This is a genomic window from Paenibacillus sp. DMB5 (assembly GCF_001517085.1).
Classification (GTDB): domain Bacteria; phylum Bacillota; class Bacilli; order Paenibacillales; family Paenibacillaceae; genus Paenibacillus_AQ.
The window spans coordinates 57,214-114,884 of sequence record NZ_LRAC01000017.1 but is presented as its reverse complement, the minus strand read 5'-3'; the positions used below and the strand labels follow the sequence as shown (position 1 = coordinate 114,884).

Annotated in this window: 48 protein-coding genes and 1 pseudogene (1 of these 49 running past the window's edge); 38 read left to right on the top strand and 11 right to left on the bottom strand. The window is 53.5% G+C overall.

Annotation, left to right across the window (positions count from 1 at the left end; translation table 11 throughout):
* Positions 1 to 127 carry the 5' end (the start) of an extracellular solute-binding protein gene (locus AWJ19_RS04510; protein WP_068721883.1) on the bottom strand. Its footprint begins 1,223 nt before the window's first position, so the window shows 127 of its 1,350 coding nt (coding positions 1-127); it begins with the start codon at positions 125 to 127; the stop codon falls past the left edge of the window.
* 426 nt (positions 128 to 553) lie between these two features.
* Here AWJ19_RS04510 and AWJ19_RS04505 point away from each other — a divergent pair, with 426 nt between their 5' ends.
* From AWJ19_RS04505 to AWJ19_RS34555, 3 genes are all read left to right on the top strand, one after another.
* The gene (locus AWJ19_RS04505) at positions 554 to 3,238 is read left to right on the top strand and encodes a glycoside hydrolase family 2 protein (RefSeq protein WP_082707695.1); all 2,685 of its coding nucleotides are present in this window, start codon (positions 554 to 556) and stop codon (positions 3,236 to 3,238) included.
* Between the two features lie 373 nt (positions 3,239 to 3,611).
* Entirely contained in the window at positions 3,612 to 5,768 is a 2,157-nt protein-coding gene (locus AWJ19_RS04500) for an alpha-galactosidase (RefSeq protein WP_068721882.1), read from the top strand.
* A 93-nt stretch (positions 5,769 to 5,861) separates the two neighbouring features.
* Positions 5,862 to 6,059, top strand: a complete 198-nt coding sequence (locus AWJ19_RS34555) for a hypothetical protein (protein WP_128083497.1) — start codon at positions 5,862 to 5,864, stop codon at positions 6,057 to 6,059.
* A 65-nt stretch (positions 6,060 to 6,124) separates the two neighbouring features.
* On the opposite strand, the gene AWJ19_RS36255 is transcribed toward AWJ19_RS34555, so the two are convergent.
* Positions 6,125 to 6,313, bottom strand: coding sequence for a hypothetical protein (locus AWJ19_RS36255; RefSeq protein ID WP_241781604.1), 189 nt, complete (start codon positions 6,311 to 6,313; stop codon positions 6,125 to 6,127).
* Here AWJ19_RS36255 and AWJ19_RS04495 point away from each other — a divergent pair.
* From AWJ19_RS04495 to AWJ19_RS04445, 11 genes and pseudogenes are all read left to right on the top strand, one after another.
* Positions 6,230 to 6,516: pseudogene (locus AWJ19_RS04495) on the top strand (DUF2294 domain-containing protein). The gene AWJ19_RS36255 and the pseudogene AWJ19_RS04495 overlap by 84 nt on opposite strands.
* 182 nt (positions 6,517 to 6,698) lie before the next feature.
* Complete coding sequence (locus tag AWJ19_RS04490) at positions 6,699 to 7,784, top strand: ABC transporter substrate-binding protein (RefSeq protein ID WP_068721881.1); 1,086 nt, start codon at positions 6,699 to 6,701, stop codon at positions 7,782 to 7,784.
* 2 nt (positions 7,785 to 7,786) lie between these two features.
* Positions 7,787 to 8,749, top strand: coding sequence for a nucleoside hydrolase (locus tag AWJ19_RS04485; RefSeq protein ID WP_068721880.1), 963 nt, complete (start codon positions 7,787 to 7,789; stop codon positions 8,747 to 8,749).
* A gap of 25 nt (positions 8,750 to 8,774) precedes the next feature.
* Complete coding sequence (locus AWJ19_RS04480; RefSeq protein WP_068721879.1) at positions 8,775 to 9,593, top strand: ABC transporter permease; 819 nt, start codon at positions 8,775 to 8,777, stop codon at positions 9,591 to 9,593.
* Positions 9,594 to 9,597: 4 nt separating this feature from the next.
* Entirely contained in the window at positions 9,598 to 10,386 is a 789-nt protein-coding gene (locus AWJ19_RS04475) for an ABC transporter permease (RefSeq protein ID WP_068721878.1), read from the top strand.
* 30 nt (positions 10,387 to 10,416) lie between these two features.
* Positions 10,417 to 11,481 (top strand): ABC transporter ATP-binding protein, encoded by a 1,065-nt coding sequence (locus AWJ19_RS04470; RefSeq protein WP_068721877.1) that lies wholly within the window; start codon positions 10,417 to 10,419, stop codon positions 11,479 to 11,481.
* Between the two features lie 22 nt (positions 11,482 to 11,503).
* Positions 11,504 to 13,225 carry an adenine deaminase C-terminal domain-containing protein gene (locus AWJ19_RS04465; RefSeq protein ID WP_068721876.1) on the top strand — a complete coding sequence of 574 codons (1,722 nt, stop codon included), beginning with the start codon at positions 11,504 to 11,506 and terminating at the stop codon, positions 13,223 to 13,225.
* Positions 13,226 to 14,078: 853 nt separating this feature from the next.
* A complete protein-coding gene (locus AWJ19_RS04460) occupies positions 14,079 to 14,573 on the top strand; it encodes a CYTH domain-containing protein (protein ID WP_068721875.1) in 495 nt (164 codons plus the stop codon).
* A 229-nt stretch (positions 14,574 to 14,802) separates the two neighbouring features.
* A complete protein-coding gene (thrC, locus tag AWJ19_RS04455; RefSeq protein ID WP_068721874.1) occupies positions 14,803 to 16,191 on the top strand; it encodes a threonine synthase in 1,389 nt (462 codons plus the stop codon).
* 292 nt (positions 16,192 to 16,483) lie between these two features.
* Positions 16,484 to 17,470, top strand: coding sequence for a Gfo/Idh/MocA family oxidoreductase (locus AWJ19_RS04450; RefSeq protein ID WP_068721873.1), 987 nt, complete (start codon positions 16,484 to 16,486; stop codon positions 17,468 to 17,470).
* An 18-nt stretch (positions 17,471 to 17,488) separates the two neighbouring features.
* Positions 17,489 to 18,364 (top strand): radical SAM/SPASM domain-containing protein, encoded by an 876-nt coding sequence (locus tag AWJ19_RS04445; RefSeq protein ID WP_068721872.1) that lies wholly within the window; start codon positions 17,489 to 17,491, stop codon positions 18,362 to 18,364.
* A gap of 115 nt (positions 18,365 to 18,479) precedes the next feature.
* Here the strand turns inward: AWJ19_RS04445 and AWJ19_RS04440 are convergent, their stop codons facing one another.
* Positions 18,480 to 19,484: a LacI family DNA-binding transcriptional regulator gene (locus AWJ19_RS04440; RefSeq protein ID WP_068721871.1), complete on the bottom strand. Its 1,005-nt coding sequence runs from the start codon at positions 19,482 to 19,484 to the stop codon at positions 18,480 to 18,482.
* 453 nt (positions 19,485 to 19,937) lie between these two features.
* On the opposite strand from AWJ19_RS04440, the gene AWJ19_RS04435 reads away from it, so the two are divergent.
* The 15 genes from AWJ19_RS04435 to AWJ19_RS04365 all read left to right on the top strand — a co-directional run bounded on the left by AWJ19_RS04435 (position 19,938) and on the right by AWJ19_RS04365 (position 40,831).
* The gene (locus tag AWJ19_RS04435) at positions 19,938 to 21,299 is read left to right on the top strand and encodes an extracellular solute-binding protein (RefSeq protein ID WP_068721870.1); all 1,362 of its coding nucleotides are present in this window, start codon (positions 19,938 to 19,940) and stop codon (positions 21,297 to 21,299) included.
* Between the two features lie 205 nt (positions 21,300 to 21,504).
* Positions 21,505 to 24,396 carry an extracellular solute-binding protein gene (locus AWJ19_RS04430; RefSeq protein WP_082707697.1) on the top strand — a complete coding sequence of 964 codons (2,892 nt, stop codon included), beginning with the start codon at positions 21,505 to 21,507 and terminating at the stop codon, positions 24,394 to 24,396.
* 22 nt (positions 24,397 to 24,418) lie between these two features.
* A complete protein-coding gene (locus AWJ19_RS04425) occupies positions 24,419 to 25,324 on the top strand; it encodes a sugar ABC transporter permease (protein WP_241781598.1) in 906 nt (301 codons plus the stop codon).
* A gap of 2 nt (positions 25,325 to 25,326) precedes the next feature.
* On the top strand, positions 25,327 to 26,229 hold the full coding sequence (locus AWJ19_RS04420) for a carbohydrate ABC transporter permease (protein ID WP_068721868.1): 903 nt from the start codon (positions 25,327 to 25,329) through the stop codon (positions 26,227 to 26,229).
* Between the two features lie 12 nt (positions 26,230 to 26,241).
* Complete coding sequence (locus tag AWJ19_RS04415; protein WP_068721867.1) at positions 26,242 to 27,750, top strand: SMP-30/gluconolactonase/LRE family protein; 1,509 nt, start codon at positions 26,242 to 26,244, stop codon at positions 27,748 to 27,750.
* The gene (locus AWJ19_RS04410; RefSeq protein ID WP_068721866.1) at positions 27,731 to 28,351 is read left to right on the top strand and encodes a YIP1 family protein; all 621 of its coding nucleotides are present in this window, start codon (positions 27,731 to 27,733) and stop codon (positions 28,349 to 28,351) included. The genes AWJ19_RS04415 and AWJ19_RS04410 overlap by 20 nt, the downstream gene beginning before the upstream one ends.
* A 14-nt stretch (positions 28,352 to 28,365) precedes the next feature.
* Entirely contained in the window at positions 28,366 to 30,945 is a 2,580-nt protein-coding gene (locus AWJ19_RS04405) for a DUF5696 domain-containing protein (protein ID WP_068721865.1), read from the top strand.
* Positions 30,942 to 31,841: a sugar ABC transporter permease gene (locus tag AWJ19_RS04400; protein ID WP_068721864.1), complete on the top strand. Its 900-nt coding sequence runs from the start codon at positions 30,942 to 30,944 to the stop codon at positions 31,839 to 31,841. Before AWJ19_RS04405 ends, AWJ19_RS04400 begins: the two co-directional genes overlap by 4 nt.
* Positions 31,842 to 31,863: 22 nt before the next feature.
* Positions 31,864 to 32,868 carry a carbohydrate ABC transporter permease gene (locus tag AWJ19_RS04395; protein WP_068721863.1) on the top strand — a complete coding sequence of 335 codons (1,005 nt, stop codon included), beginning with the start codon at positions 31,864 to 31,866 and terminating at the stop codon, positions 32,866 to 32,868.
* Positions 32,869 to 32,998: 130 nt separating this feature from the next.
* Positions 32,999 to 34,915, top strand: a complete 1,917-nt coding sequence (locus AWJ19_RS04390; protein WP_068721862.1) for a cellulase family glycosylhydrolase — start codon at positions 32,999 to 33,001, stop codon at positions 34,913 to 34,915.
* A 123-nt stretch (positions 34,916 to 35,038) separates the two neighbouring features.
* Positions 35,039 to 37,186 carry a class I SAM-dependent methyltransferase gene (locus AWJ19_RS04385; RefSeq protein ID WP_068721861.1) on the top strand — a complete coding sequence of 716 codons (2,148 nt, stop codon included), beginning with the start codon at positions 35,039 to 35,041 and terminating at the stop codon, positions 37,184 to 37,186.
* Positions 37,187 to 37,404: 218 nt separating this feature from the next.
* Entirely contained in the window at positions 37,405 to 38,133 is a 729-nt protein-coding gene (locus AWJ19_RS04380; protein WP_068721909.1) for a response regulator transcription factor, read from the top strand.
* Positions 38,134 to 38,229: 96 nt separating this feature from the next.
* Positions 38,230 to 39,153, top strand: coding sequence for an ABC transporter ATP-binding protein (locus AWJ19_RS04375; RefSeq protein ID WP_068721860.1), 924 nt, complete (start codon positions 38,230 to 38,232; stop codon positions 39,151 to 39,153).
* The gene (locus AWJ19_RS04370) at positions 39,146 to 39,883 is read left to right on the top strand and encodes an ABC transporter permease subunit (protein WP_068721859.1); all 738 of its coding nucleotides are present in this window, start codon (positions 39,146 to 39,148) and stop codon (positions 39,881 to 39,883) included. Before AWJ19_RS04375 ends, AWJ19_RS04370 begins: the two co-directional genes overlap by 8 nt.
* Positions 39,884 to 39,928: 45 nt before the next feature.
* Positions 39,929 to 40,831 (top strand): HAMP domain-containing sensor histidine kinase, encoded by a 903-nt coding sequence (locus AWJ19_RS04365; RefSeq protein WP_068721858.1) that lies wholly within the window; start codon positions 39,929 to 39,931, stop codon positions 40,829 to 40,831.
* 59 nt (positions 40,832 to 40,890) lie between these two features.
* Here AWJ19_RS04365 and AWJ19_RS04360 read toward each other — a convergent pair whose 3' ends face one another.
* Both AWJ19_RS04360 and AWJ19_RS04355 read right to left on the bottom strand, forming a co-directional pair.
* Entirely contained in the window at positions 40,891 to 41,241 is a 351-nt protein-coding gene (locus AWJ19_RS04360; RefSeq protein ID WP_068721857.1) for a nuclear transport factor 2 family protein, read from the bottom strand.
* A gap of 90 nt (positions 41,242 to 41,331) precedes the next feature.
* Positions 41,332 to 42,249, bottom strand: coding sequence for an AraC family transcriptional regulator (locus tag AWJ19_RS04355; protein WP_068721856.1), 918 nt, complete (start codon positions 42,247 to 42,249; stop codon positions 41,332 to 41,334).
* A 128-nt stretch (positions 42,250 to 42,377) separates the two neighbouring features.
* On the opposite strand from AWJ19_RS04355, the gene yicI reads away from it, so the two are divergent.
* From yicI to AWJ19_RS04340, 3 genes are all read left to right on the top strand, one after another.
* A complete protein-coding gene (gene yicI / locus AWJ19_RS04350; protein ID WP_068721855.1) occupies positions 42,378 to 44,699 on the top strand; it encodes an alpha-xylosidase in 2,322 nt (773 codons plus the stop codon).
* 392 nt (positions 44,700 to 45,091) lie between these two features.
* Positions 45,092 to 46,267 carry an SGNH/GDSL hydrolase family protein gene (locus AWJ19_RS04345; protein ID WP_128083496.1) on the top strand — a complete coding sequence of 392 codons (1,176 nt, stop codon included), beginning with the start codon at positions 45,092 to 45,094 and terminating at the stop codon, positions 46,265 to 46,267.
* 83 nt (positions 46,268 to 46,350) lie between these two features.
* Positions 46,351 to 46,638 carry a hypothetical protein gene (locus AWJ19_RS04340; RefSeq protein WP_128083495.1) on the top strand — a complete coding sequence of 96 codons (288 nt, stop codon included), beginning with the start codon at positions 46,351 to 46,353 and terminating at the stop codon, positions 46,636 to 46,638.
* A 77-nt stretch (positions 46,639 to 46,715) separates the two neighbouring features.
* On the opposite strand, the gene AWJ19_RS36105 is transcribed toward AWJ19_RS04340, so the two are convergent.
* The 4 genes from AWJ19_RS36105 to AWJ19_RS04330 all read right to left on the bottom strand — a co-directional run bounded on the left by AWJ19_RS36105 (position 46,716) and on the right by AWJ19_RS04330 (position 50,410).
* Positions 46,716 to 46,811, bottom strand: a complete 96-nt coding sequence (locus AWJ19_RS36105; protein WP_206744043.1) for a YjcZ family sporulation protein — start codon at positions 46,809 to 46,811, stop codon at positions 46,716 to 46,718.
* A 139-nt stretch (positions 46,812 to 46,950) separates the two neighbouring features.
* Positions 46,951 to 47,592 (bottom strand): helix-turn-helix transcriptional regulator, encoded by a 642-nt coding sequence (locus AWJ19_RS36250; RefSeq protein WP_241781597.1) that lies wholly within the window; start codon positions 47,590 to 47,592, stop codon positions 46,951 to 46,953.
* A gap of 77 nt (positions 47,593 to 47,669) precedes the next feature.
* A complete protein-coding gene (locus AWJ19_RS36245; RefSeq protein WP_241781596.1) occupies positions 47,670 to 48,590 on the bottom strand; it encodes a response regulator in 921 nt (306 codons plus the stop codon).
* On the bottom strand, positions 48,587 to 50,410 hold the full coding sequence (locus AWJ19_RS04330) for a sensor histidine kinase (protein ID WP_068721852.1): 1,824 nt from the start codon (positions 50,408 to 50,410) through the stop codon (positions 48,587 to 48,589). The genes AWJ19_RS36245 and AWJ19_RS04330 overlap by 4 nt, the downstream gene beginning before the upstream one ends.
* 134 nt (positions 50,411 to 50,544) lie before the next feature.
* On the opposite strand from AWJ19_RS04330, the gene AWJ19_RS04325 reads away from it, so the two are divergent.
* From AWJ19_RS04325 to AWJ19_RS04310, 4 genes are all read left to right on the top strand, one after another.
* Positions 50,545 to 51,426, top strand: a complete 882-nt coding sequence (locus tag AWJ19_RS04325) for a sugar ABC transporter permease (RefSeq protein WP_068721851.1) — start codon at positions 50,545 to 50,547, stop codon at positions 51,424 to 51,426.
* Positions 51,426 to 52,259 carry a carbohydrate ABC transporter permease gene (locus tag AWJ19_RS04320; protein WP_068721850.1) on the top strand — a complete coding sequence of 278 codons (834 nt, stop codon included), beginning with the start codon at positions 51,426 to 51,428 and terminating at the stop codon, positions 52,257 to 52,259. The genes AWJ19_RS04325 and AWJ19_RS04320 overlap by 1 nt, the downstream gene beginning before the upstream one ends.
* Before the next feature lie 66 nt (positions 52,260 to 52,325).
* Positions 52,326 to 53,633, top strand: a complete 1,308-nt coding sequence (locus tag AWJ19_RS04315) for an ABC transporter substrate-binding protein (protein WP_068721849.1) — start codon at positions 52,326 to 52,328, stop codon at positions 53,631 to 53,633.
* A 162-nt stretch (positions 53,634 to 53,795) separates the two neighbouring features.
* A complete protein-coding gene (locus tag AWJ19_RS04310) occupies positions 53,796 to 55,877 on the top strand; it encodes a beta-galactosidase (RefSeq protein ID WP_082707696.1) in 2,082 nt (693 codons plus the stop codon).
* Between the two features lie 76 nt (positions 55,878 to 55,953).
* Here the strand turns inward: AWJ19_RS04310 and AWJ19_RS04305 are convergent, their stop codons facing one another.
* Positions 55,954 to 56,178: a hypothetical protein gene (locus tag AWJ19_RS04305; RefSeq protein WP_068721848.1), complete on the bottom strand. Its 225-nt coding sequence runs from the start codon at positions 56,176 to 56,178 to the stop codon at positions 55,954 to 55,956.
* A 288-nt stretch (positions 56,179 to 56,466) separates the two neighbouring features.
* On the opposite strand from AWJ19_RS04305, the gene AWJ19_RS04300 reads away from it, so the two are divergent.
* Together AWJ19_RS04300 and AWJ19_RS36240 are read left to right on the top strand one after the other, a co-directional pair.
* Positions 56,467 to 57,189 (top strand): LysR family transcriptional regulator, encoded by a 723-nt coding sequence (locus AWJ19_RS04300; RefSeq protein WP_068721847.1) that lies wholly within the window; start codon positions 56,467 to 56,469, stop codon positions 57,187 to 57,189.
* Entirely contained in the window at positions 57,186 to 57,383 is a 198-nt protein-coding gene (locus AWJ19_RS36240; RefSeq protein ID WP_068721846.1) for a hypothetical protein, read from the top strand. Before AWJ19_RS04300 ends, AWJ19_RS36240 begins: the two co-directional genes overlap by 4 nt.
* A 33-nt stretch (positions 57,384 to 57,416) precedes the next feature.
* Here the strand turns inward: AWJ19_RS36240 and AWJ19_RS34550 are convergent, their stop codons facing one another.
* Positions 57,417 to 57,596, bottom strand: coding sequence for a hypothetical protein (locus tag AWJ19_RS34550; protein WP_128083494.1), 180 nt, complete (start codon positions 57,594 to 57,596; stop codon positions 57,417 to 57,419).
* Between the last annotated feature and the right edge of the window lie 75 nt (positions 57,597 to 57,671).

The following is a 57,671-nucleotide window of genomic DNA, read 5'->3' as shown; positions in this document are numbered from 1 at the left end:
CAGTCGCTGCGGGTTCGTCTGTAGCTGTAGCGGCATTGTTGTTATTGTTGTTTGAACCGCAGCCTGTTAGGGATAGAGATAGAGCCATAATGATAACAAAAGATAACGAAAATAACTTGTTTCTCATTGCGTTGTCCCCTTTTCGTTTTATTGTTAGCGTTTACATGGATATTATAGCGTGATTTTCCGGCCTAAGAAATGTATTGAATTATTATTTATTGTCTTTATTTGTTTTCTTTCTGGGATTATAATTAGATTGTTGCTAACAATATAATAACAAAATACAATGGTTATCGTACGAGGTTCTGAAAACGCCTTTATTTATTGATTAACGAGATTAGAGTGTATGCTCACAAAACTTAAGCGTATGCTTCCGGGGTGAGTTTAGAGGGGCATATGCTAACAAAACTTAAGCCTATGCTTCCGGAGTGAGTTTTGTACGAGGCGAATCAGGAGGCATAAGCTCACAAAACTTAAGCGTATGCTTTCGAAGCGAGTTTTGTACGAAGTGAAATCAATGGAGTTTAGGCTCACAAAACTTTTAGGAGGACTCATGACGCACAAACAACTTGCTTTAACAAATTGGGAATTCAGGGCCTGCGGTGAGGAAAAATGGTTTCCGGCAGTTGTGCCGGGTACGGTGCATACGGACCTGCTGCGCAACGGACTGATTCCGCAGCCCTTTTATGGAAAGAACGAGCACGAGCTGCAGTGGATTGACAAAAAGGACTGGGAGTACAGAACGATATTGCAGCTGGATGAGGATTGGCAGAACCTGACGGTTACCGAGCTTAATTTTGCCGGACTGGATACGTATGCTGATGTCTACGTGAACAATGTGCATGCGCTTTCTGCAGATAATATGTTCCTGGCGTGGACGGTGGATGTCAAAGGGTTGCTGCGGGCCGGAGAGAATGAGATTGTGGTGAGATTCCGCTCTGTGGTGGCAGAGGATCTGCCGAAGCTGGAGAAGCTGGGTTATGATCTGCCGGCGCCGAATGACCAGTCCGAGCTGGGTGGTCTTGAGGAGAAAAGGATCAGCGTATTCGCGCGCAAAGCGCCGTATCATTACGGCTGGGACTGGGGCCCGCGTTTTCTGACCAGCGGTATCTGGCGTGAAGCGGTGCTTACCGGACGGACTGCTGCGGCAATTGCCGATGTGTACATCCGCCAGGATGAGGTTAAACAGGCGTCGGCACGGGTGACAGCAATAGTGGAAGTGGATACGCCGGGAACATGGGCGGGAACACTGCGGATTACTGCTGAAGGGCAGGAGTGGACGCGGGAAGTTACATTGGAACCGGGTAAGGGCTTGGTAGAGCTGGAGCTGGTGATTAATCAGCCGCGCCTGTGGTGGTGCAACGGGCTGGGAGCGCCTGAGTTAACATCGTTCCGGGTGGAGCTGCTCGAAAATGGGGCTGTGCTCGCTGGTGCTGAAGTGAAGACCGGTCTGCGGGAAATCAAGCTGATCCGCAAACCGGATGCGAAAGGCGCTTCATTTAAGTTCGAGCTTAACGGTGTGCCGGTGTTCGCTAAGGGTGCCAACCATATACCGAATGACAGCTTTATTACGGAAGTAACGGAAGCACGCTACCGGCATGAGATCGCATCAGCGGCAGCGTCGAATATGAACATGCTGCGGGTGTGGGGCGGCGGCTTTTATGAGGAGGATGATTTTTACCGGCTGTGTGACGAATACGGCCTGCTGGTGTGGCAGGACTTTATGTTTGCCTGCAGCATGTACCCGGGAGATGAGGCGTTCCTGGCGAATGTGCAAAAGGAAGCAGCTTATAATGTGAAGCGGCTGCGCAATCATCCTTGTATTGCACTCTGGTGCGGCAATAACGAGATTGACTCTGCCTGGGCGCAATTCGAGGAGAATAAGGGCTGGGGCTGGAAGGAGAAGCTGAGTGCCGAAATCCGTGAGACGCTGTGGAACGCTTATGAAGACATTTTCCACCGGATTCTGCCGGAGGCGGTAGCAGCTCATCATCCGGGTATGGAATACTGGCCGTCCTCTCCGCTCCGTGAGCTTACGAATGATATCGACCAGCACTCTGTGCGGATTGCAGGCGACGGGGATATTCATTACTGGGGCGTGTGGCACGGTATTGAGCCGTTCGAGAACTACAATGTAAAGGTTGGCCGCTTCATGAGCGAATACGGCTTCCAATCCTTCCCTGAGCTGAAATCGGTACTGACCTACGCGGAAGAGAAGGACATGGAGCTGGAGTCGGAAGTGATGCTGGCCCACCAGAAGAACGGGCGCGGCAATCAGATCATCAAGGAATATATGGACATCTATCTGCCGGAGCCGAAGGATTTCCGGTCGTTCCTGTATATGAGCCAGATTCTGCAGGCAGAAGCCATGCGGATGGCCATTGAGAGCCACCGCCGGAACAAGCCTTACTGCATGGGCACCCTGTACTGGCAGATGAATGACTGCTGGCCGGTGGCTTCCTGGGCCGGGATGGACTACTACGGCCGCTGGAAGGCGCTGCAGTATACTGCGCGCCGGAGCTTCAAGGATGTTCTGCTCTCTGTGGAGGCGATGGACGGGGAGAAACTGCAGGTTCATGCAGTTTCTGACCTGCGGGAAGCGTTGGCCGGGGAGCTGGTGGTCCGGCTGCATGACTTCAGCGGAGCTGTGCTGAAGGAGTGGAATCAGCCCCTGCAGCTGGAGGCTGATTCGTCAGCGGTGGTGTTCTCTGTGCCGGTGGCGGAGCTGCTGGGGGGCAGTGGGGCTGACCAGGTCGTGCTGGTAGCCTCGTTGCTGGTTGACGGCGCTCTGGTAGAGCGCAAGGAGCATTACTTTGCCGAGGCTAAAGAGCTGAAGCTGGAGCAGCCGGCTCTGACAGTAGCAGAGGTGCCGGGCAGCGGCGGCCTGAGCTTCACCGTCAGCAGCGACGTGCTGGCCAGAGGCGTATACCTGACGGCGGAGCAGGAAGGTATCTTCTCCGACAACTTCTTCGACCTGCTTCCGGGGGAGGAGAAGACGGTACAGTTCCTGCGGAGCGGCGGCGTGACAGCAGGCGCGGAGGCTGGAGGAAGTACTGAGGCTGCGGCAAGTGCCGGGTTGGAAGCCGGAGGAAGTGACGGGGCTAGAGCTGGAGTGGAAGCTGCGGCTACTGGTGCCGGACTAATAAACGAGGCGAAAGCTGGCGCTGGTGCGCCGGATTTCACTCCTGCTGTTCCGCAAGGGCTGGAAGTCCGCTCAATGGCGGATTATGTGAAGTAAGGCGGGCGGCATAGCCATGAAGATACGCAAGCTGGAAGTCTTCTTGTGCAGAACGGTGAGTTAGAGGATAGAGTCCCTCTGGTAGAGGCTAGTGGGAGCTCTCAGGGCAGAAATAGAGGGAAAAATCCCTCTGATTGGGGCCGAAGTGGGCTGCCAGGGCAGAAATAGAGGGAAAAATCCCTCTGATTGGGGCCGAAGGAGGCCGCCAGGGCAGAAATAGAGGGAAAAATCCCTCTGATTGGGGCCGAAGGGAGCTGCCAGGGCAGAAATAGAGGGAAAAATCCCTCTATTTCCCCACTACATTCATCCAACGCGGACAAATTGGCGGAGTGGAACAAAATATACCTATCTATTAGGGAGAAGGAGCCGGAAAATGGCGATTTGGGTACAGGAAGACAAGGGAATCTTTCATCTGCAGAGCAAGGGTATGAGCTATATTATCGGTCTTTATAATAACTATCCGATGCACGTATACTGGGGCAAGAAGCTGCGCCATGACGGCAATTTGGACGGTCTGCCGCATCTGGGTGTTGGCACTGCGCTTGACCGGCTTCCGCAGGAATATCCGCAGTACGGCACAGGAGATTACAGGGTGCCGGCCTACCAGGTCAAGCTGCAAGATGGTACGCGGATTACAGAGCTGCAATATACCGGATACCGGGTGCTGGCGGGCAAGCCTCAGCTTGCCGGACTTCCGTCTATATATGTGGAATCGCCGGAAGAAGCGGATACGCTGGAGATTACGCTGCGCGATGATTATGCCTCGCTGAATGTAATACTGCGATATACTGTATACCGCGACACGGATGTCGTTGCCCGCTCGGTGGAGCTGGTCAATGACGGGCAGGCCCCGCTGGATCTGCTGCGCGCGCTGAGCGCTTCCGTTGATTTCCCGGAAGACGGCCAGTTCGATCTAATCTATCTGTCCGGCGGCTGGTCGCGGGAAGCCAATCTGACCCGCAGACGGCTGGAGCAAGGCACGACGGCACTGCAGTCCCGCCGCGGCATGAGCAGCCATCAGCACAATCCGTTTGCCGCGCTGGCCAAGCCGGGAACAGACGAGCACCAGGGAGAAGTATATGGCTTCTCTCTGGTCTACAGCGGCGGCTTCGCTATTGAAGCCGAAGTGGATGCGTTCAGCCATACCCGGCTGGGCATCGGGCTGAACCCGTTTGATTTCTCCTGGCGGCTGGCTCCGGGAGAGAGCTTCCAGACACCCGAAGCGGTAATGGTTTATTCGGCTGAGGGCCTCGGCGGCATGTCGCGGACTTATCACCGCCTGTACCGTACACGTCTGGTCAGAGGAACCTTCCGTGATAAAGAGCGGCCGATTCTCGTTAACAACTGGGAAGCTACCTATTTCAACTTTAATGCCGATAAGCTGGTTGATATTGCGGCCGAAGGCTCCAAGCTGGGCATCGAGCTGTTCGTGCTCGATGACGGCTGGTTCGGCAAGCGTGATGCCGACAACTCTTCACTCGGCGACTGGACCGAGGATCTGCGCAAGCTGCCCGGCGGACTGGCCGATGTGGCGAAGCGGGTTAATGATCTGGGCATGCAGTTCGGCCTGTGGGTTGAGCCGGAAATGATCTCCCCGGACAGCGACCTGTACCGCGCGCATCCGGACTGGTGCCTGCATGTACCCGGACGCCGGCGGACGGAAGCGCGCTGGCAGCTCGTGCTTGATCTGACGCGTGCCGAGGTACGGGATTATGTGTATAACGCGCTCAGCAAAATTTTCTCCAGCGTGCCTATCGCCTATGTGAAATGGGATATGAACCGTAACCTGACGGAGATTGGCTCGGCTGAGCTGCCAGTTGAGCGTCAGGCTGAAACTGCCCACCGTTATGTACTGGGGCTGTATGAGCTGATCGACCGCCTGACGGGTGATTTCCCGCATATTCTGTTCGAAAGCTGCTCCAGCGGCGGCGGCCGGTTCGACCCGGGTATGCTCTACTACATGCCGCAGACCTGGACCAGCGACGACACCGACGCGGCAGAGCGCCTGAAGATTCAGTACGGAACCAGTATGGTGTATCCGATAAGCGCGATGGGCGCGCATGTCTCGGCAGTGCCAAATCACCAGGTCGGCCGGGTTACACCGCTGTCGTTCCGCGGGGATGTCGCCATGTCCGGTAACTTTGGCTACGAGCTTGACCTGACGAAGTTCACCGACGAAGAAAAGGAACTGGTGAAGCAGCAGGTAGCGAATTATAAGGAAATACGCAGCCTAGTGCAGCAGGGCAACCTGTACCGCCTGCAGAGTCCGTTCGAAGGTAATGAAACGGCATGGATGTTCGTCTCGGACGATCAGCGCGAGGCGCTGGTTTATTACTTCCGTGTAATGGCGGTGCCATATCCGGCACGCCGGACGCTGAAAGTCCGCGGCCTGAATCCGGATCTCGACTACAAGGTGCTGGATAGCGGTGAAGTCTTCGGCGGTGACCGGCTGATGCAGGCCGGGCTGGCGCTGCCGGACATCCAGCGCGATTATGTGAGCGGCTGCTTCCACTTGAGAGCGCAGGGTTAGTGGGATTAATTAAACAAAGGATTAATTAAATGAATAGCTGTAAATGAGCCAGGGAAACCTGGCTTTTTTTATTTCACATGGGAACAATAAAAAGTGAAGAGCAAAAATGCCCTTGATTTCAGCCTACGCAGCCCAAACGGCAGAATCAAGAGCAAAAATGCCCCTGATTTCAGCTCACACGGGCGAAACGGCAGAATCAAGAGCAAAAATGCCCTTGATTTAGCCTACGCAGCCGAAACGGCAGAATCAAGAGCAAAAACACTACCTTCGCCAATTAATGTTCGTGTTTAGCGTTACTTTCATGTTAGATTTAGTTTTTTTGTTGCCGAAAATACTTTAACTATGTATAATAGCAATTAATCTCGATGTGATTGTACGATATTCTGGTTTTCAAAGGTGGTTTCATGGCAGAACTGGAAAACAGCGAGCAGAAGAAGAAGATGTGCCAGATTTACAATGAGATCTCCAAGGAATTGTTTGGTTTCGGGACGACCTTGCTCCGTGTATCTGTCGATCAGCGGGTCATTACCTTTCACGCCAAGCACCGCAGGTCTCCACGGTCGACGCCCTTGAGGGCGAGGCGCCGGAGCTTAAGCAGGAAGTGGACTTCCGGATGTCGCTCCTGTTCAAGAAAAGATTCAAAGAACGGCTTGAAGAAGAGATGGGCCTGACGATTGAGGTTCTGCTCAGAGATTACGACGCACCGACCCAGTGGGCTTTTACGAATATGATACTGGCCGGTGAATAACAGCTCTATCTTAATATCTGCGGATTTTTGCTTTTGATCTATCTTAAGCGAAGACCGTCCTTCTATAACGGGTAGCTCTTGACTTTGTTTACACAAAGGAAAGTGTTCTTGTTCCTACAAGAATGCTTTCTTTTTTTTATGGAAAAATAGATCACAATTATATTCTCAGGAGGTTTTTACTAATGAAAAAGATCATGACTACCGGCCTGGCACTGGCCCTGACTTCTATGCTGGCGGCTTGCGGCGCGAATAATGCGGCGACCAACAACACTGGAACTGATAACGCGGCCCAAGGAAATACAGCGTCAGCTGAGCCGACAGAGCTGGTCATTTCCACCTGGGGCTTCTCGGAGGATTTCTTCAAGGAAGCGGTCTATGCACCGTTTGAGAAAGAGCATAATGTCAAAATCGTCGTGGAAATCGGCAACAACGCCGAGCGCCTGAACAAAATACGCCAGGGCAGCTCAGACGTGGACGTAGTCTATCTGTCCGATTATTATGCGCAGCAGGCTATTAACGAAGGGCTGTTTGATACGATCGACAGCAGCAAAATTCCGAATCTCCAGAATATTTATGATATCGCAAAAGCGCCGCTTGGTGCAGAATACGGTCCGGCGTACACCATTGGACGTCTGGGCATTGCCTACAACCCTGCTCTGACCTCGGGCGAGGTTACTGCATGGAGTGACCTGTGGACCAAGTTTGATAAAAATCTGGCGATGCCGGCGATTACCGCTACAGCAGGACCGATGATCGTTGATGCAGCTTCCCTTGCCGCAGGCAACGCAGATTTCAATGAAGATACGGCGTTCACGAAGCTGAAAGAACTGGACAGCAATGTTGTGAAATACTACGGCCAGACCTCCGAGTATGTGAACATGTTCGGCCAGGAGGAAATCGCCGGCGGCCCGATCATGGAAATGTACTTCAAGGATCTGCAGGCGGCTGTGCCTGATGCCAAATTCGTGGCACCATCTGAAGGCGCGTATGCTGTAATGAACACCGTTAACGTAGTTAAAGGCAGTGACAATAAAGAGCTGGCTGAAGAATTCATCAACTGGCAGCTGAGCGAGGAAGTACAGGCGGCATCGGCCAAAGCAAAGGTGGATTCCCCGGTTAACATGAACGTTATGCTGACACCTGAAGAAGCGGTGGGCGTGACTTACGGAGCGGATGTCATCGGCCAGCTGCGCAAGCTGGACATGTCGTTCGTGAACCAGCACATTACCGAGTGGACGGACCGTTTCAACCGTGAGATCGGCGGCTAAGGATGACAGTACGCAAAAAGGTCATTCTCGATGTAGATACAGGAGTTGACGATGCGCTGGCGATTATGCTGGCTGTCACGAGCGGGGAGCTCGAGATTCTCGGGATTACCACCGTCAGCGGCAATGTCTCGCTGGATCAGGCGACCCTGAATACCTGCAAGATTCTGGAGCTGCTCGGCGTATCCGGGCAGATTCCGGTCTTCCGCGGGGCAGGCCAGCCGCTGGTCCGGGATAGCGTGTTCGAGCACCGTGTACACGGCTCGGACGGCATCGGCGGCGCACTGGCCGATATGACGGTAACGAAGCGGCCTGAAGCAGAACGGGCGGAGGATTTCATCATCCGCCAGGTGCTGGCGCAGCCTGGAGAGGTCACGCTGATTATGACAGCGCCACTGACCAATCTTGCGCGTGCCCTGCACAAATGCCCTGAGCTGACGCAGCATGCCGCCGAGGTGATTGTGATGGGCGGTGTGGTGCAGAGCTTCGGCAACATTACGCCGACGGCGGAATACAACATGTACGTTGACCCGGAGGCAGCCAAGCTGGTGCTGGCGGCCGGGTTCCCCCGGCTGACGCTGGTCGGGCTGGATGTGACCCGCAAGGCGCTGCTAAGCGCAGACGATATTGGCAAGCTGCAAAATCCGGTGATCCGTGATTATGTGGAGAAGAGTACGGCGGATTACCGCACGCGTTATTTTGAACGGAACGGTGTACAGGCCTGTGCGCTGCATGATCCGCTGGCGGTGGGTGTGGCACTGAACCGCTCGTTCGTTACTGTGCGCGATTACTTTGTGGATGTTGAGACAAGAAGTGACCTCTGCGACGGCCAGACCGTCTGTGATTTCCAGAACCGTTTGGGACGGCCGGCGAATGCCGGTGTCTGCCTGGAGGTGGATGCGCCCGCTTTTCTGGAATGCTTCATTCACAGCTTGAACAGCAATAGCTTTAACAGCCTGAACCAATAGCAGAAGAAGGACGGGAGTCATTAGAATGAACAAAAAAGCATTGTACCTGCTGCTGCCGGGCCTATTATTCCTTGCGGCCTTCATGCTGGTCCCGATTACGCTGACGGTTGCCTCGACTTTTGTGCAGGACGGGAAGCTGACGCTGGAAGGGTATCTGCATTTTTTCCGGGACGGGTACTTTAACCGCATCCTGCTGACTACGCTCCGGGTGAGCGTGGTGACAACGCTGGTCTGCATGCTGCTCGGTTATCCGGCGGCTTATTATATCTCACGGGCAAGCGCCCGCAAGAAGAGCATTCTTCTGGCATTGTCGATTTTTCCGCTGCTGACGAGTCCGGTTGTTCGTTCTTTTAGCTGGATGATTATTCTCGGCAAAAAAGGGCTGATCAACTCCTTCCTGGTCAACACCGGACTGATCGATAAGCCGCTGGACATCCTCTACACGCCGACGGCAATGATGATCGGGCTTGTACATCTGTTCCTGCCGCTGATCATCATCACCCTGCTCGGGGTTATGGAGAATCTGGATCACGAGCTGGTGCGGGCGGCGCGCAGTCTGGGGGCTTCCCCGTTTGCCGCATTCCGCAAAATCACCTTCCCGCTGACGGTGCCGGGCCTGATTATCGGCGGCATTCTCGTCTTTGTCGGCAGCCTTACGGCGTATACAACACCGGCGCTGCTCGGCGGTAAGGAGCGGGTGGTCTCCACCTTCCTGTACCAGAACGCCATGACGCTGAACGACTGGCAGGCGGCCTCGGTTATCGCTGTCATTATGATTGTCATTACATTTGTGGTGGTGGGGCTGATGAACGCCTGGGCCAACCGCCTGAATCCGAAGGGGTGAGAACATGAAGGAAGGTAACCGCGCGCTGTCCTTGTACACGCTGCTGGTCTTTATATTTTTGCTGGGTCCGCTCGTGATCATTTCGATTACATCCTTTGAGCCGGGCACGGTCCTGAAATTCCCCCCTGAGGGCTTTTCGCTGAAATGGTACCGGAATATTTTTGAGGTCAGCGCCTTTATGGACACCTTCAAAACCTCCATTATCATCTCGCTGCTCGGCAATCTGCTGGCGCTCCTGCTGGGTGTGCCTGCGGCCTATGCGCTGAGCCGTTACCGGTTCCGCGGGCGGGATACGCTGAATGCGATTTTCCTGTCGCCGGTGCTGATTCCCGGAATCGTGCTGGGCTTCACGCTGCTGCGCTATCTGATTGTCGTCTACGGTCTGCCGATTTACGCCGGGCTGCTGATTGGCCATACGGTAATTATGCTGCCGTTTATTATCCGGGTTATTGCTTCAAGCCTGGAGAATTTCGATTTCGCGGTGGAGGAGGCGGCACAGAGTCTTGGTGCTTCAAGAATCTATACCTTCTTCAAAATCGTGCTGCCCAACATCCGCTCGGGGATTCTGGCGGCGATTCTGATCGCTTTTCTGGAATCGTTCAACAACGTGGATATCTCCGTCTTCATGACCGGTCCGGGGATCAGTACCCTGCCGATTCAAATGCTGACCTATGTGCAAAATTACTTCGATCCTACAATTGCCGCGATCTCCGTCATTCTGATGGTGCTGACGGCAGCGCTGATGTTCGTCATCGAGCGGCTGATGGGATTCGCTTATTTCACCAAAAGATAGCCAATTAAAGGATAACGGAGGCATAACGCAATGTCACTTTTAAGTCTTGAGCAGGTATCGGTTGCGTATGACAACCGTCTGATACTGGAGGATTTCAATCTGTCGCTGGCAAAAGGACAACTGCTTTCCCTGCTCGGCCCGAGCGGCTGCGGCAAAACAACGACCCTGCGCCTGATCGCCGGATTTCTGAATGCGGAAGCGGGAGCTTTCATGTTCGGCGGCAAGGATTACACCAAGGTTCCGGTCGAAAAGCGTAATTTCGGCTTCGTGTTCCAGAGCTATGCGCTGTTCCCGCATCTGTCGGTATTTGATAACGTGGCGTTCGGCCTGCGGCTGCGCAAGCTGAAGGAAGCGGAAGTGAAGAAGCGGGTAACCCGGATGCTGGAGATTGTCAGTCTGGGCGGCTTTGAGAAAAGACTTCCGGCAGCCCTGTCCGGCGGACAGCGCCAGCGGGTAGCAATTGCCCGGGCGCTTGTCATTGAGCCGGATCTGCTGCTGTTCGACGAACCGCTGAGCAACCTCGACGCCAACCTGCGGGTGAACATGCGCGTGGAGATCCGCCGCATCCAGCAGGAGCTGGGCATCACCACCGTTTATGTCTCCCACGACCAGGAGGAGTGTTTCTCGATCTCTGATCAGGTGGCGGTTATGAACAATGGCAAAATCGAGCAGCTTGACAAGCCGTCGGCCATCTTCAAGTATCCGGCCAGCGAGTTCGTGGCCCGGTTTATCGGGTTCGGGAACTTTATCGCTTTTGACGGACGGAATGATGAAGGTTCAGATATCGAGCTGAGCCGCGGTGCGCTGAAATTCCTTGCTGCCAAACGGCCGGAAGGACTCGGCAACACAGGATTGCTTGGAGCAATCCGTCCTGACGATTTGCAGCTGTTTGCAGCTAACCCGGAGCCAGGTACGGCCAGTAACATCCTGCCGGGAACCGTGCAGATCAGCACGTACCTCGGCCGCAGCTATCAGTACCAGGTGGAGACGGAGCTGGGTGTGTTCACGGTGAATCAGGAGATGGAGCAGCCATTCGTGCAGGGACAGCGGGTTACGGTTTATTTTCCAAAAGAGAAGCTGGTGCTGGTGCAGTAGCGCTTCATAAGGAGCAGACATGATGATTACAGATCAACTTATACTGAACGCTAAAGTGTACAACAGTTACTATAAACGGTTCGAGACGGCGAATGTTGCTGTAAAAGACGGGCGTTTCCTCTATGTCGGCCAGCTTGGTGCGGAAACGTTCGAGGCTTGCGAGACGATCGATGCTGGGGGGCAGTATCTTGTGCCCGGGCTGATTGATATCCACCTGCATATTGAGAGCACGATGATTACACCGGAGACGTTCTCCTACGGTATTCTGCAGCATGGGGTAACGACGATTGTTCCCGAGCCGCATGAGATGGCCAATGTGTTCGGCGTTGAAGGTGTGCATGAGATGATCCGGGCCAGCCAGGACTGTCTGGTGGATATGTTCTACGCCATTCCAAGCTCGGTGCCGGCGACTCCGCTGGAGACAACGGGCGGCTCGATTGAGATTGCCGATATTGACGAGCTGATGGCGACGGAGCAGATGATCTGCCTCGGCGAGGTGATGAATTTCGTAGATGTGATCCGTGATCCCGATTGCAAAAGCAACCAGATCCTTCAGCACGTCCGCAGCAAATATCCCGGTCTGGTTATCGAAGGGCATACGCCGAAGCTGCTTGATCTGGAGCTGCATCAGCTGATCTTTGCCGGGATTGACTCCGATCATACCCATCAGAGTATTGAGGGCCTGACCGCCCGGATTGCCGCCGGGATGTTCATCGAGATTCAGGAGAAGTCGATGACCCCGGAGGTTGTCGACTATCTGATCCAGCATCCGGTCAGCGAGCATTTCTGCTTCGTGACTGATGATGTGATGACCGACTCACTGGCAGCGACCGGGCATCTGGACCATCTGGTCCGCAAGGCCATCGCCATGGGCATGGCGCCGGAGGCCGCTGTCTATGCGGCCACCTACACGCCGGCCCGGCGGATGAAGCTGGACGACCGCGGCGTGATCGCGCCGAACAAAACCGCCGACTACCTGCTGCTGTCTGACCTCGGCAGCTTCACGATTGAGGCGGTTTACAAGCGCGGCGCGCAGGTGTGGGACCGCAGCCGTCCGCAGGTGCAAGCAACGCCGGAGCCGCGCTTCCCGGCGCATTTTTACCGGAGCGTGCAGCTCGCGCCGCTTAGCGCCGGTGACTTTGCGGTGCGCTCGGAGCTGCCTGACGGCCGCTACGGCGCGCGCGTGATGACGGTCAACAACGTGTCCACGTTTACCGAAGAGAAGCATGTGGAGGCCGGAGTGAAGGACGGCCTGCTGCAATGGCAGGACACCGGCTGCGGCCTGATCGCTACCTTTGAGCGGTACGGCAAAACCGGAGGCCGCGCCTACGGCCTGACCGGCGGCGACACGATCAAGCGCGGTGCAATCGCCACGACGTATTCGCACGACAACCACAACCTGCTCGTGGTCGGCCACAATGCGGAGGACATGGCGCTCGCCGCCAATACGGTCATTGCCGAGCAGGGCGGCTTCTGCGTCGTCTGTGACGGCGTAGTGCTGGCCCTGCTGGCGCTGCCGGTCGGCGGCATCCTGACCGAGGCGCCGCTCGCCGAGACGGCGGAGCGGGTGCTGGGGCTGCGCACAGCGATGGAGTCGCTGGGCTACAACCACTACAACCCGATCATGTCGATCAGCACGCACTCTCTGCCGGTAAGTCCGGCGCTGAAGATTACGGACTTTGGGCTGATCGATGTTGTCGCGGGGAAGGTAGTGCCGCTGCTGTTCCCGCTGGGGGAAGCGTAAGGGAGAAGCTGCTGACGGTTTCGCTGAGAGAAGCGTGAGGGGCAGCTGCTGGTGTTCCCTTGGGTGAGGAGTGAGGAAGAGGTGCTTCCGCTCCGCTGTGTGAAACGTGGGCATAAGGCGCTGCTGTTAATTAGGGCGGAGCGATAAAGGAGGGGCGTCCCAAACGGGATGCCCCTTTTTTTATACAGCAGGATAGAGACTGCATGCCCGCTGCCGGATCTGTACTGCTCAGTAGTAACTTGGCGTAATTTGTGTGAATGATGGATTAGCAAAGGAGAGTGTTGGTGCGGGGCTGCTGAAGTTGAGTAGGTGATGCTGAATAGCTTATGTTGAGTAGCTAAAGTTGAGTAGCTGAAATTGAGTGGCTGAGGTTGAGTAGCTGATGTTAAGTAACTAATGTAGAGTCGCTGATGTTAAGTAACTAATGTAGAGTCGCTGAGGTTGAGTAGCTGATGCTGAGCCGCAGAGCAGACTAAGTGGAAATTCGCTACCTATTTCTGGTCTAGCTACCGGATATGAGGATGCTAAATGGAAAAACGCCACTTAATTCCACAGTTTCCCCGTCAAAAGGGGGTTGCAGTCAAAAATAGATGGCATTTTTCCACCTAATTACCTCCAATGGCGAAAAAAGACCGGATTAAGTGACGAAAATCCACTTAGGCAGGTTGAATTTAGAAATATAAGTTAAGTGGAGAGCGGCGACGAGGGAGCAGGTAACTGGCGAAGTGAGAGTGCCATCCCCCGCAACTATCCCTCTCACCGATTGACTAACGTATGACCTGCCCCTATGATGATAAATAATATAAAACATCGCAGAGCGTATACCGTACAGCGTACAGAGGAGAGAGACAGCATGTCTATGGAAATTGAACTCAAATTCCTGCTGCCGGAATATCCGGAGCAGCTGATTGAGAGCGGAGAGCTCAAAGTAATTACACGGCACAGCATTGACCAGACGTATCTGGCAATTGAGGACGGGCAGGAGCTGCGGGTGCGCAAAATTACCGATCTTGATTCGGGCGAGGTTACGTTTACGCATACATTCAAGGACGGCAAGGGCATCAGCCGCAAGGAGATTGAATATGACATCTCGGAAGGCTTGTATAACCAGATGATCGAGGCGGTCAAGGCGGTTCCCCTGGTCAAAACACGCACCACAGCCGTATGGAACGGCATCACCGTAGAGATCGACGTCTATACCCAGCTTCAGCTTACAGTGATTGAAGTGGAGTTTGATTCATTGGAGGAAGCCAAGAGCTTTAATGCCCCGGAATGGTTCGGGCAGGATGTCAGCGTCGAGAAAAAATACAGCAACAAAACGGTATGGAAAGAGCTGCAAAAGAAGTAAGGCGGGTTATCCGTATTTTTTCGAAATATCAGAAAGTATAAGTCAAGGGACTTATACAGGTCTGAAATTTCTCGCAGAAACGGGTGTCGCCTTCCCTGAAGGACGACGAAGCCGTTTCTACTTGCAAAAGTTAACACAGAAGTAACGGACTTTAACGCTTAAACGTGTTAATATATAGGGTAGTTCTGTATAGAGTGAATAAAGAGGGGTCCAGGAGGATGAGACAGGTATGGAGTATATAAGCACAAGAGGAAAAGTGGAAGCTAGAGGCTTTATTGATACAGTTCTGATGGGACTGGCGGATGACGGCGGACTGATGGTGCCAATCAAGATTCCGGTTATTTCTGCGGATAAGCTGGAGGAATGGCGCAAGCTCAGCTTCCAGGAGCTGTTCCTGGAGATTTTCTCCTACTACACCAATGATGAGATTCCTTATAATGACCTCAAAGAAATGGTCTACACCAGCTATGGCAATTTCCGTGCGCCGGAAGTGACGCCTCTCCATAAAGTGAATGATTCCCTGTACGTGCTGGAGCTGTTCCACGGGCCGACGTTTGCCTTCAAGGATGTGGCGCTGCAGTTTATGGGTGAGCTGTATTCTTATATTGCAAAAGTGCGCGGTGAAATTATCCATATTCTCGGGGCAACCTCGGGCGATACCGGTGCAGCGGCCATTCAGGGCGTACGCGGCAAGGAAGGCATCAAAATCTGTATTCTGCATCCGCATAACAAGGTCAGCAAGGTACAGGAGCTGCAGATGACCACCGTGGACGACAGCAACGTGCTGAATTTGTCTGTGGAAGGGAACTTTGACGACTGCCAGAAGGTGATTAAAGAGCTGTTCGCCGATCTGGATTTCAAAGGCAAATACCATCTGCGGGCGATTAACTCCATCAACTTTGTCCGTATTCTGGCCCAGACGGTTTATTACTTCTATGCTTACCTGCAGATTGAGAACAGCGGTGACAAGAAGATTAATATCAGCGTACCTTCGGGCAACTTCGGCAACATTTTCTCCGGCTTCCTGGCTAAAAAGATGGGCCTGCCAATCAACAAGCTGATCATCGCCACCAATGAAAATAACATCCTCGAACGTTTCGTCCTGACCGGCGAATACAAACCGGGCGAATTTACAAGCACTTACAGCCCTTCGATGGATATTCAGGTGGCGAGCAATTTTGAGCGGTATCTGTATTATCTGCTTGATGAGGATGCGGCGAAGCTGTCGGAGTATATGGCAGGGCTTGCGGCAGACGGTAAAATTACAGTGGACGGTGAGCTGTTCAACCGGGTCCAGGCTGATTTCGCGGCACTTGGCGCGAAGAATCAGCAGTGTCTGGACATCATCAGCAAATATAAGCAGGAGTACAGCTACCTGCTTGATCCGCATACAGCCTGCGGGATTGCTGCCTATGAAGCCTTCAGCGGGCCTGACGAGGTTGCAATTACATTCGCAACTGCACACCCGGCGAAGTTCGACGAGGCTATTGCCCTCACCGGCATCAAGCAGGAGTTCCCGCCGCAGATTTCCGCATTGTTCGATATGCCGCAGCATATGACGGTTGTGGAGCATGATAAGGCGGAGATTGTACGCGAGCTGCAGGATTTTTTCGGCTAAAAAGATAGCAGGTATACGGAAAGTCCGTTCTCTTCAAGAGAGCGGGCTTTTTTTGCTGTGCGGGATCACCGTAGGCACTACTGATTATCGGCTGGAAATGCCGGACATTCTGCTGGCAACCGCTTTTTGGCGGGCATTTACCGAGTGGAATGCGGCAGTTTTCCAGGTGCATTTTTTCACATAAGAAATCTAGCGGAAATTGTCGGAAATTACCCTTCAAAAAGTGGACATCCCTGACATGGGATGAGAAAATAGCAGTTATAGATCAAAAAGACAAAGGACGGGATCACTCATGACAATTCGTTTCGGGGTCGTTGGCACCAACTGGATTACAGACCGTTTTATTCAAGCTGGACTGGAAAATGAGGATTTTATTCTGACTGCGGTATATTCCCGTACAGAGGAAAAAGGCCGGGCTTTTGCCGCTAAATACGCGGGAGCCGCTATCTATACAAATCTGGAGGACATGGTGTCCAGTACAGAAGTGGACGCTGTGTACATAGCCAGCCCCAACTCTATGCACGCCGAGCAGGCGATCATCTGCATGAATCACGGCAAGCATGTCCTGTGTGAAAAGCCGGCGGCCTCCAACAGCAGAGAGCTGAAGCTCATGATTGAAGCGGCCCGTGCGAATGATGTGCTGCTGATGGAAGCGATGAAATCGACGATGATGCCGAACTTCAGCGTAATCAAAGACAATCTGTATAAGCTGGGTACAGTACGGCGTTATTTCGCGAGCTATTGCCAATACTCATCCAGGTATGATGCTTACCGGCAGGGGACTGTGCTGAATGCCTTTAACCCGGAATACTCTAACGGCTCACTGATGGATCTGGGAATTTACTGCCTGTATCCGATGGTAGCGCTGTTCGGCAAGCCGGATGCGGTGAAGGCGGCCGGATACATGCTGTCCTCCGGTGTGGACGGCGAAGGTAGCATGGTTATGAGCTATCCTGATATGGATGGCGTAATCATGCACTCCAAAATTACCGACTCCTATCTGCCTGCTGAAATTCAGGGGGAGAACGGAACGATGGTCATTGATAAGATCAACCAGCCGTACCAGGTTAAAATTCATTACCGCGACGGAACGGTAGAGGAGCTTACTGTGCCGCAGGTGTACGAGGCCATGTATTATGAAGCGCATGAATTTATTGAACTGCTGAAAAACGGCCAGCGCGAGAGCAGCATCAACAGCCACGGAAATTCGCTGGCGGTAGCAGAAATTATGGAGGAAGCCAGAAGACAGATCGGCCTCCGCTATGCATCGGATATATAGTGAAATGAGGAGCAGCACTTGAAGACATTTAAAAAGGTATACATCGAGATTACAAGCGTCTGCAACCTGGCCTGCAGCTTCTGTCCGCCGACGGAGCGGACGAAAAACTTTATGAAGCTGGACACCTTCAACAAAATTCTGGATGAGATCAAGCCGCACAGCAATCATATCTATCTTCATGTTAAGGGAGAGCCTCTGCTGCATCCGAAGATCGGCGAGCTGCTGGATGCCGCGCATGCCAAGGGCTTCAAGGTTAATATTACGACGAACGGAACGCTGATTCATAAGGCCGGGCCCAAGATTATAGGCAAGCCGGCGCTGCGCCAGATGAACTTCTCCCTGCACAGCTTCGACGGGCATGAGGGCTCCGAGAACCGCGAGGGCTATCTGCGGCAGATTATCTCGTTTGTCCGCGAAGCCTCGGCACAAGGCGTTATCATCTCCTTCCGGCTGTGGAATCTGACGGAGGACAACCAGACGAACGTGACGCGGATGCGCAACCGCGAGACGCTGGCGGTGCTGGAGGAGGCCTTCAATCTGGATTACCGGATTGAAGAGAAGGTGGTTCCCGGCAGCGGCGTCAAGATTGCGCCGCGCGTCTATCTGAACCAGGACCACGAGTTCAGGTGGCCGGCCCTGCATGAGCCGGAGGATGACGGCAAGGGTTTCTGCCATGCGCTGCGCAGCCAGGCGGCGGTGCTGGTCGACGGCACGGTGGTACCGTGCTGTCTGGACGGCGAGGGCGTCATCAACCTCGGCAACCTGCATGAGCAGCCGTTCTCCGAGATTATCGAGGGCGAGCGGGCGAACAATCTGTTCTACGGCTTCTCCCGCAGGGAAGCGGTAGAGGAGTTGTGCCGCAAGTGCGGGTACCGCCAGCGGTTCGGGACCTGATAGGAAGTCTGCCTACAACAAAACCTCTCTTTTAGTGAAATGGAGTATAAGCTTCCATTTTGCTAAAGAGAGGTTTTTTGGCGTTGATTGCAGACTGGGAATCCTGCTCCAAGTGTCAGCCTTTGATGATCAATTCAGCCTGGATAAGGATTTTTTCAAAGCTTGTGCCGGGATTAAGGATTCTCCACAGCATCTGGTCGACAGCCCGCATCCCAAGCAGTCCCTTATCGACATCGACGGTAGCCAGCAGAGGCAGTGAAGGATAGGTGTTATCAAAGCCGGTGAAGGCCAGATTGGCAGGAACAGGCAGGCCCATATATTCCAGGGTTTCGAGCGCGAACAAAGCATAGGTGTCGTTGGCGCATATGAAGATGTCAGGCAGGCCATGCTCGGTAACTGCAGCGGCGAAGGTCTCCCTGAACTGGTCAATCTCAGGTCCGATCAGGGAAGGGATCTGGCTGAGGCCAATCCCTTTATCCTCCAGTGCTGCACGGAAGACAAGGAAGCGTTCGTAGAAGCTTTCAGCATCGCGGATGTTGCCGATAAACTGGAAGTTGGTATATCCTTTGCCGATGGCCAGGCTCATCAGCTCCTTCATGACAGTCAGGTTATCCGTAAAGATGGAATCACTCTTGAAGCCGGGATCAGCATGATCCACCATCATCACAGGAATTCCGAGACTGCGGATCTCCAGCAGGATAGGGGTTGAAATCGAACCGACTGTGATCACACCCATTATGGCTTCGGGATGCAGCAGGGAGAAAAGGGAGTCGCCCTTGGGTTCGGTTAATGTCACCACGTTGATGCCCCGCTGGTCCAGCCTGGAGGAGATACCGTTAAACACCGGACCCCAGTATAAGGATTCCGGATTCTGGTAGCGGACGTTAGGAAACAGAATCACAATGGTCCCGGACCATTTGCGCATATCCAGATCCACTGGTCCGCCAGGAGCCTTTGCCGGCAGAGAGTCTTTGAAATAGCCAAGCTGGCCGGCGGCTTTAAGTATCGTATCCCGGGTCTGGGAGCTGACTCCAGGTTTGTTCGATAAGGCCCGTGAAACTGCAAATTTGGACAATCCTGTGAAATCCGCTATAGATTGAATCGTTACTTTGCGTCGCATAAAATCATCCTACTCTAGTCAGATTGGTCAGCTTATCAAAAGGGAGCCGTATTAACAATTCTACATGAAGAAGGCCGGACTCACACATCTTTTTTTGGGATAAAAAATAAAAACGAAGAGATTTGGATGAATAGAAGATGCGATTTGTTTGGTGGTTTTTGTTTTGTTTTATGTTATTTTTGTTATTTTTCAATTAATAAAAAGAAGTTAAATCATTCATTAAATTAGGTATTGATACATAAATTAGAAAATGAAAGCGTGTTAAATCTAAAAAACTGTCAAATTAGGATTGACCGTTTGCCTAACGGGTGGTAATATTTGTTATGCAAAATAAAAACAAAAATAATAACAAAAGAAAAGGTGGTATGCCGAAAAGAACGGGTTTTCTGCAAAGTTGTTATTTTTTTATACATGTCTGTAAGCGCTTCATTTAAATTACGGGAGGTTATACGAATGAAAAGAGTAAAGGGGTATTCCGTTTTATTACTGTGCCTGGTTTTTCTGCTTACAGCCTGCAGCGGCGGGAATAATGCGGCGAACAGTCCAAAAAATAACCCGACTGCAGAGCCGGCTGCAACGGAGGCGGTTGCAGAAGCGACGGCAGAGCCTACGGCAGCACCTGTAGATATGGGCGGGCGTGTCATCAAGGTAGCTGCCTGGTGGGACCTCAAGCCGGCGGGAAATTCGGCCTCCGAGAAGGAGCGGCTGGCTAAAATTGCCGAGGTGGAGAAGAAATACAACTGCAAATTTGAATTCGTAAATGTGCCGTTTGAAGAGTTTATGCCGAAGTTTACAGCAACTGCGCTGACGGGAGAACCCTTTGCCGACATCCTGATTATGGAATACAACTCGGCATGGCCGGCCATTCTCAAGGGGCAGCTGATGAAGGTCAGCGAGTTCACAACGGCTGAATCCAATATCAACAATGAGGCTACTCTGCTGGTTAAAGCCCCGCAGATCGCCAATGAATACTACGCTTTCGCGGAACCGGGAACCGGCGGTGCGGGCCTGCATTACAACCGGGACCTGTTCAAGAAGCTGGGCCTGCCTGACCTGCAGGAGGTATACGCGAGCGGGCAATGGAACTGGGATAAATTCATTGAAATCGCCAAGCAGGCTACCAAGGATACCGATAATGACGGCAAAATCGACACCTACGGGTTCTCGGGCTGGGCTATCGACATCCTCCGCAATTTCTCTGCGGCCAACGGAGGCAAAATTGTTGACGAAGCCACAGGCACCCAAGGCCTGACCGATCCGAAGGTGATTGAAACCGCTGAATTCATCAACCGCCTCTACAATGTGGAGAATGTCATGAAGGTCAAAGGCACCGACAAAATCGGCTATGACGAGTTCAACACCTTTAAAGACGGCGATGTGGCGATGTTCCCGGCTCCGGTATGGAATCTGGGCGATCTGACCTTTGATTTCGGTGTCGTGCCGTTCCCTAACGGTCCGTCGGGATCTCCTGAGGTGACGTATGCGGATAACGGAAAAAATGCCTTCTTTATTCCTAAAGGTGTAAAAGATCCATCGGCTGTTTACCAGGCGTTCGAGGAAACGTATGACATTACCCAGACCGGCGATTTCCCGAGCCAGGAATGGCTGGAAAGCATCTATGCCCATGAAGAGGATGTAGCCATGCTGCATGACCATATCAACAACACAGGCCAGATTTTGCTGGAAACCGCTTATCCTGATTTCCCGACCTACGGCTTTATGAAGGATATTATCGTAGATAACCAGTCGGTTACTGCGACTGCCGAGAAGTATAAACCGGAAGCAGAGGCTTCCATTGCCAAGCTGGGCAAGTAACAGGAGCGGCCAGGGCCGCTTTTGCGGCGGGGGAGCCTGCGGGCTCCCCCTGCTGCATACAGGTAAGATTTCACCACAGCATACCAGCCTTCCCGTACAAGGGGAACTGCGGGCTCTGCTGTAAGGAGGACTTCTGGTGACCGGTAAAACAAGCCGTTTTCAACTGGCCAAGAATATAACGCTTGCCGCTTTAGCCTTGTTGCTTATGCTTCCGGCAGGCTTGAACGTACAGGCAAATGCAAGTGATCAGGGAGTTCCGGCAACAAAGAATGCGCAGATGACAGCCGCAGCCGGACAAATTCCGGATGATGCAGCCGCTGCAGAAGGAACAGCAGCCTTTAACCAGGATAAGTACGCAGCCTACCTGGCCGGGCATAAGGATGCTGCCAGACCGGAGCAGGAAATTATCATTGAGGCTGCGGATTACAGCCTGGCTGAGGGCAGCGGAATCAGCAAGCTGTCTGATTACGAAGGGATGGCCGGAGAGTCCTTATTCACCGGTGAGTCTGGCAAGGTGGAATGGACGGTCACCGTCACTGAAGCCGGCCTGTACAATCTGTCCATGCTGTATTATCCGGTTGCAGGCAAAAGCTCGGCAATCGAACGCGCGCTGTACATCGATGGAGAGCTTCCATTCCGGGAAGCCGCTTTTCTGCAGTTTGACCGCATCTGGGTGAACCAGCTGGATCAGCTGGAGACGGATAATCAGGGCAATGACCTGAGACCGAGACAGATTGAACTGCCGCGCTGGAGCGAGAAGCCGTTTCAGGATTCAGATGGCTATGAGAATGAGCCGTTTTTATTTTATTTCGCCAAGGGCGTGCATACGCTGACGCTGGAAGCTTCCAGAGAGCCGGTCGTGATCAGACAGCTGAAGCTGTACAAGCAGCCGGAGCCGCTGTCTTACGAAGAAGTGAAGCAGCAGCTGGATGCCGCCGGTGCGCAGCCTTCAAATAATCAGCTGCTGGTCATTGAGGGAGAGGCAGCGGCAGCGAAATCGTCGCCGACCCTGTATCCTCTCAGTGAGCGCTCGAGCTCTGCGGTTCACCCGTACAGCGCCTCCAAGATCAGAATCAACACCATTGGCGGATTTAACTGGCGGATACCGGGGCAATGGATCGAGTGGGAAATCGATGTTCCTGAGACCGGGCTATACAAGATGGCCTTTAAAACACAGCAAAATTTTGTGAGGGGGATTTATTCCACCCGCAAGCTGACCATTGACGGTGCGGTGCCGTTTGCCGAAATGGCCATGGTCCCTTTCCGCTATAAAAGCGGCTACCGTCTGGATGTTATGGGCGGAGATGAACCCTATCTGTACCATCTCGAAAAAGGAAAGCATCTGGTGAGGCTTGAGGTCAGTCTGGGCGAGTTCGCTCCGCTGATCCGCGAAGTAGAGGAAAGCTTGTACAACCTCAATTCGATGTACCGCAAAATTCTGATGATTACCGGTACGAAGCCGGATGAATACCGTGATTACCAGCTGGATAAGAAGGTGCCGGATATGCTTGAGGTATTCGGGACCGAGCATGACCGGCTGAGAAGCGTGGCTAAAAGGCTGGTCGAGCTATCGGGACAGTCCAGTGACCAGGAAGCGCTGCTCAAGACGATGGCGCAGCAGCTCAGCGAGCTGATCGAGGACCCGGATACGATCCCGAGAAGGCTTACCGCCTACAAGACAAATACCGGCGGCCTCGGCACATGGGTTCAGCAGGCCAGAGAGCAGCCGCTGGAGATTGACGCGCTGTATGTAGCTTCGCCGGATATGAAGCTTCCGAAGAAGGGGATGGGCCTCGGCTCAAAGATCAAGCATGAAACGGCAACCTTCCTGGCCTCCTTCTTCACGGATTACAACCAGATCGGTAACGTATCTGATGAGGATGACCAAAAATCAGTTACGGTCTGGATTGGCAGCGGACGGGATCAGGCCAACACGATGAAGGCGATGATCGACGAGACCTTTACGCCGGAAACCGGCATTAACGTGAATCTGAAGCTGGTGAACATGTCCACACTGCTGCCGGCTACACTGGCCGGGCAAGGGCCGGATGTGGCGATGCAGATCGGTACCGACCTTCCAGTTAACTTCGCCATGCGCAATGCGGCGGCGGATCTGACACAGTTCGCAGACTACAGCGATGTGGAGAGCCGTTTCCGCGACAGTGCAATGGTGCCGTTCCGGTATGACGGCGGCGCCTATGCCCTGCCTGAGACGCAGACCTTCAACATGCTGTTCTACCGTAAGGATATTCTTGAGGAGCTGCACCTGGAGGTGCCGCAGACCTGGCAGGATGTGTCGACCCTGCTGGCAGTGCTCAGCAAAAATCATATGCAGTTCGGGCTTCCGGTGGTCGCCCAGTCCGCGGTTCAGGGACAGAATATTCCGCCTAACTCAATGTATGCGGCACTGTTGTTCCAGAATGGCGGACAATTCTACCGTAATGGCGGAGAGGAGTCGGATCTCGATTCCCGGACCGGTATTGAAACGTTCAAGCAGTGGACGGAGTTTTACACCGACTACAAGCTGGAGCGCGAATATGATTTTGCGAACCGGTTCCGCACCGGGGAGATGCCTTTTGGCATAGCGGATTACACTGTCTACAACCAGCTGTCCGTATTCGCTCCGGAAATCAGGGGGATGTGGGGCTTCGTACCGATACCCGGAACCTTGAAGGAGGACGGCACTATTGACCGGACGGTCTCCAGCGGCGGTAGCGGTGTCATCATGATGGAGAAGGCGAAAGACAAGGATGCCTCCTGGGAATTCATGAAGTGGTGGACGAGTGAGGAGACGCAGACCGTGTTTGGACGCGAAATGGAAGGCCTGATGGGAGCCGCCGCACGTTATCCGACCGCCAACATCAAGGCGCTGGACAGTCTGCCCTGGCCGGTTGCCGATTACGATAATCTGAAAGCCCAGTTTGAGTGGGCCGAGGGTGTGCCAGAGGTACCGGGCGGATATTTTACGGGCAGGCATTTATTTAATGCCTTCTACAAGACGGTAGTCGGCAATGTGGAGGCCCGGGAATCCATCATGGACTACGTTCAATACATCCAGGATGAGATCAGCACCAAGCGCAAAGAGTTTGGTCTATAGCAGCAAGGGGGAGGAGCAAGCCGTGCAGAATTGGTGGAGCCTGAAATGGCATGAGATAAGAGCCAATAAGCATTCCTATTTTTTAATGGCACCGTACATGATCCTGTTCGCCGTATTTACGGTGTTGCCTGTCCTGGTGTCGATTGTGCTCAGCTTCACATATTTCAATATGTTAGAGTTTCCGAAGTTTATCGGCTGGCAGAACTATACCCGCCTGTTCCTGGAGGATGACGTCTTCCTGATCGCCCTCAAAAATACGCTGCTGTTCGCAGTGATCACAGGGCCCATCAGCTACATTGCCTGTTTTGTGTTCGCGTGGATCATCAATGAGCTGTCACCCAAGCTTAGGGCAGTAATGACACTTGTCTTCTACGCGCCTTCCATTTCGGGGAACGTCTACTTCATCTGGCTGATGATCTTCTCCGGTGACCGGTACGGCATTATGAACGGATTGCTGCTGCGCTTCGGCTTCATCCTGGAGCCGATCCAGTGGCTGAAGACGGAAGGCTACATTATGCCGATTATCATCCTGGTGCAGCTGTGGCTCAGTCTGGGAACCGGCTTCCTGGCTTTTATTGCCGGGCTGCAGACGGTGGACGGCACCTTATATGAGGCCGGAGCTGTGGACGGAATCAAAAACCGCTGGCAGGAGCTGTGGTACATTACGCTTCCGTCAATGCGGCCGCAATTGATGTTCGGCGCCGTAATCCAGATTACGACCGCTTTTGCCGTAGCCGATGTCTCGATTGCCCTGGCCGGGTTCCCGAGTGTGAACTATGCGGCGGAGACGATCGTTACGCATCTGATCGATTTTGGCACGACCCGGTTTGAAATGGGGTATGCGTCAGCGATTGCTACCGTACTGTTCCTGATCATGGTCGCCTCGAACCTTATTGTCCAAAAGCTCCTTAGAAAGGTGGGTGAATAATCATGAATCTCCCCTTTCAGGTTAATACCGGGAGTCGGCTCAACCGTGTGGTCCGGATGCCCAAAAAACGGGTGAACCGTTCACCATGGGGCACGTTTTCCTTATTCGCCCTGCTTACACTCTTCGGGGCCTTTATGATTCTGCCGCTGGTTTATGCCATTAACAATGCGTTCAAGCCGCTGGATGAGATATTTATTTTCCCGCCGACCCTGTTTGTGCGCAATCCCACGCTGAATAACTTTGTTGACCTGTTTAACCTGCTCGGCAACTCGTGGGTGCCGTTCTCGCGGTATATTTTCAACACGGTGTTTATTACAGGCGCCGGCATTATCGGACACGTCATCTTCGCCTCGGCAGCGGCCTATCCGCTGGCCAAGCATCATTTTCCCGGCAAAAAAGTGCTGTTCACCATCGTCGTCCTGTCGCTGATGTTCACGCCGGCCGTAACGGCCATGCCCAACTATATGATTATGTCCTGGCTGGGGCTGATCGACACGTACTGGGCCGTCATTATACCGGCATTCGCCTATTCTCTGGGCCTGTATCTGATGAAGCAGTTCATGGAGCAGATTCCGGATGTGCTGCTGGAGGCCGCCAAAATCGACGGTGCCAGCGAATACCGCATCTTCTGGACAATCGTTATGCCTAACGTCAAGCCGGCCTGGCTGACCCTGATTATACTGCTGTTTCAGATTCTGTGGGGCAGCGACGGCAACGGCTTCATCTACAGCGAACAGCTGAAGTCGCTCCATTTCGCGGCAGGCCAGGTAGTAGCGGGAGGCATTGCCCGTTCCGGTGCGGCGGCGGCGGTGGCGCTGATCCTGATGAGTGTGCCGATTACGCTGTTTGTTTTTTCGCAGAGCCGGATTATTGAGACCATGGCTACATCAGGAATGAAGGACTAGGGGGGAAGGCAGTTGATTGCAAAAAAGTGGCTGCTTGCGGGGACAGTGGCATCCCTGCTGCTAAGTTATGCGGCTCCCGCGCCGGTGCATGCCGAGGCCGTGCCATATGAGAGCTATAACTACAATTACTGGGAGGAAGCTGTGCCTGCTCCGGCAGCGTACATTCCTGACCGTACCCTTACAGGCAAGGATCTCGGGGTGGGCGATTTGCTCGACCCTGCCGACATGGTTGTTGCGGACAGCGGACTGATCTATATCGTGGATACCGGAAATGCCCGGATTATCTGTCTGGACAGCAGCTGGAAGGTCGATAAGGTCATCACCGGCTTTGACAACGGCGGGAAGAAAGAGACCTTCAGGAATCCGTCGGGCCTGTACGTTAATGACGAGGGCAACCTGTTTGTGGCCGATACGGACAACGGGCGCATCGTCGTTCTGTCCCCGGACGGGGAGCTGCTGCGGATGATTGAGCAGCCGGAGTCGGATATTCTGCCTGCGGATTTCAAGTTTATTCCGGTAAAGGTAACGGTGGACCAGGCGGAACGGGTCTATGTCATTGCCAAGGGCATTTTCGAGGGCATTATGCAGTTTGACGAGAACGGTATGTTCATCGGCTATGTCGGCACGAACAAGGTCAAGCGCGACTACACCGAATACATCTGGCGGATGTTCTCCACCAAGGCGCAGAAGGCGCAAATGGCACTGTTCGTTCCCACGGAATTCTCCAATATTGATGTGGATGACAAAGGCTTCCTGTATGCAACGAATATTGATCCGGGCTCGAAGGAGCCGGTCAAGCGGCTTAATCCCTCCGGTGAGGATGTGCTGAAACGGTTCGGCTACTTCGATGTGCTGGGGGATATCCGTTACCGGATATCGGTGGGACCGTCCAAATTTACCGATATCAAGGTGCTTCCGGACGGCATGTACAGTGCGCTTGATGCCAATCAGGGCAAGGTGTTCACCTATAACGATGAAGGCGACCTTCTCTATGTATACGGCGGCAAGGGCAACCAGACCGGGACGTTCAAAATACCGGCAGCCATCGAGTACGCCGGCGGCAGCCAGCTCGTGCTGGACCGGGGGAAGGGCAATATTGTGATCTTCAAGCCGACCCGGTTCGGCAGCATTGTGAATGAGGCGGTCGGCTATCATTACAATGGTGAGGATGCACAGGCGGTTCCTGTCTGGAAGGAAGTCCTGAAGCTGAATGCCAACTATGATATCGCTTATATTGGCATCGGCAAGTCGCTGCTGATGGAGAAGAACAACAAGGAAGCGATGAAATATTTCAAGCTCGGGATGGACCGGGACGGTTATTCCGTAGCCTTCAAACGGTACCGCAGAGAAGTGATGCAGGAGCACTTCGGAACCTTCCTGACATCGGTAATGCTGCTGGCAGCCGTATGGATTGCCTACCGTATCTTCGGCTTCTGGAGAAGAAAGCGGGACTCCCGGGCTTCCAGGCAGACTCCGCACAACCTTAAGGAGGGGAACGCCCATGAGGCAGGATTTCATTAAATTCCCGCTGCACCTCATTGTGCATCCGTTTGACAGCTTCTGGGATATGAAATATGAGGGCAAAGGAAAGCTGCGGGTAACACTGACTATTCTGCTGCTTGTGGTCATCTCCATGATCCTGAAGAATCAGTTCGCAGGCTTTCTGGTCAATTACAATGACCCGCGCCATTTAAACAGCATTACACAGCTGTTTACCGTTGTTTTTCCGTTTTTCCTGTGGTGCCTGTCCAACTGGGCCATTACAACGCTGATGGACGGCGAGGGAAAATTCAAAGAAATCATGATGGCTACAGGCTATGCGCTTGTTCCCATTGTTATTATTTATACTCCGATGGTAGTGGCCAGCCGGTTCATGGCGGAGGAAGAAACGGCCTTCTACTATCTGATGATGTCGGTGGCATCCATCTGGTTCATTGCACTGCTGTTCGTCGGCATTATGACCGTTCACCAGTACACTGTGCTCAAAACGGTTGTCACAATGCTGCTGACGGTAGTGGTTATGGGCATCGTAGTATTCCTCGGAACCCTTGTCCTTAGCATGATCCAGCAGATTATCGAGTTCTTTATCAACATTTACCGTGAATTGATTTTCCGCACATGAAGGAGGCCGCATCTGTGAAAAGACGAAAATTACCGGCTGCGGTGCTGGCCTGTGCCGCAGTCCTCTGTATCATCGCCGCGGCTGTCCTGTACTTCAGCTCCCGCGGTGCGGAAGCCGTTGAAGCCTCCGCCTATATGGAGGTGACGGCTGAGCTTGAGGCCGGAAGCGAGCTGGCTGCGCTGCCCGATTCCTCCGGCGGAGTACCCGGCATGATCCTGGCAGCGGACGATGCAGAGCTGTCCCTGTACTATAACGCCGAAACGACAGAAATAGCGGTGAAGGATAAGCGGTCGGGGCAGATCTGGTACAGCAATCCGGAAGGCCGCAATGAGGATACGCTGGCTTCGGGCTTCGAGAAGGAGTTGCTGTCCTCACAGCTGACCGTACTGTTCCGTGATGCTGTAGGGACGCTTGAATCCTACACCAACTTTGCCCAGAGCATCAGCAGCAAGCAGTTCACAGCCGAGAGTCTGAAGAACGGGCTGCGGATTACTTATACCATCGGGGACACCTCGGCAGGTATTGATGCGCTGCCACAATATATCAGCCAGGCCCGGCTGGAGGAGAAGGTGCTGTCCAAGCTGGATGCGTCGACTGCCAAATATGTTGCAACCCGCTATTATCCCAAGGAGGGCAGCCCGGATATCATGGAGCGGATCGATGCCCAGGTCTCAAAGCCCCTGGTGCTAAAGAAAATGACCGCCGCCTTTGTACTGGCGGGCTATTCTGCGGAGGATCTGGCGCAGGACAACGCGGAGAACGGAATCGGCGGAAGCTCGGGATCCTCCAAGCCTAATTTTGTCATCCCGCTGGAATACCGGCTGGAGGAAGGCTCGCTGGTCGTAACCGTTCCTGTGAACCAGGTTAAGGAGAGCGGGCAATATCAGATCCGCAGCCTCGAGCTGCTTAACATGTTCGGCGCTGCGGACCGGCTGACGGACGGCTATATGCTGGTTCCTGACGGCTCCGGCAGCCTGATCCGTCTGAACAACGGCAAAGTGAAGGAAGAGCAGTATGTGCAGCGGGTGTACGGGCCGGACCCCAATGACAACAGCTACCGGCGCGGGCAGGTCAGCCAGAATGCCCGGATGCCGGTCTTCGGCATGAAGGCCGGGGATGGCGCATGGTTCGCTGTCATCGAGAAGGGTGATGCGATCGCCAGTATCGCCGCTGATATCAGCGGAAAAAAGAATTCCTACAATTTTATTCACAGCAGCTATTCCCTGCGCGGTGAGGATGAGCTTGAGCTGTACACGGGAGCGACCATTCAGGAAATACAGCTGCTTAGCGAAGAAATCTACAAGGGCGATATTCAGGTACGCTACAGCTTCCTGAGCGGGGATAAGGCCAGCTACTCCGGGATGGCTGAGCTGTACCGGGATAAGCTGGTTGCGGAGAAGGCGCTCACACCTCTGGCTGAGGAGCAGAGCATTCCATTTTATCTGGATATGCTGGGCGCTGTCGACAAGCAGAAATCGCTGCTCGGCGTGCCTTACCGCTCCGAGATTTCCATGACCTCCTTCCGGCAGGCTGCGCTGATTGCCGGGCAATTGAAGCAGGACGGCATCGGCCGGCTGCTGATGCGGTATACCGGCTGGTCCGCCAAAGGCGTGAATCACTCCACGCCGGATAAGCTGAAGACGGAAAGCGTGCTTGGCAGCAGGTCGGAGCTGACCGCGCTGCGGGACCAGCTGACACAGGCCGGCGGAACGCTGTTCCCGGATGTAGCCTTCCAGCAGATTTATCACAATGACGGCGGATTCACACCCTCCTCCGATGCGGCAAGGTTTGTCACAAGGGAGGAAGCACAGCTATATCCTTATAACCGGGCGCTTAACCGGATGGATATGACGCTTGGAGGCTACTACCTGTTATCACCAGCCAAACTGCCCTATTATGTGAATTCTTTTATGGATAAGTATGCCGGCTTTGGAATGGAAGGCGTGTCTCTGCGGGATCTCGGCAATGTGCTGAGCTCCGACTTCCGGGCCAGCCGGGTGATCCAGCGGGAGACAGCCAAAGCCATCGTGAAGGAGCAGCTGGACAGAATCAGCCAGGATGTGGACCAGACCATGGTTTCAGGCGGAAATGCCTATGCCTGGCCTTATGCCGATCATCTGATTAATGTGCCTGTATCCTCCAGCGGTTTTGCGCTTACCGATGAAACAGTTCCCTTTTATCAGATGGTAGTCCACGGCTTCATCAGCTATACGGGGGCACCGGTCAACCTGAGCGATGAGCAGGATATGCACACTCAGCTGCTCCATTCCATCGAGCTGGGGTCAGCACCTTACTTTTCCTGGTCGTATGAGCCGTCCTCGAAGCTGAAATTCACGCATTTTGACAGCCTGTATGCAGCCTCCTATCAGGACTGGTATGAGCAGGCGGTTTCCATGTACAAGGAAGTAAATGAGGTGCTTGCCCCGGTACAGCATGCTCAGATCGTAAACCATATACGCCATCAGGAGGGTGTTGTGGAGGTGCAGTACAGCAACGGTATATCTTTCTATGTCAACTACACCGGCAAGGATGTCTCCGTGCAGGGAACCACTGTCGGTGCCGGACAATATGTGATTGAAGGTGAAGCGTCATGAACGGAAACAAGCTGAGCCTGCAGCATAAGCGCTCCTTGCTGGGCATTGCTTTTATAGCGCCGTGGCTGCTCGGATTTATATTCCTGTTCGCAGCTCCGCTGCTCCGGTCCATCCAATTCAGCTTCAGCAAATTAACCGTTGATCCTTCGGGGTTCACGCTGGAGGGCGTGGGCTGGGCCAATTTCAACAATGCTCTGCTTGTCGATGCCACCTTCAACCGCGTCCTGACCGAATCGGTCTGGGATATGGTGCTGAATGTGCCGATGATCCTGTTCTTCAGCCTGTTCTCGGCAACGCTGCTGAACCAGAAGTTCAGGGGGAGAATCGTCGCCCGGGCCATCTTTTTCCTGCCGGTTATCCTGGCCTCCAATGCCATATCGGCAGCAGAAGCCTCAGGGCTGATCAATCTGGTCGGTGATGCGACCGCCGTGAATGAATTGGGTCAATCAGGCTCCCAGTACAATGTCATGTCCATGGTGATGATTCTGAGTGATATCGGTCTGCCGCTGTCGTTCGTGGACTATATTGTCGATGCGATTCTGCGGATCTATGAGATTATAACCAGCTCCGGCGTGCAGATTCTGATTTTCCTTGCCGCGCTGCAGTCCGTTCCCGGAGCGATGTATGAGGTGGCGAAGATTGAAGGGGCGACTGCCTATGAATCCTTCTGGAAAATCACCTTCCCGCTCGTGAGCCCGCTGATCCTGACTAATGTAATCTATACGATCATCGACTCCTTCTCAGGCAGTGCGGTAACGAAAATGATCTTCACCACGGCGTTCACCACCCAGAACTTCGGGCTGAGCGCGGCGATGTCCTGGATCTATACGCTGATTATCAGCATCATCCTGGTCATAGTGGGCTACGTGCTGTCCAAACGGGTGCATTACAACTGATTTATGCAAAGGAGGATACGGCATGCAGTCCCCGCAAGCTGTCCGTAAAGAAGCCCAGCATTACAGAATCCAGAAGGTGAGAGGCAGGGCAGTCGATATCCTGTACGCAGTGTTCCGTTATGCGCTTGTTACAGGGATATCCTTCATCATTATTTATCCGCTGCTGATGAAGTTCTCCATTGCCTTCAAGGATAAGGCGGATATTTATAACCCGACGATTTACATGATTCCCGTCCATTTCACGATGGACAATATCAGAATGGCGATGCAGATCCTGGATTACTTCCCGCTGCTCGGCAATACGCTGCTGTTCGTTGTCGTGACGACCCTGCTGACCACGGCCTCCTGTGCCCTGGCGGGCTATGGCTTTGCCAGATTTAACTTTCCGGGAAGCAATATCCTGTTCGCCCTGGTTATTCTGACACTGCTCGTGCCGACCAGCACGCTGATGGTGCCGATGTATCTGCATTTCAGAAGCTTCGACATTCTGGGAATCATTCATCTGATTACCGGCAAGTCCGGGCTTAACCTGCTTAATACGTATTGGCCTTCCATCATTACCTCGGCAACCGCGATCGGGCTGAAGGCCGGCCTCTTCATTTATATCTTCCGCCAGTTTTTCAAGGGGATGCCGAAGGAGATTGAAGAAGCTGCCCTGATCGACGGCGCGGGCGGAGTAAAAACCTTCCTGCGGATCATGCTGCCCAATGCAGTCTCGCCGATGATCACCGTCATTTTGTTCTGCTTCGTATGGCAATACAACGATACCTTCTTTACTTCACTCTTTATGAGTGAGCTGGCGCTGATGCCTACCAAGGTCAGCTCGCTGGCGGCGCAGGCCAATGCCCTGATTCCGGGTATGCTGGGGGCAGGCGGAGGCGGGTCTGCGGTCAAAGCCGATCCGAACCACGTAGCGATGATTATCGACACCGGCATTCTGCTGGCTATTATTCCGCTGATTCTGCTGTACATGGTTGTACAGCGGTATTTTGTGGAGAGTGTGGAGCGGAGCGGCATTATCGGATAACACGCTTCATAAAAAGAGTGCCGGAGGGCTGGATTGCCGCCCCCGGCATTTTTTAAAATACTCGCAGAAACGGATACCGTCCTGTTTAGGACGGCGTAGCCGTTTCTGCTTGCAGGAAAGGGTGCGTACAATGAAAAATAGACATCCGTTCAGCCTGATCATCCTGCTGCTGGCGGCTGCCCTGGCTTGGCCAGCTCTGCCTGCTCAGGCCAGGGAAACCGAGAATCCGCTGCAGGCCTATGTGGAAGCCCTCGGTCCCGGATGGAACATGGGCAACACCTTTGAAGCCAGCGGGGAGGAGACCTCCTGGGGAAACCCGCCTGTTACCAAAGCTTTTATTGACCAGCTTGCTGCCGAGGGCTATAAAACGATCCGTATTCCAATTACCTGGAGGCACCGGATGGGAGATGCCCCGGACTATGCCATCGATCCGGCCTTCATGGCACGGATTCAGGAGGTCGTCGACTGGTCGCTGGAGGCGAAGCTGCATGTGATGATCAACCTCCATCATGATTCCAACTGGATTATGAACATGGCGGCAGAGCATGATGAAGTGATGAACAGATTTAATGCCGCCTGGACACAGATTGCCGGGCATTTCAAGGCGTATCCGGATACGCTGATGTTCGAGAGTGTCAACGAGCCGCGCTATTCCGATGACTGGAGCAAGGATGAGCCTGAATATTTCACAATGCTGGATGAGCTGAACGTCTCCTTCCACAGCATCGTCCGCAGCTCCGGCGGCAACAATGGCAAACGTCCGCTTGTGCTGTCTACATTGACTGCTGCACCGACTGAGGCCAGGCTGCAGGAGCTGTCCAAGACCATAACGAAGCTCCAGGACAAGCGGCTGATTGCAACGTTCCACTATTACGGATATTATCCGTTCAGTGTGAACACGGGGGGCACTACAACCTTTGATGATACGGCCAGGCAGGATTTGATTCAGGCCTTCGACCGGGCCTACGACATTTTTACATCCAAAGGCATTCCGGTTATCGTCGGCGAATACGGCCTGCTGGGGTTTGATAAATCACTGGAGACGGTGCAGCATGGCGAGATTCTGAAGTTTTTTGAGTACATCAGCTATTATGCCCGGGAGAAAAAAATGCCGCTGCTGCTGTGGGACAACGGACAGCACTTCGACAGACGCACCTTCAAATGGGTGGATGAGGAGCTGCATCAGGTGATGGTGCAGGGCTGGAAGGGGCGTTCCTCCAATGCGCAAAGCGATTCGGTCTACCTTAGAAAAGGCTCACCGCTGCAGGATACGGCACTGGAGTTGAACCTGAACGGCAATACCTTCAAAGAGCTGCTGGTTGGTGACAAGGTGCTTGCGGAGGGTACGGACTATAGACTTGAGGGAGAGCGGTTAATACTTACCTCTGAACTGCTGGAGAGCCTGCTCACAGAGGAATACGGGGTGAATGCGGTATTGACCGCGAAATTTAGTAGCGGAGCTGACTGGCCCATTAAGCTGATCCACTATGATACGCCAGTTCTGCGGAGCTCGCAGGGACCGCAAGGAATCTATTCCCTGCCGGTCCTGTTCAACGGGGACAGCCTCGCTACGCTGGAAGCAGTCTATACCGCAGGCGGCAATGCCGGTCCGGATGAGTGGACCCCGTATAAGGAATATATCCGTCATTTCTTTCCGGATTACAAGACCGGTGAAATCAAGTTCACAGATGCCTTCTGGAGCGGGGTGAAGGACGGGGAGATGCAGCTGCGGATGCATTTCCGCAGCGGGGAAACCGTTCCTTATACTATAACCAAGGAGGGCTTCTCCATTATTGGAGTATCTGCCGGGGATGCACCTGCAGGGGAGGCAGTACAGGAGGCAGGACAACCGTCAGAGGCTCCGCAGCTTTCTGCCAAGCCGGAGGAGTCAGCCGTTCCCGCACTGTCACCTGCCGGAGAGGAAGCGGGTTCAGAGCCGGGAAGCGGCAGGCTGACGTTACTAATATCGCTCATAACAGGATTAGTGGTTCTGGCGGCGGCCGGAATCTACTGGCGTGCAAAAGGAAAACGGAAGGGCGGCAGGTGACACGGCAGGCGGGCGTCCGGTGCCGGGTGCGGAGAAGACCTTAGGCTGTGCCTGATTCAAACGGCCGGAAGCGGGGCTATGGTATAGTAAGTATTAACTTATATCTTACATAGGAGGCCTCCCATGCTGAAATCATTGCAAGCCATTGAAGCTTACCGCGAAGGCCGGCTGCAGCCTTCGGCCGGTCCGGCATGGCTTAATCTTATTGTGTCTGCCGAGATGCCGATCGTTAACCTGGAGCGGGTGGAATCGCTGCAGGAGCTGGATCAGCGTAATCCTGTGCTGGACTACGTAGAACGGAGCCTTAGATTGCTGGACAGCCTGCAGCTGTCTTATTGGATTAAGGAGCTGGCCGAGGAGACGCTGATCTGGTCGGAGACGTCCAAGGGTGGAACCTCGCGCCAGCGCCGGAGGTGGCAGGAGGAGGGCATCAACTGCTTCGCCCATAACATAGGCTCTGCCCAGTTATACTGGCAGCACACCGCAGGGGAGACGTTTGATGTCACCGGAAGGCCGCAGGCATCTGCTCTCAGGACGGCGGGTGTACCGTATGCGGAAACGCTCGTCATTGTGCATCGGCTGATTGAGACGCACGGACTGCTCGGCCAGCAGATCCGCGGCGAGGTTCCGCCGGAGGTCAACCAGCCGCTGGCAGCCATTGCCGAGGAAGGGCTGCTGACCGCAGATGAGCTGGAACGGCTGCTGTTTGCGCTGAACCACTGCATCATCGGCGCAGTTTCGCCGGTGCTGTGGCAGGATGTGCGCACAGAGATCATGGAGCTGATCGCAGCTGTCGCCTCCTGCGAGCCGGCAGAGCCGCTGCCGATGAAGGAGCGGCTGCGGCGCATGCGGTCCGGCCCGATTCTCCGCGGGGAGGACTTTGCAGCCGAATGGAGCCGTCTGGAGCAGGAAGGGCTGCCCGTGGAATTGCTCGAAGCCTTGCAGCCGGCTACTTTCTGGTATGCGGAATCCGCGCTGCAGACCTTCTCGCTGGAGCAATTCCTGAAGGTGCTGGTGTTGGCCGCCCGCGGCAGCAGTGGCGGCAACGGCGGGGGCTTGGGTCATCTCAGCTTTGAAGCGGTGATGAATTCGATTTATTACGATTACAAGGGAACGAAGAAAATCAATGTATATAAGAAGCGGATTATTGAAAAGTATCTGTCCGGACTGAGCTGGAAGGACATTGCAGAGGGCACGCTTGCACCGGGCAATCCGCATCTGGTGCATAGGCTGCGGCGGCAGGGGCATCTGCCGGATACAGTGTTCTTCGACTTCGAGTTCTCGCCTGCTGCCGAGAAGCTGATTGAATTCTGTATGGAAGCCGAGAAGTCGGTGCTGTATGAGCGGGCGGTGCTGATGCTGTTCGACCTGTTTGAGCTGCGGCGTGATGCTTTCGACCGGTTCCATAATGAGGACAGCTACCTGAGCCAGATGAATGATACGGCTGATTATAAGTCCGTTATTCTGGATTACATTACCGGCAACACTGTATTGGATATCGGACCCGGCGGCGGTGTGCTGCTGGATCTGATCGAAGAGCGGATGCCCGGAGTTACACCGGTCGGCATTGATATCTCCAGCAATGTAATTGAAGCATTGCAGCAGCGGAAGGCGCGGGAAGGGCGGCGCTGGGAGGTGCTGCAGGGTGATGCGCTGAATCTGAAGGAGTATGTGGACCCGGGCAGGGTAGATACGGTTATATTTTCGTCGATTCTGCATGAGCTGTACTCCTATGTCCCGATGGACGGTCGGAAGTTTAACCACCGGACGGTTGCGGCAGCGTTAACGAGTGCTTTTGAGGTGCTGGCTCAAGGCGGAGTGATTATTATCCGTGACGGGATCATGACGGAGCCAGTAACGCAGCAGCGCAGAATCCGCTTTCTGGAGGAGAACGGGCTTGAGTGGCTGAAGCGGTATGCGGAGGATTTTGCCGGGCGTGAGATAAAGTTCCAGGTTACCGGTGAGCAGGAAGTGCAGATGCCGGTGAACGATGCGATGGAGTTTTTGTATACGTACACCTGGGGAGCGGAAGCTTACGTTCATGAAGTCCAGGAGCAGTTCGGCTACTTTACGCCCTCGCAATTCGAAGCCTTTATCCGAGAGCATCTGGGCGGACAGGCGCAGATTGAGGTGTTCCGCCACTATTTGCAGGAGGGCTACACCGAGGCGCTGCGCGGCCGGGTTGCCGTAATGGATGAAGACGGAACAGAGGTGCCGCTGCCGGACAGCACCTGCTTTATTGTGATCCGCAAGGGGCAGCCGGCGGGATAGGGGATGGAAACAGGCTTGAAGCTGTAACGGCATAACGCTGTTGCAGCTTCAGGTTTTTTTCGCGTGTCCAGTGACTGGTCTGCCAGCACCCCGCCTATGCTGCTCCAATCCATACAAGGCGCCTCCTCACGGTCTACCAGTTAAATGGATAATACGTTAAGATTAATAGGGCGGAGGTGCCAATGCAAATAGCACCTGTGGTAATGGAAACGGGAATAATGCAAGAAGCAATAATCGGGCTGGAGGAAACGGACGTGAACCCTACTAATATAAAAGTACTTGTCGTAGAAGATGATGCCGATATTAACCGGCTGCTGTGTCATATCCTTGCTGTTGAAGGATTAACCGCAGTTCCGGCGTTTTCGGGCAGTGAGGCGGAGCTCAGGCTGTCGCTTGAAACCTATCAGCTGGTGCTGCTGGATCTGATGCTGCCCGGCGTGGCCGGAGAGGCGCTGATTGCACATATCCGCGGGCAGTCTACTGTTCCGATCATTGTCATTTCTGCAAAAAGCACCCTTGAGGATAAGGTAAGCCTGCTGCGTATGGGGGCAGATGACTATATTACCAAACCGTTTGACCAGGAAGAGGTCATGGCCAGAGTGCACGCACAGCTCCGCCGTCTGCAATATGCACCTGCACAGGAGCGGGGCGGGGAGACTGTACAGCTGCGCGGTCTGTTCATGGACAAAGGGCGGCGTGAGGTTACGTTGAACAATGAGCCGCTTGCCCTGACAAAATATGAATTTGAGATTCTGGCGCTGCTCCTGTCGAGGCCTGACTATATCTTTTCCAAAAGTGAGCTGTACCGGAATATCTGGCAAGGCACCTATCTCGGTGATGACAACACGATTAACGTACATATCAGCAATCTGCGGGCTAAATTCGCCGCAGTGACGGAAGAGGAGTATATCCGCACTGTCTGGGGAATCGGGTTCAAGCTTGTATAACGGCGGTTTCTTTATGGTTTCTTAAGATTTCGCTTAAAGCTTATTAAATCTGGTCTGGATACAATGGAATTATCAAATAGCAAGGGAGTCTTAGTGATGATGCATTGTATACTGGAGATTAAGGCGCTTGGCAAAACGTACAAGGATGTACACGCGCTCCAGAATATTGGGCTGAGCATTGCGGCGGGCGATATTGCTGCGGTCATCGGCAAGAACGGCGCAGGTAAAACCACCCTGTTCAAATGTGTAACCGAGCAGGTCTTTCCAACCTCAGGTACAATTACCCTATATGGAAAAAAGGATGCCGCCGGAGTAAGGCAGCAGCGGCGTAATATCGGGGCGATGATTGAAGAGCCGGCCTTCTTCCCGGACTTCACAGCCAGGCAGAACCTGGAGTATTTCCGCCAGCAGCGGGGAATTGCAGGCAAAGAAGCCATCGGGCAGGCGCTCAGGGATGTGAACCTGCTGGATACCGGAAGGAAAAAATTCAAGGAATTTTCGCTGGGTATGAAGCAGCGGCTGGGATTGGCGCTGGCTCTGATGTCACATCCGACCCTGCTGATCCTGGATGAGCCGACCAACGGGCTTGATCCGGAGGGAAAAGCAGAAATCCGGGAGCTGCTGCGGACCTTAAATGAAGAGCGGAAGGTGACCATCCTCATTTCGAGTCATGTGCTGTCTGAGCTGCAAAGCGTGGCTACACGGTATATTTTCATGGATCGTGGACGGATTGTGGAGCAGCTGACGGCTGAGGAGCTGCAGCGCAAGACACGGAAAGCCGTTGAACTGGTTGTGGATGACAGCGGTAAAGCGGCTACGGTGCTGGAGCATTCGTTCCCGGAGATCCCTTACCGGATTCTGCCTGGCAACCGGATCCGGCTGTCCGGCGGTACGGACAGGACGGAACAGCTGAACCGGGCGTTGTACAGCCACGGGGTTGGCGTACGTTCGATAGCTGTAACCGGAGAGGATCTGGAAGCCTATTATCTGGGTCTGCTGGGAGGTGGGAAGCATGCTTAATTTGATGAAGAGCGAGCAGTACCGTTTTGTCCGGACATGGAATTATTATTACACAGGTTTGCTCTATATTATGCTGATGGCCGCAGCAGCAGTAACCCTATATGCTTTTCAGCAGTTCGATCCCGGATTTCAATACGGTAATGAGCGTTTCTTCTACCGTAATGTTCAAGCTATGATGCCGGTGGTATTTCTGCTGCTCTTTACCTTCCCGCTGATTCTGATGGGCGAACATAAGCAGGTGCTTAAGAATACAGCAGCATACGGCTACAGCAGACGGCAGATTTATGCCGCTAAGCTTATGGTTACAATGGCCGGATTTCTGTTATTCGCACTTGTCCTGACGGGGGCGTCGGTTCTGTTTGGAGCGGCCCTGCTGGATCGCAGCCATGACCATGCACTGACGGAGTACAGCAAAAGCCTGCTCAGCGTGCTGCCCGTAATGATCGCCGGAATCACTACTTATTATAGTCTGGCAGCGGTGATGAAGAAGAATACGCAGATTATGATCGCTTATTTGCTGATCTATTTCCTGCCCCATTATGCTCTGGGTGCCCTCAAAGGCAGATTTGCCTGGGCAGCATGGCTTCACAGCCATAACCCCGTCTACTATTTATTCAACCTCTATAGAGAAATGACTTATCCCGCCTGGGAGCCTTGGGTGTCCGGAGCGGTCTATACACTGGTCTTTTGCGCGCTGGGCCTGTATCTTTTTAATAAAGAAGAATTCTGACCATAGCAGTCATTTGCACGCTGGTCTTAGGAGGGAGAAAGGAGCATGCACCCGGCCATTGCCATTCTGTTAGCTCTGACTTCGGCCTCACTGCTGATAGCCTATCTGCTGCAGCGGCACAGCATCATTCAGGTTAGAAGACAGCTTACAGATGCTGACTCTCTTCCTGTGCAGCACCTTCATCTAAAGCTGCCGCTGCCAGGACGGGAAATAGAGCGGCTGGTAGTGGCGGTCAACGGGCAGCTGGAGAAGCGCAGGAAGGAACAGGTCCTGCATCACTCCAGGGAGCGTGCCGTCAAAGAGGAGATTGCCAACCTTTCACATGATTTACGGACACCGCTCACTTCGATGCAAGGCTATGCTCATCTGCTGAAGGACCCGGCTGCCCCGGCAGCCGAGCGGGAGGAGTACCTGGAGATTATCCTGCACAAGCTGGCCGTAATGAACAATATTGTGGAATCCTTCTATGAATTGTCCAGTATGGACTCCGGGGATTATCCTATGGACAGGCAGCCGCTGTATCTGTACAGCCTGCTCACAGAAGTAATTCTGGCGTTTCACACAGATCTTGTGCAGAAAAATATTGAGGTTGAGCTTAATCTGGAGGAATCAGAGAGGATGATTCCGCTGGATGAAAAAGCAATGATCCGCATCTTCTCCAATGTGCTGCAGAACGTACTGCGCTACGGCAAGAGCCGGCTTGCAATCTCCCTGTTTACAGAAGCAGATAAGGTTAAAATGGTATTCGCAAATGATACAGATCATATCCGCAGGCAGGACCTGCCCCGGCTGTTTGAGCGGACCTACACCAGTGACCCTTCACGCTCAAGCGGCCAGCTCGGACTGGGCCTTGCTATTGTGAAGCAGCTGGTGGAGAAGCAGGGAGGCTGCCTTGAGGCCGCACTCAATCATGGAGAGTTTCAACTGATTTTTACATTCGGGGAATGACAGTAAAGGGAGCCGCAGCTGCGGCTCCCTTTGCTGCCCTTGGGTGCAGGACCAGCGTTTTATTTTAGCGTGACATCCAGCGAACTGATTTTACCATTGCGAATCTTGAATTCATGTCTGAACAGCTGCGGGGCGGGCACCCGGTTCCGGTTGAACTCACCCTCCATCTCCGCTGTTACAGCGATGCTTCCTCCGGACTCCTCGATTTCATTAATGGTGAAGCGGACCTTGGCCGAGAACAGCTCTGCTTCTCCCCAGGCCTCTATGGCTTCTTTGCCCTGAATCTGCTTCCCGTTATCCCTGACTACGGCTTCCGCAGCGAACAATTCGATAAAAGCCTCCGGCTGATATTGGTTGATGGCGTTGTAATATTCCTGTACTTCACTCGGCATAGTGACATGCTGGTTCATGGGATCTGCCTCCTGTAAGTAGATTTCCGGACGGGCGGACCCGCCCTTACAGGTAACTTAAACGTATCCGGGAAGCGGTAAGCAGCTTCTTCACGGGTACAGCTGTCCCGCCCCCACACCCTGAACCGCATCTTTACGAAACTCCGAAGGCGAGCAGTTCATTGCTTTTCGGAACACTTTTATGAAATAGCTGACGTTGTCAAAGCCCACCTCAAGCGCAATGTCGGAGATTTTGCGTTCAGTCTGCTGCAGCAGTGCGGCCGCCTGGCGGATGCGGTAGGAGTTGATATAGTCCACGGGTGTTTTGCGGGTCATGGCTTTAAAAAAACGGCAAAACTGGCCCTCGCTCATCGGAATCAGCTCGGACAGGTCACGGGTGCGGATCGGCTCCTGATAGTTCTCCTGAATATAGAGGATGACCTTTTTGAGCCGGTTAACCTTGGCGGTATCTGCACCCGGCGACAGGCTGTGGTTCACGGAACGGTCCGGCACGGCGATCTGAGACAGCATAATCAGCAAGGTTCCTTTCATAAAGGCCTCAAATCCGGGCATTTTATTAGCATATGCATCCATCATCCGCTCAAGCTGGTGCAGCAGCTCCTGCTGCCAGGGAACAGCCGGTGTAAGATGGCGGGGGAAGCTCTGGCGCTTCTCCTGAAGCGGCAGAATGACTGTCTGCTGAATCGTATCGTACTGGGCGCTGGCCAGCAGATCCGGATGAAAGACCAGTGCGCAGAACCGGCAGGGGCCTTCCTTCAGGACGTGAGCGGCATGGATATCCCCGGATTCGATAAATACGGCTTCGCCCGCGCGGAGCGGGAAATAATCGGTATCCACCTGGAACAGGATTTCCCCTTCCTGCAGCATAAAAAACTCTGCCTCCTCATGCCAGTGTGTGTCCAGGATGTGGGTTCCGGCCGGAAGCTCAATCCAGTAGGCGGCCAGCGGAAACATGACATCGCCATGTACGCGGTCTTCTTTGAGCAATCGCTGGGACGTACGGTCCATAATTATGCCTCCTTGACAGGTGAACATCAAAATAGTGTTATAAATGAGCTATAATATATTAGTTTTGTTGTTTTGTTATCGGTATAATGCAACTATAAACACCAAATTGAAGGGTGGCAAGTACACTTATGAAATTTACAGACGGCCTCTGGCTGGTGCGCGACGGTATCAATATCAATGGCGCAGTGCAGAACTATGTAGTAGAACAGACTTCTGAAGGTCTGACCGCAATTACCCAGACAACTCCAATTACAGGGCGTGCAGCAACACTGAACTCCACGCTCCTTACTGTTAAATTCCATTCGCCGCTTCCCGGCGTTGTAGGCGTGAAGATCATTCACAATGACGGCGTTATCGAACGCGGCCCGGCTTTTGAGCTGACCAAGGGAACTGGCGATCACGTACAGATCGAAGAAACCGAAACACAAACCGTACTGATAAGCGGCGGCCTCCGTGTAGTCATCAACAAAGGCACACACTGGTCTGTAGACTTCTACCGCGGCGACGAGCGCATTACAGGCAGCGGTTACAAATCAATGGCCTATATTACCGATCAGGACGGCAACACGTTTGTCCGCGAAGAGCTGGATCTCGGCGTAGGCGAATATGTATACGGACTTGGCGAGCGCTTCACTGCTTTTGTCAAAAACGGACAAGTCGTTGATATCTGGAACAAAGACGGCGGCACCAGCTCCGAGCAGGCGTACAAGAACATTCCGTTCTATGTAACAAGCAAGGGCTACGGTGTATTCGTTAACCAGCCTGAGCTGGTATCGTATGAAATCGCTTCGGAAAAAGTGAAAAAAGCCCAATTCAGCGTAGCTGGAGAGAGCCTTGAATATTTCGTAATTGAAGGACCATCGATTAAAGAGGTTATCAGCAAATATACTTCCCTGACTGGCAAGCCTGCGCTTCCGCCGGCATGGACCTTCGGCCTGTGGCTGACGACTTCGTTCACAACGGACTACGATGAAGCTACAGTTAACTCCTTTGTAGAAGGCATGGCTGAGCGTGATCTGCCGCTGCATGTGTTCCACTTTGACTGCTTCTGGATGCGTGAATACCAATGGACTGATTTCCAGTGGGACCCGCGCGTATTCCCGGACCCTGTCGGCATGCTGAAACGTCTGAAGGAGAAGGGCCTGAAGATCTGCGTATGGATCAACTCCTATATCGGACAGCGCTCCCCGCTGTTTGAAGAAGGCAAGAAGAACGGCTATCTGATCAAAAAACCGAGCGGCGACGTATACCAGACTGATCTGTGGCAAGCCGGAATGGGCCTGGTGGACTTCACCAACCCAGCAGCCTGCGAATGGTATGCCGGTTACCTGCGTGACCTGGTGGACATGGGTGTGGACAGCTTCAAAACGGACTTCGGCGAGCGTATTCCTACCGATGTTGTATACTTTGACGGCTCTGATCCGCAAAAAATGCACAACTACTATACACAAATGTACAATAAGGTTGTCTTTGACGTACTGGAAGAAAAGCTCGGCAAAAATGAAGCAGCGGTATTCGCACGTTCGGCTACAGCCGGCGGGCAGCAGTTCCCGGTTCACTGGGGCGGCGACTGCTACGCGGACTATGAGTCGATGGCAGAAAGCCTGCGCGGCGGCCTGTCGCTCGGTCTGTCCGGCTTCGGCTTCTGGAGCCATGACATCGGCGGTTTCGAGAACACCGCTCCGGCGCATGTCTTTAAGCGCTGGCTGGCCTTCGGCCTGCTCTCCAGCCACAGCCGTCTGCACGGCAGCACCTCGTACCGTGTGCCTTGGGCTTACGATGACGAAGCGGTGGATGTTACCCGGTTCTTCACCAAGCTTAAATGCAGCCTGATGCCTTACCTGTATGATGTAGCCGGACAGGCGCATGAGCAGGGCTGGGCTTCGATGCGGGCGATGGTGATGGAATTCCCGGAAGATCCTACCTGTGAAGTGCTCGACCGCCAGTATATGCTGGGCGACAAGCTGCTGGTAGCTCCAATTTTCCAGGAGAACGGCGACGTGAAATACTATCTGCCGGCCGGCCGCTGGACGCACCTGCTGAGCGGAGAGACTGTACAGGGCGGAACATGGCGCCAAGAAACCCACGACTTCTTCAGCCTCCCGCTGTACGTCCGCCAGAACTCACTGCTTGCTACAGGCAGCGAAGATACCCGTCCGGATTATGATTTTGCAGACGGCGTGAAGTTCGGCCTGTACTCGCTGGAAGACGGTGCTGCAACAACTGCAGTAGTCCGTGACATCAAGGGTGCACCTGAGCTGACTGTAAAAGCTGAGCGCCAGGGCAGCAAGGTTACCGTGACTGCCGAAGGCAGCGGCAAAGCCTTCTCGCTGGCTGTGAAGGACCTGGGTGCCATCGCATCTGTAGAAGGTGCTGAGCAGGCGGATGATACTACTGTGAATGTGGCTGCGGGAGCGAAGTCTGTCTCCTTCACCATTACATTGAAATAGGTTAAGACCAGCTCTCTAATGGCCGGGAACAGATTGTTCCCGGTTTATTAGGGAGCTTTTTTGAAGCATCTAAAGGAACCCCTGAGTACAGGCGGATTCTATGCGATTATTGTGATTTTTCAGAGTTTTGCTTTAAGCTAAGTGGAATTTTGCCATCTAATTCTTAGCCAATCGGTGGTTTGAGGGATATTAGGTGGAAAAATGACACTTAATTGTCCAGTATTCGCTGTAAATGGGGTTTATGGGCTAAAATAAGTGACGATTTTCCACTTAGTAATCGCAAAAGATGAAAAATAGTAGAATTAGGTGGCGAAAATCCAACTAATTGTTGGAGCACGGATAGCTCGGTTAGAGGCTGGACCTGCCAGCGTAACAGAATAGGAGAAATGACTATGACCAATAAAGACAACAGCGGAGTGTTCAGCCAGGCTGACTACTCATCGGCAACAGCATTATCCACGGCAGCAAATTTTATTATGAATGCAGCGGAGCCGTTTACGCATACATACCGCACTTACGTACGCCTAAGGGAAAACGGCAGCCTGACGCTGAAGTTCTGGCACAGCAACAATGTGGATTCCACCTGGGATCTGGGGCAGGAGGCAAGCGGCAGTGAGCCGGGCGGAGAATGGGTAATCGAGGCTGCCTATATTGCTGACGGAGGGCTTGTACCGGACGGCTCGGTAACGCCGGGGACACAGATTCCGGTTACCTTTGGCGGACAAGGCTCCCGGCAGGTCGCTTCCGGCGAATGCTTCTGGAGCGATGAGGCAGAGCTTGAGCTGCCGGAAGGGCATTATCTGGCGTTCACCTGGACGATACGGACGCTGGGCGCCGGCAAGTCCTTCCCGTATAACGTTGAAGGGATGCTGGTCAGCGGATTCGATGCTCCGGGCACTCTTGCGGGCAGTGAAGCAGCTGAAGGGTTTAATGAATCGGATAAGCTGCTGGTGGCACCAAGCTATATCGGCTACAAGAAGCAGGTAGCGAAGAAGCTTGTCTTCCTGGGCGATTCGATTACCCAGGGGGTGCGTACGGAGAAGGATGCCTATACGTATTGGGCGGCACGGATTGCCGAAGGGCTGGGAACAGAGTATGGCCTGTGGAACATCGGTTCAGGCTGGGGCAGAGCCTATGATGTGGCCGCGGACGGCCCATGGCTGAACAAGGCGAAGCAGGGCGATGAGGTACTGATGGTGCTTGGCGTCAACGACCTGGATATCGGCAAACGGACCGCAGATGAGCTGCTTGGCGACCTGGCCGGGATTATTAACAAGATCAAGGAAGCGAACCCGGAGGCCGGGATTATTCTCAGCACCGTACCCCCGTTCAACTTTGCGGAGGAGCGGGGGACCTACTGGCGTACGGTAAACGCGGTGATCCTCAATGCTCCTCCCGCTGGAGTGGACCGGGTGTTCGATATCGCTGCCGTATTGTCGGAGCCTGCGCCGGAAGAGCACCGGATCCGGCCGGAGTATATGAGCAACGAGTTTGATCCGCATCCGAACGGTCACGCCGGCAAGGCAGTGGCTGAAGCATTTTTGGCCTGGTACGGCCATGCCGAGTAAAGAACCCTTGAAGCTCATTAGGCATACTATAGAGTACTTTAGATGAGGAAGGTAGTGTGCTTACAATGGGGATTCAGGCGGGGATGCAACACAAAGTGCTGTATCAGGCGGATAATCAGGCTGTCCAGAATTTGAAAGCAGTCAGACATCATGTGCACAATGTGTGCAGACAGCATGTTAATCAGATTGTACAGGTTCAGACGATGGACGGACAGATTGTAGCGGGAAGATTACTTGGCTGTGACAGGGGATTCTTTTATTTGGGGGTTCAGCAGCAGGGAGGGCAGCGTGCCTTCTTCGGCGGAAGTGACGAGGCTATTTTGACCCTGGTGCTCTATGAACTCCTGGTTATTACGCTTCTGTATACCTGATTTTTCCGGCCCGGCACTAGCGGAGCCAGGCAGCCGGTCTGCGGCTGCCTGGCTTCTTGCTGCTTAGCTCCGACAATTTAGAACGTTTTGAGAATGATTACAAGCAGAATGTAGAGTACCAGGATTGTAGTAGTGGAAGTGAACAGACCGCCGACATTTGCACAACCGCTCATTGTATTACCTCCTCCGCAAGATCATCTTACAGACCCATATTATGCATCATCCGCCTCCTATGCATAGACATTTGACCTGCTTAATTACAATTGAAAGATTAAATTAATGAGCATTAGCCGGTTACTGTGTGCTTGGACTTCAGAGGGTAACCTGTACCCGGTAATCCTTCGGAGTAGCTCCGGTCTGCTTCTTAAACACCTTGCTGAAATACTTCACATCATGAAAACCGACCATTTCCGAAATCTGCGAGAGCTTCAGGCTCGGATTCTGCAGCAGCAGCTTGGCTTTTTCGATCCGCACGGTTCCGATATAGTCAGTAAAATTAATACCGTATTCCTGCTTGAACTTGCGTGAGATATACTCCCGGCTGACATAGAATTTGCCGGCAACCTCCTGCAGCGAGAGATCGGCCATGTAGTTCTGATCGATATATTTTACGATCTCGGTCAGCGGATTGCGTTCCTTGATTTGTCTGGCTGACAGTAACCGGGACAGGGTCTGCATCAGGGTAAAGGACCAGTCGCGCCAGGCAAACAGCGAGAACGAGTAGCCGCCTGCATATGGAGCAGGGTTATCGCGGTCGGCCAGCTCCAGCTCCGCTAGGGCGCTCTCGGCCTGGCTGCCCAGCGTTTCACGGACCAGCCGGGACCGGAACAGCAGGGCATCGGCTTTCCAGGAGCCGAGCATCTCAGGAGTGATGACACCGCTGCGGCTGAGCTCCTCGGTCCAATGCTGCGCTGCAGCGGACAAGGCGTCCGTGTTGCCGCTGGTAACCGCCACTTTCCAGTCCTCTTGGACATCAGCAAAGATCGGTCTTGCTCCGGCTGTGCCCGTATCCTGCCGGTATTCAGCTGACGCTACACTAAAATGGCTGTAATCCTCATGCCGCAGCAGATTGCGGCGCAGTAAGGCTTCGGCAGCCTCTGTGCGCTGCGCGGCAAGCCGCCGGGCAGGCTGCCGGCCGAGCTGATGCCGAAGTGCATCCGCAGCTGCAGGGTATAGAACAGGCCCTGATTAATCCGGCTGATGAGCTCAGTAACGGATTCCCGGACATCCCACAGCAGAATGGCGATTTCAGGCGGTCCGCCCCAGTAGCGGAAGGCTGTGCCAATACCTTGCGGCTGCAGAAATTCGTTACAAATGTTAACGATGGCATAATAGAGCAGCTCGCTGTCTCCGCCGAAACGCCGCAGCAGCGGGTTATTGCCGGCATCCGTCTGCACCAGCAGCAGACGGGCGGCTCCGGCACTGCCGGGGATAACGCCCTCGGCAACCAGCCGGCGCAGCGTAGCCTCTGCAGTGACCGGATCATCTATGAGCGCTGACAGCAGCCGCTCACCGTATATCGGCTTGATCTCGTTCAGCCGGATGCTCTGCCGCTGCCGCTGGCTGCGTTCTTCGGCCTCGGAGCGCCAGGCGGCAACCGCCTTGGCGACAGCCGTATTGATGGCCTCAGGCTCAATAGGCTTGAGAATATAGTCAATTCCCCCGTGCCGGACCGTCTCGCGCACAAAATCAAAATCATTATGCCCGCTGACAACAATGAACTTCGTGCTCCCGGCAAATTCATTGACCCACGTCATTAGCTCAATGCCATTGCCGGATTCCATCATCATGTCCATAATAACGAGCCCGGGCTTATGTTCACGGATCAGTTCTATTGCTTCATTGCCGCTTCCGGCCTCCATAATCTCCCCGATCTGGTGGGCGTCCCAGTCGACCAGCAGGCGGACCGCCTTCCTGACTCTTGCCTCATCATCTACAATCAGCGCCTTCATATCCGTTCACTCTCCGTTAGTATTTCAATTTCCAGTCTGACCATTACGCCGCCTTCAGGCAGGTTGTCGACAGTAAGGATAGCATCTTCTCCGCATACCAGCCGCAGACGGGCCAGCACGTTGCCGAGGCCGATACCCGCGCCGGGCGCATCACGTCTTTCTTCACTGCTCTTGAGTGCTGAGACATCAAGCGGATCAGGCCGGGTAAGCTCCTGGCGCAGCTTCTCCAGCTTAGCTGAAGGGATGGACATGCCGTTATTCTGAATGATGATTTCCATCCGCCCGCCGTCCAGCCTGCCCGCTGTAATCTCAATCAATCCGTCAGTACGAGCCAGGTTAAAGCCGTGCTTGAAGTAATTTTCCACAATCGGCTGGAGAATCATCTTCGGCATTAGTGCACCAAGCAGCAGCTCTTCCATATCGTAGCGGAAAGTAAATCTATTTTCAAAACGCTCACGCTGCAGCTCGATATACGCTTTGACATGCTCGAGCTCATCCTTGACGGTGACGATCTTTTCATCATTATGCATGCTGTAGCGCATCATCTTGGCCAGCGCGGAGAGCAGGGAGTAGATCTGCGGAACCTTCATCTCAAGAGCCAAAGTACCGATAATCTGCAGCGTATTGTTCAGAAAATGCGGGTTAATCTGCGACTGCAGCGCCCTCAGCTCATTGGTTTTGTTGGACAGCTCCAGCCGGTATTCCCGCAGAATCAGGTTGTTAATCGTGTCCATCATGCTGCGGAAATGCTCGGTCAGCACACCGATTTCATCATTGCCCGCCGGACGGATGTCCACCTCCAGATTACCGGTCCGCACCTGGTTCATATAGCGGGTCAGCTGCTTGATCGGGGCCGTGATCCGGAAGGAGATAAGGACAGTCAGGGCGATGATCATGCTCATCAGCAGGAATAGCAGCAGGATGTTAATGCCGGCGGCCTCCTTGGCTTCACGGAACAAATAGGAGACCGGAATTTGCTTGATCAGCGTCCAGCTCAGGCCGGTGCTTTCAATTTTCTGATAAATAAAGACAGAACCGCCTTCCTCAAAATACCCCTGGGCTTCTGCATTCGCGGCAATCTGACTGCTGTACCAGCCTGCATTCAGCGGCTTGCCGAGCGCAGCTTCATCCCGGCCGTAGACCACGTTGCCATCGCTGTCCACCAGATAGATATTTTCCTGGTCCTGCTCATACAGCTGCTCAACAATTTCGGTAAGCGCCGCCAGCTTGACGTCAACGGACAGATAGCCGAGTGCTTCCGATGAAGGAATACGTTCGATTCTGCGGTGAAAGGTGAAGACCGGTTCCGGAACAAACTGGGTCAGCGGAAGGGTCAGGCCATAGACATTGCTGATATGGGTGCTCTGCACCTTAACCGGAGAGCTGCCGGTAAGATTGGCCTCCTCATAGGGGGCACTCCCCAGCCAGCGCTTGGGCGTAGTGTTGTCGGTGATCAGTGTGGCTTTGCCGTCCTTGACGCCGTAGAGGTACACCTGCGAAATATTGGGCAGTGAAGTTGAAATGTAACTGAGCGAATTATAAATGGCGATATCGGAGGACAGGTCATCATAACCGGCTTCAAGTAGGCGGTAAAAATCGGAGTCGGAATAGACACTCAGCGACAGCCGGTTGATCTCCTGAATCAGACTGTCGATATTTTTATAGCCCTGATAGAGCAGATTTTTGTTCTCGTCCACAGCCCGTGTCCGCAGCGATTGGGTCGTATAAGAATAGCTGATATACATGGTCGCCATAATACAGACAAGGGTCGGGAGGAGTAAAAAAACGATCAGTTTGGTGCGGATATTGTTCCATTTCATCGATTCTTGTCACATCCGATCAATATTTTACACCTGAAAGATCACTTGCGTAGGTGTAAGAGGCCCGTCAAAAAACAGATAATATGAATAGATCATAAACAAGTAAGTGAGTAAAAGAAAGGGGGGGCCAATATATGCGCGGCAATAAGTTGTCCCAACTCGGTCAACAGTTTTTCTTCGTTGGCCCGGCATTATTGTTCTTTACGATCGTCATGATTATCCCGTTTGTGATGGGGATGTATTATTCTTTCACTGACTGGAACGGCGTATCCGGCAATGTCGCCTGGGTAGGCTTTGACAATTTTAAAACGATTTTTACAAATGATCCCGATTTCTGGTCATCCTTCTGGTTTACCGTGCGGTTTACGCTTCTGGGGGTTGTACTGACCAACGTAGTGGGCTTTTTCCTGGCTTATTTCCTGACCAAAGCGCTAAAGACACGCAACATGCTCCGGACCATCTTTTTTATGCCTAACGTAATCGGCGGCCTGTTGCTTGGATTTATATGGCAGTTTATCTTCATCAAAGGTTTCGCCACTATGGGTGATCTTACCGGCTGGTCCTTCTTCAATCTTCCGTGGCTCGGCGATGCGACAACCGGCTTCTGGGCTATTGTCATCGTATTTGTCTGGCAGTCCTCCGGTTACCTGATGGTTATCTACATTGCTTCCCTAAATAATGTATCCAAAGAGGTACTGGAAGCAGCGCAAATTGACGGTGCCTCCCGCAGCCAGACCCTGCGTAACATCATCGTTCCGCTGATTATGCCTGCTGTAACAGTCGGACTGTTCCTGGCAATTTCCTGGTCCTTCAAAATGTTCGACCTCAACCTGTCGCTGACCAAGGGCGGACCGTTCAAATCTACAGAGTCTGTAGCGATGAACATCTATAACGAAGCCTTCCTGAACAACCGATATGGACTGGGTACGGCAAAAGCACTGCTGTTCTTCCTGATCGTTGCCATCATCACAGTCATTCAGGTGCGGATTACGAAGAGCAAGGAGGTTGAAGCGTAATGAAAACCGAAGGCAAAGGCAAGTGGAATTACGGCCTGGAAATCATTATGATTCTCCTTGGCCTGCTGTTCCTGTCACCGTTCTATTTCCTGCTGGCTAACTCGGTGAAATCGTTCGGGGAAATTCTCAGCAATGCGGCGGCCTGGCCGTCCGAATTCGTCTGGTCCAACTACTCGCAGGCCTGGAAGCTGGCCCGTTTCTCGGAAGCCTTCCGGAACTCGATTATCATTACAGTGATCTGTGTTATCCTGATCGCCTTGTTCTCTGCAATGGCTGCATACCGGATGGTCCGCGCAGATTCGAAGTTCAACCGGATTCTGCTGCTGCTGTTCGTAGCGGCAATGGTGGTGCCGTTCCAGACCATCATGATTCCAATCCTGCAGGTGGTTAACTTCCTGGGCGTCAACAATTCGATTCCAGGTCTGGTAATGGCCCAACTCGGCCTCAGCATTCCGATGGCGATCTTCCTGTTCCACGGTTTCATCAAATCCGTACCGCTGGAGATCGAAGAGGCGGCAACCGTTGACGGCTGTAATCCGCTGACTGTATTCTTCCGGATTGTACTTCCGCTGCTCAAGCCGATGCTGATGACCATCATCGTACTGAATGCACTGGGTATCTGGAATGATTATCTGCTTCCGTCCCTGATTCTTCAGGCACCTGAGCTGCGGACCATTCCGCTGGCAACCTTCTCCTTCTTCGGGCAGTATACGAAGCAATGGGATATGGCGCTTCCGGCCCTGACACTTGGTGTAGCTCCAATTGTTGTGTTCTATCTGTTCATGCAGCGTTACATTGTTGAGGGAATCGCGGCGGGTTCGGTGAAGGGTTAATCCCCTCCCGAATCCTTCGTTCCATAAATTTATCAAGCATTCAAACTTATCAAGGGGGAAAATAGAATGAATAAGAAACGTACTGCAGTAATGATGTCCAGCGTAATGCTGATGTCTGTCGTGCTTGCGGCTTGCGGCGGCAATAACAATACCGCTTCAAATAACGCACAAAATGGAAGCGCTGGCAACTCCGCATCCGGAGAAGTGAAAACGGTTAAAATCTTCCAGTTTAAAACGGAAATCGTAGAAGGCCTTAACGAGCTGAAGGTTGAATTTGAAAAAGAGTATCCGAACATCAAGCTGGACATCCAGACTGTCGGCGGCGGTGCGGACTATGCGGCAGCCCTGAAGACGAAATTCGCTTCCGGCGATGCGCCTGATATTTTCTCAAACGGCGGTTATGCGGAAATGGAACTGTGGGGAGACAAGCTTGAAGACCTGTCCGACCAGCCTTGGGTTAAGGATCTGATTCCTTTGGCAGCTGAGCCAATGACCAAGGACGGCAAAACCTACGGGATGCCAATGAACCTTGAAGGTATCGGTTATGTGTACAACAAGGACCTGTTCGAAAAAGCAGGCATCACCGAAACACCTAAAACCATCACCGAGCTGGAAGAAGCGGCTAAAAAGCTGCAGGCTATCGACGTTATTCCTTTCGGCAACGCTTATCAGGAGTGGTGGCTGCTGGGTATCCAGGGCATCAGCGTAGCTTTTGCACAGCAGGACAATGTTGATGAGTTCATCAACGGCCTGAACGCCGGCACTTCCTCAATCGTGGGCAACGAGAAATTTAAGGATTGGGCCAACCTGCTCAACCTGACTGTAAAATACGGACAGAAAAATCCTTTGACTACAGATGCTAATACTCACCTGGCTATGTTCGCTAATGGCGAAACGGCTATGATGCAGGAAGGCAACTGGGCACAGACTCTGGTTGACGGCATCACTCCGGACATGAACATCGGTATGTTCCCTATGCCAATCAACGACGATGCTGTAATGAATGATAAGCTGTCTGTAGGCGTTCCGGCTAACCTGGTCGTTAACAAGGATTCCGATTCGAAGGAAGAAGCTAAGACTTTCCTCAACTGGCTCGTAACTTCTGACATGGGTAAAGAGTATATCGTTAAAAAATGGAAATTCATTCCTGCTTTGTCCACAATCCCTGCAACACCTGAAGATATCGGCCTTCTTGGTGCTGATGTATGGAACTATGTTAAAGCAGGTAAAGTTTACGGATTGCAGGCTTCGAAATTCCCTGATGGTGTAACCCAAGAATTCGCCAGTTCGATCCAGCAGCTGATTGCTGGTAAAGTCGACGAAGCCGGTTGGGAAGCTTCCATGCAAGCGGCTTGGGACAAGCTGAAGAAGTAAGGTTTTGGGGATAGAGACATAGAGTCCTATAAAGGACCGTTAAAGTTGGATTAAGAAAGTGGATTTGCCGGGGCGTTCCCGCCTCTCGCATCAGTGATGTGAGGCGGGGGCGCCTTTTTGGTAAAATGGAACCATGCAGGAAAGGAGAGGGAGTCATTGGGGATGAACGGTTACGATAAAGAAGAGAACGGTTACATCAAGGGGAATATTGATAACAGTACGGAAAAGAGCGGATACAGTAAGGAAAAGAGTGACTACAGTAACGTTCAGATCGGTGTTGACTATTATCCTGAGCATTGGGATGAGTCTCTGTGGGAAGAGGATATGCGTTTAATGAAGGAAACAGGCGTCCGGGTGGTCAGGGTTGCCGAATTTGCCTGGAGCCGGCTGGAGCCGGAGGAAGGGCGCTTTGAATTTGCCTGGCTCGACCGGGCGATTGACCTGTTGCACAGCTATGGTATGCAGGTTGTGATTGGAACGCCTACAGCAACGCCGCCGCGCTGGCTGACAACGGGCTATCCCGATGTACTGCCGATCTTTGCTGACGGGCAGATCTATCATCCGGGCGTGCGCGGGCACCGCTGTTACAACAGCTTGTCGCTGAAGCAATATGGCACACGCATTGTTGAGAAGCTGGCCCGCCATTACAGCGGACATCCTGCAGTGATCGGCTGGCAGACCGACAATGAGTTCGGGATGATCGACTGCCACTGCGATGCCTGCAATACGGCATTCCGCAGCTGGGTTCAGGACAAGTACGGCAGTCTGGAGCGGGTAAATGCCGAGTGGGGCACGGTAGTGTGGAGCGGGGAGTACAGTGACTGGGACGAGCTTACTGTCCCTTATGGAGGTTCAAAGTTCCAGAATCCCTCGCTGCTGCTGGATTTTCAGCGCTTCCAGTGGGATGCGGTGGTGAAGTTCCAGCAGACCCAGCTTGAGGTGCTGCGCGCCGAATGCCCGGGGCATTTCGTTACCCACAACTTCCACAGCTATCCGCAGCGGCTGGATATGTATGCGGTCGGTGCGGATCTGGATGTTGCGTCCTTTGATTATTATCCGAACACCTCGCCGGATAAGCAGGCGACAACTCCTTACAGCGGGGCGCTGTCGCTGGATGTCACGCGCGGAATCAAGCGGAGCAATTTCTGGATTATGGAGCAGCTCAGCGGGCCTCCGGGGTGCTGGATGCCGATGTGGCGGACGCCGTATCCCGGATTTATCCGCGCTTATGCGTGGCAAAGCATTGCCAGAGGGGCGGATACGGTTGTCCATTTCCGCTGGAGAAGCGCGGTTGCCGGCGCAGAGCAATATTGGCACGGGCTGATCGACCACAGCAATGTGCCGGGGCGCAGATTTAACGAATTTGCACAGCTGTGCAGTGAGGTGAATCAGCTAAGCAATAAGCTCAAGGGAACCGTGCTGCAGCATGAAGTGGCCATTCTGCATTCTCATGAGCAGAAGGTTGCGCTGGATATTCAGCCGCAGGCTGAAGGGTTCGATTACTATGAGAACATCAAGCTGATTCACCGGGCCTTGACGAAGCTTGGCATCGGATGCGATGTGATCCGCGCGGGGGAGCCGCTGGACGGCTATAAGCTGGTCATTGCGCCAAGCCTGTATCTGCTTGGCGAGGAGCTGGCGGCGCAGCTGGAGGAATACGCAATTGCCGGCGGCACGCTGATCCTGACCAACCGGACGGGCGTGAAGAACATGGACAATGTGTGCGTCATGCAGCCGCTGCCGGGCCTCCTGAGCCGCGCTACCGGAGTCTGGGTGCATGAATATGATCCAATCGGCGGCGCTGCCCATATAATCCGGGACGAGGCAAGTGATACCTTTGCCTGCAGCCAGTGGTGCGATCTGCTGACCCCGGTGACTGCAGAGCCTATTGCCTGGTATAACGATGATTTCTATGCCGGCACTCCGGCAGTCACGGTCAACCGTTTTGGCAAAGGCGAGGTTTACTACTTCGGCACCCAGGTCGAGGAACGCTACTGGTCGGGACTGCTTGGCAGTCTGGCCGGCAGGCACGGGCTCCGGCGCTTCGCGGGCCTGCCGGACGGCGTTCAGGCTTCTGTACGCAGCGGGGAGAACGGCAGCTTCCTGTTCCTGCTGAATCTCAGCCGGACAGAGCAGGCCGTCCCGCTGGACAACGATTACCGCTGCGCGTTTAGCGGAGAGGCGCGTTCCGGCCTGCTGCTGCTTGCTCCATACGGTGTTGAGATTCTGGAGCTGGAAGGGTAGCGTCCGGATACGGTTAATGTTAAAAGAGCCCAAGCCTGGTTATGTCGGGCGGGGCTCATTATGGATTATGGCCGGATCAAGCGGAGGGATGGCGTCTTCTGCCTTTGCTGCCGAGGCGCCGTGAAAAGGGGAGAGGAGCCGTTGGCGGTCTTCTTTCAGGGCTGGGGCTGGACTGCTGGACATCCTCTTCACCGCGTATAATAGCGAGCAAGTCATTCACACTGGTGATCCGGCTAATATCAACAGCCTTTCCGCTGCCTTCCTGGCCGGGCACCTTAAAGCTCCAACGTTTGGTATCCATTTTTGTTCACTCCTTAAAAGTTTTGTAGGATCGCTCCATTTGATATGACTGCGCAAAACTTGCCTCGGAAGCATAAACTTGAGTTTTGTAGGATCGCTCCATTGATACGGCTGCGCAAAACTTGCTTCGGAAGCATAAACTTGAGTTTTGTAGAGTAGCTTGGGTCTGACAACGCGGTCATCTTTTATATTTCCATCATATTCCCTGCTGCTTTTCTTGTATAATGAAGGGAAATGATGGAGGGCATCACTGCAAGTGATGGCTGCTTTTGGAGGGGGAGTACGGATTATGGATATAGGGCTTCTCAGAGTATTTCAGGCAGTGGCCGAGGAAGGAAGCATCTCCAAAGCGGCGCAAAGTCTGAGCTATGTTCAATCGAATGTGACGGCACGGATTCAACAGCTGGAGCAGGAGCTGAAGACACCGCTGTTCTACCGGCACAGCCGGGGGATCACGCTGACTTCAGCCGGACAGACCCTGCTTGAATATACAGTCCGGATCTTCAAGCTGCTGGATGAAGCGCAGCAGGCGGTTCTGGATTCGCCGGTTCCCAAAGGCTCCATTATGGTCGGCTCCGATACAACCGCTGCTGTCCGGCTGCCTGTTATACTCTCCGCCTACCGGAGCTGTTATCCTGACGTTGAGGTCCAGCTGCAGATCTGCAGGCCCTCTGAACTGATCGACGCTGTTCTGCAGCATACTGTCCAGGGCGCCTTCCTGGACGGACCGGTTGAGCACCCGGAGATTGTGCAGGAGCTGGTCATCAATGAGCAGCTGGGGCTGATTATTCCGGACAGCATGGACTACGAGGGCTTACAATCCATTCACGGGCAGACCCTGCTCATGCTGAATGCAGAGTGCCTGTACCGGATGAGGCTGGATGCCTGGCTCAGGGAGGAGGGCCTCCGGCTCGGCAAGGTGATGGAGTTCGGGACGATGGAGGGCTTGATGGCCTGCGTCAGGGCGGGGATCGGCTTTGCGGTGCTGCCGATCTCCTATTTCAGACGATGAATATCACCCAGGGGATCTCCTGCTACCCGTTCCCGGAAAGCTATGCAGAGGTGCCGACTGTATTCATCCGGCGGCGTGACCTGTATATGACAAGCGCCTTCCGCGAGTTCATCGAAGTGCTGAAGGTGCATCTGCCGGAGGCCGTCTTCAGCGAAGAGCTTTCTTCTGCCGGGGGCAGGCCGGTGGATGCCTGAGATAGACCGATGCCAGAGGCCTACCGACAGATGCTAATAAAGCAAGCAGGCCTCCGCTTCACGGAAACCGTGAATGCCGGAGATAAAGGAACAGGGCACCAGCCCCCGGGAAGTATCCGGGTACTGGTGCCCTGTTTTATTGTGCTTGTTACGCCAGTTACAACGCTCGGCGCGCAATGATTTTTGCACAGCATTCGATTTCAACAAGCTCATTCGTTGTCCCGCTTAGCGTAAGTATCCTCTGACTAAGTGGATTTTCATCACCTAATTTTCTCCCAGACCAGCGTT

What these genes read in the sequence shown, in the direction of transcription:
- AWJ19_RS04505 (WP_082707695.1), top strand. Translation starts at nt 554, where the DNA reads ATGACGCACAAACAACTTGCTTTAACAAATTGGGAATTCAGGGCCTGC.
- AWJ19_RS04500 (WP_068721882.1), top strand. Translation starts at nt 3,612, where the DNA reads ATGGCGATTTGGGTACAGGAAGACAAGGGAATCTTTCATCTGCAGAGC.
- AWJ19_RS04490 (WP_068721881.1), top strand. Translation starts at nt 6,699, where the DNA reads ATGAAAAAGATCATGACTACCGGCCTGGCACTGGCCCTGACTTCTATG.
- AWJ19_RS04485 (WP_068721880.1), top strand. Translation starts at nt 7,787, where the DNA reads ATGACAGTACGCAAAAAGGTCATTCTCGATGTAGATACAGGAGTTGAC.
- AWJ19_RS04480 (WP_068721879.1), top strand. Translation starts at nt 8,775, where the DNA reads ATGAACAAAAAAGCATTGTACCTGCTGCTGCCGGGCCTATTATTCCTT.
- AWJ19_RS04475 (WP_068721878.1), top strand. Translation starts at nt 9,598, where the DNA reads ATGAAGGAAGGTAACCGCGCGCTGTCCTTGTACACGCTGCTGGTCTTT.
- AWJ19_RS04470 (WP_068721877.1), top strand. Translation starts at nt 10,417, where the DNA reads ATGTCACTTTTAAGTCTTGAGCAGGTATCGGTTGCGTATGACAACCGT.
- AWJ19_RS04465 (WP_068721876.1), top strand. Translation starts at nt 11,504, where the DNA reads ATGATTACAGATCAACTTATACTGAACGCTAAAGTGTACAACAGTTAC.
- AWJ19_RS04460 (WP_068721875.1), top strand. Translation starts at nt 14,079, where the DNA reads ATGTCTATGGAAATTGAACTCAAATTCCTGCTGCCGGAATATCCGGAG.
- thrC (WP_068721874.1), top strand. Translation starts at nt 14,803, where the DNA reads ATGGAGTATATAAGCACAAGAGGAAAAGTGGAAGCTAGAGGCTTTATT.
- AWJ19_RS04450 (WP_068721873.1), top strand. Translation starts at nt 16,484, where the DNA reads ATGACAATTCGTTTCGGGGTCGTTGGCACCAACTGGATTACAGACCGT.
- AWJ19_RS04440 (WP_068721871.1), bottom strand. Translation starts at nt 19,484, where the DNA reads ATGCGACGCAAAGTAACGATTCAATCTATAGCGGATTTCACAGGATTG.
- AWJ19_RS04435 (WP_068721870.1), top strand. Translation starts at nt 19,938, where the DNA reads ATGAAAAGAGTAAAGGGGTATTCCGTTTTATTACTGTGCCTGGTTTTT.
- AWJ19_RS04430 (WP_082707697.1), top strand. Translation starts at nt 21,505, where the DNA reads ATGCTTCCGGCAGGCTTGAACGTACAGGCAAATGCAAGTGATCAGGGA.
- AWJ19_RS04420 (WP_068721868.1), top strand. Translation starts at nt 25,327, where the DNA reads ATGAATCTCCCCTTTCAGGTTAATACCGGGAGTCGGCTCAACCGTGTG.
- AWJ19_RS04410 (WP_068721866.1), top strand. Translation starts at nt 27,731, where the DNA reads ATGAGGCAGGATTTCATTAAATTCCCGCTGCACCTCATTGTGCATCCG.
- AWJ19_RS04400 (WP_068721864.1), top strand. Translation starts at nt 30,942, where the DNA reads ATGAACGGAAACAAGCTGAGCCTGCAGCATAAGCGCTCCTTGCTGGGC.
- AWJ19_RS04395 (WP_068721863.1), top strand. Translation starts at nt 31,864, where the DNA reads ATGCAGTCCCCGCAAGCTGTCCGTAAAGAAGCCCAGCATTACAGAATC.
- AWJ19_RS04390 (WP_068721862.1), top strand. Translation starts at nt 32,999, where the DNA reads ATGAAAAATAGACATCCGTTCAGCCTGATCATCCTGCTGCTGGCGGCT.
- AWJ19_RS04385 (WP_068721861.1), top strand. Translation starts at nt 35,039, where the DNA reads ATGCTGAAATCATTGCAAGCCATTGAAGCTTACCGCGAAGGCCGGCTG.
- AWJ19_RS04380 (WP_068721909.1), top strand. Translation starts at nt 37,405, where the DNA reads ATGCAAGAAGCAATAATCGGGCTGGAGGAAACGGACGTGAACCCTACT.
- AWJ19_RS04375 (WP_068721860.1), top strand. Translation starts at nt 38,230, where the DNA reads ATGATGCATTGTATACTGGAGATTAAGGCGCTTGGCAAAACGTACAAG.
- AWJ19_RS04370 (WP_068721859.1), top strand. Translation starts at nt 39,146, where the DNA reads ATGCTTAATTTGATGAAGAGCGAGCAGTACCGTTTTGTCCGGACATGG.
- AWJ19_RS04365 (WP_068721858.1), top strand. Translation starts at nt 39,929, where the DNA reads ATGCACCCGGCCATTGCCATTCTGTTAGCTCTGACTTCGGCCTCACTG.
- AWJ19_RS04360 (WP_068721857.1), bottom strand. Translation starts at nt 41,241, where the DNA reads ATGAACCAGCATGTCACTATGCCGAGTGAAGTACAGGAATATTACAAC.
- AWJ19_RS04355 (WP_068721856.1), bottom strand. Translation starts at nt 42,249, where the DNA reads ATGGACCGTACGTCCCAGCGATTGCTCAAAGAAGACCGCGTACATGGC.
- yicI (WP_068721855.1), top strand. Translation starts at nt 42,378, where the DNA reads ATGAAATTTACAGACGGCCTCTGGCTGGTGCGCGACGGTATCAATATC.
- AWJ19_RS04345 (WP_128083496.1), top strand. Translation starts at nt 45,092, where the DNA reads ATGACCAATAAAGACAACAGCGGAGTGTTCAGCCAGGCTGACTACTCA.
- AWJ19_RS04340 (WP_128083495.1), top strand. Translation starts at nt 46,351, where the DNA reads ATGCAACACAAAGTGCTGTATCAGGCGGATAATCAGGCTGTCCAGAAT.
- AWJ19_RS36105 (WP_206744043.1), bottom strand. Translation starts at nt 46,811, where the DNA reads ATGAGCGGTTGTGCAAATGTCGGCGGTCTGTTCACTTCCACTACTACA.
- AWJ19_RS36245 (WP_241781596.1), bottom strand. Translation starts at nt 48,590, where the DNA reads ATGAAGGCGCTGATTGTAGATGATGAGGCAAGAGTCAGGAAGGCGGTC.
- AWJ19_RS04330 (WP_068721852.1), bottom strand. Translation starts at nt 50,410, where the DNA reads ATGAAATGGAACAATATCCGCACCAAACTGATCGTTTTTTTACTCCTC.
- AWJ19_RS04325 (WP_068721851.1), top strand. Translation starts at nt 50,545, where the DNA reads ATGCGCGGCAATAAGTTGTCCCAACTCGGTCAACAGTTTTTCTTCGTT.
- AWJ19_RS04320 (WP_068721850.1), top strand. Translation starts at nt 51,426, where the DNA reads ATGAAAACCGAAGGCAAAGGCAAGTGGAATTACGGCCTGGAAATCATT.
- AWJ19_RS04315 (WP_068721849.1), top strand. Translation starts at nt 52,326, where the DNA reads ATGAATAAGAAACGTACTGCAGTAATGATGTCCAGCGTAATGCTGATG.
- AWJ19_RS04310 (WP_082707696.1), top strand. Translation starts at nt 53,796, where the DNA reads ATGAACGGTTACGATAAAGAAGAGAACGGTTACATCAAGGGGAATATT.
- AWJ19_RS04305 (WP_068721848.1), bottom strand. Translation starts at nt 56,178, where the DNA reads ATGGATACCAAACGTTGGAGCTTTAAGGTGCCCGGCCAGGAAGGCAGC.
- AWJ19_RS04300 (WP_068721847.1), top strand. Translation starts at nt 56,467, where the DNA reads ATGGATATAGGGCTTCTCAGAGTATTTCAGGCAGTGGCCGAGGAAGGA.
- AWJ19_RS36240 (WP_068721846.1), top strand. Translation starts at nt 57,186, where the DNA reads ATGAATATCACCCAGGGGATCTCCTGCTACCCGTTCCCGGAAAGCTAT.
- AWJ19_RS34550 (WP_128083494.1), bottom strand. Translation starts at nt 57,596, where the DNA reads ATGAGCTTGTTGAAATCGAATGCTGTGCAAAAATCATTGCGCGCCGAG.